This is a genomic window from Streptomyces sp. NPDC043738, from assembly GCF_056436545.1.
This window is the reverse complement of the sequence record NZ_JBWKCJ010000047.1, coordinates 1-41649: the sequence shown is the minus strand read 5'-3', so window position 1 is coordinate 41649 and position 41649 is coordinate 1. Positions and strand designations below refer to the sequence as shown.

General features: G+C 70.7%; 43 protein-coding genes and 1 pseudogene. 19 read left to right on the top strand and 25 right to left on the bottom strand.

All coding sequences use genetic code 11. The features are described 5' to 3' along the window. Positions 1 to 111 precede the first annotated feature (111 nt). Together AC0680_RS36310 and AC0680_RS36305 are read right to left on the bottom strand one after the other, a co-directional pair. Positions 112 to 687, bottom strand: a complete 576-nt coding sequence (locus tag AC0680_RS36310) for a YceI family protein (protein ID WP_478637302.1) — start codon at positions 685 to 687, stop codon at positions 112 to 114. A gap of 83 nt (positions 688 to 770) precedes the next feature. Next, complete coding sequence (locus AC0680_RS36305) at positions 771 to 1100, bottom strand: rhodanese-like domain-containing protein (RefSeq protein WP_478637301.1); 330 nt, start codon at positions 1098 to 1100, stop codon at positions 771 to 773. A gap of 110 nt (positions 1101 to 1210) precedes the next feature. Between AC0680_RS36305 and AC0680_RS36300 the strand changes: the two genes are divergently transcribed. After that, positions 1211 to 1681 carry a MarR family winged helix-turn-helix transcriptional regulator gene (locus tag AC0680_RS36300; protein ID WP_384436838.1) on the top strand — a complete coding sequence of 157 codons (471 nt, stop codon included), beginning with the start codon at positions 1211 to 1213 and terminating at the stop codon, positions 1679 to 1681. A gap of 48 nt (positions 1682 to 1729) precedes the next feature. Here AC0680_RS36300 and AC0680_RS36295 read toward each other — a convergent pair whose 3' ends face one another. The 4 genes and pseudogenes from AC0680_RS36295 to AC0680_RS36280 form a co-directional block, all read right to left on the bottom strand. After that, positions 1730 to 3733: a PE-PGRS family protein gene (locus tag AC0680_RS36295; RefSeq protein WP_478637300.1), complete on the bottom strand. Its 2004-nt coding sequence runs from the start codon at positions 3731 to 3733 to the stop codon at positions 1730 to 1732. A gap of 462 nt (positions 3734 to 4195) precedes the next feature. Next, positions 4196 to 4638: pseudogene (locus tag AC0680_RS36290) on the bottom strand (hypothetical protein); the annotation flags it as partial. Positions 4639 to 5172: 534 nt separating this feature from the next. Further along, a complete protein-coding gene (locus AC0680_RS36285; RefSeq protein ID WP_478637299.1) occupies positions 5173 to 5427 on the bottom strand; it encodes a hypothetical protein in 255 nt (84 codons plus the stop codon). A 167-nt stretch (positions 5428 to 5594) separates the two neighbouring features. Then, the gene (locus tag AC0680_RS36280; protein WP_478637298.1) at positions 5595 to 6134 is read right to left on the bottom strand and encodes an RNA polymerase sigma factor; all 540 of its coding nucleotides are present in this window, start codon (positions 6132 to 6134) and stop codon (positions 5595 to 5597) included. Between the two features lie 153 nt (positions 6135 to 6287). On the opposite strand from AC0680_RS36280, the gene AC0680_RS36275 reads away from it, so the two are divergent. From AC0680_RS36275 to AC0680_RS36265, 3 genes are all read left to right on the top strand, one after another. Continuing rightward, positions 6288 to 6425: a hypothetical protein gene (locus tag AC0680_RS36275; RefSeq protein WP_478637297.1), complete on the top strand. Its 138-nt coding sequence runs from the start codon at positions 6288 to 6290 to the stop codon at positions 6423 to 6425. Between the two features lie 310 nt (positions 6426 to 6735). Further along, positions 6736 to 7398: a HEAT repeat domain-containing protein gene (locus tag AC0680_RS36270; RefSeq protein ID WP_478637305.1), complete on the top strand. Its 663-nt coding sequence runs from the start codon at positions 6736 to 6738 to the stop codon at positions 7396 to 7398. Between the two features lie 6 nt (positions 7399 to 7404). Further along, a complete protein-coding gene (locus tag AC0680_RS36265) occupies positions 7405 to 8409 on the top strand; it encodes a MerR family transcriptional regulator (protein ID WP_478637296.1) in 1005 nt (334 codons plus the stop codon). An 87-nt stretch (positions 8410 to 8496) separates the two neighbouring features. On the opposite strand, the gene AC0680_RS36260 is transcribed toward AC0680_RS36265, so the two are convergent. Continuing rightward, the gene (locus AC0680_RS36260) at positions 8497 to 10041 is read right to left on the bottom strand and encodes an amidase (RefSeq protein WP_478637295.1); all 1545 of its coding nucleotides are present in this window, start codon (positions 10039 to 10041) and stop codon (positions 8497 to 8499) included. A gap of 106 nt (positions 10042 to 10147) precedes the next feature. Continuing rightward, positions 10148 to 11917, bottom strand: a complete 1770-nt coding sequence (locus tag AC0680_RS36255) for an ABC transporter ATP-binding protein (protein WP_478637294.1) — start codon at positions 11915 to 11917, stop codon at positions 10148 to 10150. 303 nt (positions 11918 to 12220) lie between these two features. Between AC0680_RS36255 and AC0680_RS36250 the strand changes: the two genes are divergently transcribed. Beyond that, positions 12221 to 12919: a 2-phosphosulfolactate phosphatase gene (locus AC0680_RS36250; RefSeq protein WP_478637293.1), complete on the top strand. Its 699-nt coding sequence runs from the start codon at positions 12221 to 12223 to the stop codon at positions 12917 to 12919. Between the two features lie 95 nt (positions 12920 to 13014). On the opposite strand, the gene AC0680_RS36245 is transcribed toward AC0680_RS36250, so the two are convergent. From AC0680_RS36245 to AC0680_RS36230, 4 genes are all read right to left on the bottom strand, one after another. After that, positions 13015 to 13248, bottom strand: a complete 234-nt coding sequence (locus AC0680_RS36245; RefSeq protein WP_478637292.1) for a hypothetical protein — start codon at positions 13246 to 13248, stop codon at positions 13015 to 13017. Positions 13249 to 13472: 224 nt separating this feature from the next. Continuing rightward, positions 13473 to 13889 carry a CBS domain-containing protein gene (locus AC0680_RS36240; protein WP_478637291.1) on the bottom strand — a complete coding sequence of 139 codons (417 nt, stop codon included), beginning with the start codon at positions 13887 to 13889 and terminating at the stop codon, positions 13473 to 13475. Between the two features lie 30 nt (positions 13890 to 13919). Next, positions 13920 to 14501 carry a hemerythrin domain-containing protein gene (locus AC0680_RS36235; protein WP_478637290.1) on the bottom strand — a complete coding sequence of 194 codons (582 nt, stop codon included), beginning with the start codon at positions 14499 to 14501 and terminating at the stop codon, positions 13920 to 13922. A gap of 393 nt (positions 14502 to 14894) precedes the next feature. Next, the gene (locus AC0680_RS36230) at positions 14895 to 15413 is read right to left on the bottom strand and encodes a hypothetical protein (RefSeq protein WP_478637289.1); all 519 of its coding nucleotides are present in this window, start codon (positions 15411 to 15413) and stop codon (positions 14895 to 14897) included. A gap of 417 nt (positions 15414 to 15830) precedes the next feature. Between AC0680_RS36230 and AC0680_RS36225 the strand changes: the two genes are divergently transcribed. Beyond that, on the top strand, positions 15831 to 16910 hold the full coding sequence (locus AC0680_RS36225) for a YihY/virulence factor BrkB family protein (RefSeq protein WP_478637288.1): 1080 nt from the start codon (positions 15831 to 15833) through the stop codon (positions 16908 to 16910). Positions 16911 to 16964: 54 nt separating this feature from the next. Here the strand turns inward: AC0680_RS36225 and AC0680_RS36220 are convergent, their stop codons facing one another. Then, positions 16965 to 17858 carry a SigB/SigF/SigG family RNA polymerase sigma factor gene (locus AC0680_RS36220; protein WP_478637287.1) on the bottom strand — a complete coding sequence of 298 codons (894 nt, stop codon included), beginning with the start codon at positions 17856 to 17858 and terminating at the stop codon, positions 16965 to 16967. Positions 17859 to 17961: 103 nt separating this feature from the next. Beyond that, positions 17962 to 19167 (bottom strand): alpha/beta fold hydrolase, encoded by a 1206-nt coding sequence (locus tag AC0680_RS36215; protein WP_478637286.1) that lies wholly within the window; start codon positions 19165 to 19167, stop codon positions 17962 to 17964. Between the two features lie 188 nt (positions 19168 to 19355). On the opposite strand from AC0680_RS36215, the gene AC0680_RS36210 reads away from it, so the two are divergent. Continuing rightward, positions 19356 to 20081, top strand: coding sequence for a TetR/AcrR family transcriptional regulator (locus tag AC0680_RS36210; RefSeq protein ID WP_478637285.1), 726 nt, complete (start codon positions 19356 to 19358; stop codon positions 20079 to 20081). Between the two features lie 240 nt (positions 20082 to 20321). After that, positions 20322 to 20807: a hypothetical protein gene (locus tag AC0680_RS36205; protein ID WP_478637284.1), complete on the top strand. Its 486-nt coding sequence runs from the start codon at positions 20322 to 20324 to the stop codon at positions 20805 to 20807. A 15-nt stretch (positions 20808 to 20822) separates the two neighbouring features. On the opposite strand, the gene tgmB is transcribed toward AC0680_RS36205, so the two are convergent. The 4 genes from tgmB to AC0680_RS36185 all read right to left on the bottom strand — a co-directional run bounded on the left by tgmB (position 20823) and on the right by AC0680_RS36185 (position 23466). Then, positions 20823 to 21791, bottom strand: coding sequence for an ATP-grasp ribosomal peptide maturase (gene tgmB / locus AC0680_RS36200; protein WP_478637283.1), 969 nt, complete (start codon positions 21789 to 21791; stop codon positions 20823 to 20825). Further along, the gene (tgmA, locus tag AC0680_RS36195) at positions 21791 to 22039 is read right to left on the bottom strand and encodes a putative ATP-grasp-modified RiPP (protein WP_478637282.1); all 249 of its coding nucleotides are present in this window, start codon (positions 22037 to 22039) and stop codon (positions 21791 to 21793) included. The genes tgmB and tgmA overlap by 1 nt, the downstream gene beginning before the upstream one ends. A gap of 239 nt (positions 22040 to 22278) precedes the next feature. Continuing rightward, on the bottom strand, positions 22279 to 22992 hold the full coding sequence (locus tag AC0680_RS36190) for a GvpL/GvpF family gas vesicle protein (RefSeq protein ID WP_478637281.1): 714 nt from the start codon (positions 22990 to 22992) through the stop codon (positions 22279 to 22281). A gap of 3 nt (positions 22993 to 22995) precedes the next feature. Further along, positions 22996 to 23466, bottom strand: coding sequence for a gas vesicle structural protein GvpA (locus AC0680_RS36185; protein ID WP_478637280.1), 471 nt, complete (start codon positions 23464 to 23466; stop codon positions 22996 to 22998). Between the two features lie 418 nt (positions 23467 to 23884). Between AC0680_RS36185 and AC0680_RS36180 the strand changes: the two genes are divergently transcribed. The 7 genes from AC0680_RS36180 to AC0680_RS36150 all read left to right on the top strand — a co-directional run bounded on the left by AC0680_RS36180 (position 23885) and on the right by AC0680_RS36150 (position 29582). After that, the gene (locus tag AC0680_RS36180; RefSeq protein WP_478637279.1) at positions 23885 to 24709 is read left to right on the top strand and encodes a HipA family kinase; all 825 of its coding nucleotides are present in this window, start codon (positions 23885 to 23887) and stop codon (positions 24707 to 24709) included. Then, complete coding sequence (locus tag AC0680_RS36175) at positions 24706 to 25101, top strand: DUF3037 domain-containing protein (RefSeq protein ID WP_478637278.1); 396 nt, start codon at positions 24706 to 24708, stop codon at positions 25099 to 25101. Before AC0680_RS36180 ends, AC0680_RS36175 begins: the two co-directional genes overlap by 4 nt. 343 nt (positions 25102 to 25444) lie before the next feature. After that, positions 25445 to 26206 carry a 3-oxoacyl-ACP reductase FabG gene (gene fabG / locus AC0680_RS36170; RefSeq protein WP_478637277.1) on the top strand — a complete coding sequence of 254 codons (762 nt, stop codon included), beginning with the start codon at positions 25445 to 25447 and terminating at the stop codon, positions 26204 to 26206. A gap of 32 nt (positions 26207 to 26238) precedes the next feature. Further along, entirely contained in the window at positions 26239 to 27009 is a 771-nt protein-coding gene (locus tag AC0680_RS36165) for an SDR family oxidoreductase (RefSeq protein ID WP_478637276.1), read from the top strand. Positions 27010 to 27130: 121 nt separating this feature from the next. Continuing rightward, positions 27131 to 28096: an aldo/keto reductase gene (locus AC0680_RS36160; RefSeq protein WP_478637275.1), complete on the top strand. Its 966-nt coding sequence runs from the start codon at positions 27131 to 27133 to the stop codon at positions 28094 to 28096. A 124-nt stretch (positions 28097 to 28220) separates the two neighbouring features. Then, positions 28221 to 28889 carry a uracil-DNA glycosylase gene (locus AC0680_RS36155; RefSeq protein ID WP_478637304.1) on the top strand — a complete coding sequence of 223 codons (669 nt, stop codon included), beginning with the start codon at positions 28221 to 28223 and terminating at the stop codon, positions 28887 to 28889. A 153-nt stretch (positions 28890 to 29042) separates the two neighbouring features. Further along, positions 29043 to 29582 (top strand): hypothetical protein, encoded by a 540-nt coding sequence (locus tag AC0680_RS36150; protein ID WP_478637303.1) that lies wholly within the window; start codon positions 29043 to 29045, stop codon positions 29580 to 29582. A 71-nt stretch (positions 29583 to 29653) separates the two neighbouring features. Here the strand turns inward: AC0680_RS36150 and AC0680_RS36145 are convergent, their stop codons facing one another. After that, positions 29654 to 30280 (bottom strand): TetR/AcrR family transcriptional regulator, encoded by a 627-nt coding sequence (locus AC0680_RS36145; protein ID WP_478637274.1) that lies wholly within the window; start codon positions 30278 to 30280, stop codon positions 29654 to 29656. A 94-nt stretch (positions 30281 to 30374) separates the two neighbouring features. On the opposite strand from AC0680_RS36145, the gene AC0680_RS36140 reads away from it, so the two are divergent. Together AC0680_RS36140 and AC0680_RS36135 are read left to right on the top strand one after the other, a co-directional pair. Further along, positions 30375 to 31703 carry an FAD-dependent oxidoreductase gene (locus AC0680_RS36140; protein WP_478637273.1) on the top strand — a complete coding sequence of 443 codons (1329 nt, stop codon included), beginning with the start codon at positions 30375 to 30377 and terminating at the stop codon, positions 31701 to 31703. After that, complete coding sequence (locus AC0680_RS36135) at positions 31700 to 32608, top strand: Gfo/Idh/MocA family protein (RefSeq protein WP_478637272.1); 909 nt, start codon at positions 31700 to 31702, stop codon at positions 32606 to 32608. The genes AC0680_RS36140 and AC0680_RS36135 overlap by 4 nt, the downstream gene beginning before the upstream one ends. Here the strand turns inward: AC0680_RS36135 and lnt are convergent. From lnt to AC0680_RS36110, 5 genes are all read right to left on the bottom strand, one after another. Further along, the gene (gene lnt / locus AC0680_RS36130; protein ID WP_478637271.1) at positions 32577 to 34109 is read right to left on the bottom strand and encodes an apolipoprotein N-acyltransferase; all 1533 of its coding nucleotides are present in this window, start codon (positions 34107 to 34109) and stop codon (positions 32577 to 32579) included. The genes AC0680_RS36135 and lnt overlap by 32 nt on opposite strands. 122 nt (positions 34110 to 34231) lie before the next feature. After that, complete coding sequence (locus AC0680_RS36125; RefSeq protein WP_478637270.1) at positions 34232 to 34714, bottom strand: nuclear transport factor 2 family protein; 483 nt, start codon at positions 34712 to 34714, stop codon at positions 34232 to 34234. Positions 34715 to 34776: 62 nt separating this feature from the next. Beyond that, positions 34777 to 36735: an ABC transporter ATP-binding protein gene (locus AC0680_RS36120; protein ID WP_478637269.1), complete on the bottom strand. Its 1959-nt coding sequence runs from the start codon at positions 36733 to 36735 to the stop codon at positions 34777 to 34779. A 161-nt stretch (positions 36736 to 36896) separates the two neighbouring features. Next, positions 36897 to 38477, bottom strand: coding sequence for a GAF domain-containing protein (locus tag AC0680_RS36115; RefSeq protein WP_478637268.1), 1581 nt, complete (start codon positions 38475 to 38477; stop codon positions 36897 to 36899). A 120-nt stretch (positions 38478 to 38597) separates the two neighbouring features. Further along, the gene (locus AC0680_RS36110; protein WP_478637267.1) at positions 38598 to 39113 is read right to left on the bottom strand and encodes a winged helix-turn-helix transcriptional regulator; all 516 of its coding nucleotides are present in this window, start codon (positions 39111 to 39113) and stop codon (positions 38598 to 38600) included. 95 nt (positions 39114 to 39208) lie between these two features. On the opposite strand from AC0680_RS36110, the gene AC0680_RS36105 reads away from it, so the two are divergent. Both AC0680_RS36105 and AC0680_RS36100 read left to right on the top strand, forming a co-directional pair. Next, positions 39209 to 39982, top strand: coding sequence for a class I SAM-dependent methyltransferase (locus tag AC0680_RS36105; protein ID WP_478637266.1), 774 nt, complete (start codon positions 39209 to 39211; stop codon positions 39980 to 39982). Positions 39983 to 40224: 242 nt separating this feature from the next. Continuing rightward, positions 40225 to 40656 (top strand): STAS domain-containing protein, encoded by a 432-nt coding sequence (locus tag AC0680_RS36100; RefSeq protein WP_478637265.1) that lies wholly within the window; start codon positions 40225 to 40227, stop codon positions 40654 to 40656. A 13-nt stretch (positions 40657 to 40669) separates the two neighbouring features. Here AC0680_RS36100 and AC0680_RS36095 read toward each other — a convergent pair whose 3' ends face one another. After that, positions 40670 to 41158 carry a glutathione peroxidase gene (locus tag AC0680_RS36095; protein ID WP_478637264.1) on the bottom strand — a complete coding sequence of 163 codons (489 nt, stop codon included), beginning with the start codon at positions 41156 to 41158 and terminating at the stop codon, positions 40670 to 40672. Positions 41159 to 41649: the final 491 nt, after the last annotated feature.

The following is a 41649-nucleotide window of genomic DNA, read 5'->3' as shown; positions in this document are numbered from 1 at the left end:
CCCCCCCCCCCCCCCCCCCCCCCCCCCCCCCCCCCCCCCCCCCCCCCCCCCCCCCCCCCCCCCCCCCCCCCCCCCCCCCCCCCCCCCCCGCCCCCCTCCCCTTCGAGCCGGTCAGCCCTCCCTGACCGCCTCCAGTTCCAGCGCCAGCTCGATCTCCTTGGAGACCAGGATGCCGCCGGTTTCCAGGGCCATGTTCCAGCTCAGGCCCCAGTGCTCACGGTTGATCTTGCCGCGGGCCGAGAAGACCGTACGGTCGTTGTCCCACGGGTCACGCGCATAGCCGAGGTAGTCGACGGCGAGGGTGACCGGGCGGGTCACGCCCTTGATGGTCAGCTCGCCGGTCAGCGTGCCGCTCGTGCCGTTCCAGCTCACCGAGGTCGAACTGAATTCGGCCTTCGGATGGTTCGCCACATCGAAGAAGTCCTCCGAGCGGAGGTGGTCGTCGCGGGTCTGGTCCCCGCTGTCGACGCTCGCCATGTCGATCACGGCGGTCACCTTGCTGTCCTCGGGTCGCTCACCGACCTCCACGGTCGCGTCGACCTTGGTGAAGCGGCCGCGCACCTTGGTGAGCATGAAGTGCCGTCCCACGAAGCCGACTTCGGCGTGGCCGGGGTCGACCCTCCAGATCCCGGCGGCCGGCAGCTCGACGCCGCCGACCGTGCGGGTCGGACCGATTCCACTGGTCATTTCTCTCCTCCCCCTCCCGTTACACGGATGCCCTCGAGCGAAGCCCGCTACAGGGCATCCGTATCCGGTTTCCGATATGTGGATCAGGCGCCGGTCTCGGTCGGCAGCCCGGCCTCGATCCAGTCGTCCTTGCCCTCTTCGTACTCGTGGACGTTGGCGTAACCCAGCTCGACCAGCCGCTCGGCGGCGATCCGCGAGTTCGGGCAGGGCGTGTTGGCGCAGTAGACGACGACCTCGGCCTGCTTGTCCGGCAGCAGCCCCGGGGCCAGCTTGTCGACCGCGTCGTGCGGCAGGTTCAGCGCACCGGGCAGGTGCGCCTTGTTGTAGTACTCCGCGGGCAGCGCCTCGACCACCGTGGCGGCCCCCGCGTCGATCTTCTTCTTGAGTTCGTCGCGCGTGATCTTCCGAACCATGTGAGTCACACCTCCATTGGATGACGGGCAGCTGCCGTCACCGATCTGTGCGTACGCACACACATTAACAGGTGCGTGCGCCCGCACACAATGCCGGATACACTGGCCTGGTGAGCGACACAAAGAACCCGGGAAGGCACCGACTCGACGCCTGGCGTGCCCTGCTGCTGGCGCACAACGCGGCCGTACGCGCCATCGAGAGCGATGTGCAGCGGGACGGGCGCATCCCGCTCACGTGGTACGACGTACTGCTGGAGCTGAAGGACGCCGGCGAGCGCGGCCTGCGGATGCAGGAGGTCGCCAACCGGGTCGTGCTCAGTCGCACCCGAGTGAGCCGGCTGGTGGACGAGATGGTCCGGGTCGGCCTGGTGACGAAACAGGCCGACCCCGCCGACAAGCGGGTCTCCTGGGCCGCCATCACCGAGGAGGGCGCGGCGGCACTCAAGGAGACCGCACCGGTCTACCTGCGCAGCATCCGGCGGCACTTCTCGGCCCATCTCACGGACGAGGAGGCAGCGGTGATCACCGAGGCGCTGCTCAAGGTCGCCCAGGGCGGCGGCACCGAGATCCACTGGGGCTGATTCCTGGGGGCGCCGGGCTTGCTGGGGGCGGGGAGTCCGTGGTGACGGTCAAGACCTCGGGGTGGCGCTGGCTGGGGACTGCAATCGCTGGATCATCTGCTCCATGACGGCGACGGGTATCGCCGGGTGCTTGGCCGCGGCCTGTGCGGTGTCGGTGTCACGCAGCAGCTCGACCAGAACTCGGGCCGGCAACTGTGGGTGCAGAGCCGCCGCACGACGGATGGACTCGTGTGGGTCGTCGAGCATCCGCACAGCCGAGGCGGCCGTCAGCCGGGGGTCGGTCGCTGCTCGCAGTCGTACCTCCGCCGCGATGTCCCGGCCGAATCGCTCCACCTGCTCGGGTGTCGACTCCGGGTCATCGAGGGCCAGTCGGCGCATGCGCGGGTTCGGGTCGTCGACGTAGCGCAGGAGGCCGCTGCGGGGGAAATTGGGATGGCTGCGGGGGCGGTCAGGGTGGCTGAGGCTTCCGGTCCACCATTGCCATACCTCGAGCAGCATGTCGGCGGGTGCGTCGTCGCAGGATTCGGCGAGGAAAAGCTGGACTACGCGGTCCTCGTCCTGGGCGAGGAGTTCGACGACGTCCGGTGGGAGCCGCTTGGCGCGGGCAACGCTTCTGCGCACGAGGGGGTGGGAGGAGACAGCCAGGCGGCGCATGGCGCCGGGGTCTTCGTGCAGTGCGGTGACCCAGCGGAGCGGGGAGGTGTGGCCGCGTCGGTCGAAGTCGATGGGGACGCCTGCCCGCTGCTCCTCGGTGAGGTCAGGGCGCGTGGCCACCACAGAGCGGACGTTCTCTTCGGTGTCCTGAGCGAGGAGCGCGACCAGGTCAGGGTCCAGGTTCGGGTTGCCCGCGAGGGAGCGGCGAAGGGCTGGATCGCCGTGGCGGGCCAGGCTTTCGGCGAGGCCACGCTCCAGGCGGCAGGTCTCGGCGGCGCGTATTTTGAGGTCTTCGGAGTCGAAGACCGATGGGGACATCGGGTGGTCCTCGTGGTGCCGGAGCAGCGCCTCTCTGCGTACCTTTCCGTGGTGGTCGCCCAGGAGCTTGCACCGGGCCGGGTGCCCCAGGTGAGGCCAGGCGCCCGGGATGGCCGCTGCTCGCACGGCCGGATCAGGGTCAGCGGCCAGGGCAGTCACTATCCGCGGGGGAAGTCCGGGAAGACGAGCGGCCGCTTCGCGGACCGGGGCGGCGGAGTCGGCGGCGAGCTGTTCATGCACGGTCTCGGTCAGCTCAGCGCTCCGGTCCGCCGCGAGCATCGTGAGGATCCAGCGGTGCCGGGTGTGCTGCTCGCCAAGGATCAGGCGGGACCATTGCTCAGGTGAGATGTTCGGCTGGACCTCGGCCAGCAACTCGCGAACCTTCCAGTCCGGGTGGATCATCGCCTCCTCTACGAAGGCAGTGGGCATCGGGCGCCACATGACGAAATGCGTCAGACCGAGCAGGCGGGTGCGTATGGCGTCGGGCGTGGAGGGGTTGAGCGCCAGCCCGTGTGCCCACAACTCGCGCACCCTGCCCACAGGAGCCGGCCCCCCAAGCAGCGACGCCCAGGCGGCTGCCCGCGTCTCCTGGGACTCCTGGGCGCGTGCCTGCGCGGCGGCCTCCTGCCGCTCCTTGATCCGGTCCACTGCGACGAGCCAGACCTCGTACTCCTCGGTAGTCGCCCCGAGCAGGGAGTTCCCGTCCATCGAGAGCGTGATGAACTCCGGCTGGCCGGGCCGCTCACCCAGCACGCCGAAGAGGTCCCACTGGGGGGTGAGCCGGACCCGCGTCCACTGCCTGGGCGCGCAGCGCGCCCAGTTGCCGGCGACGTCGATGAGGAACACACCGTCCTCGCCGATGATCCCGTCCCTGACCGCGAGCCGGTGCCACTGGGCGTTGAGCCCCGTGACCAGGTCCGGCCTGTCACTCTTGACCGCCACGGTGGGCTCGGCTTCGTAGGCAACTACCTGCCGCCACGCAGCCCGGGGCGGCAGCACCTCTTCGGTCCGTCGGTCCCCCACGATTTCCAGCCCGGCGCGCCGTAGCAGCTGTGCGAACTCGTCTCTCCCACCCGTCATGAAATCCCATCCTGCCGGATTCGGCCCGATGCCTCTCAGCGGGCCCATTGGCGTACGCAATGCGTGCTCGTGGGAGGGCTGAGTCGCCTGGCGCTGCGACCGCGAACGCCCCCAGGTTGGGGGGCATCATCTCCGGATCCGTTATCCAAAACAGCTCAGAGCGCCTACCCGCGACGGTATCCAGGGCGAACGCGAAGCTTGCTGGCAGCAATTCCCACGCTCGACTCTTCGCGAGGTGCAGAAGGACGACCTTTCCAACATGCTCCTGGCCGCCGACTACAGAGTCGTCCTGGTCGGAGGTGGGGAAAGCCTGCGCGCCCTGGCTCTGGCAGCCCGCGACTGAAGGCAGGTCGCCGTGCCCCCGAACTTGTGCTCTGTGCGCGAGGGCACGCAACCGAACTGGACCCCCGCCTGGGAGTAGCGGAAACAGCGGTGCGGAACCGTCACACTGCGGGATCCCGTTCAGCGCGGTGAGGGATGCCAAGAGGAGCCCGGCGCTGCCGGTGGCGAGGTCCATGGAGCGACGGAGTTGCCCGTCTCCGGGTGAAGGCCCGGTCTCCCTGGTGGCGGATGGTGTGCAGGGCGAGGCCGCGGAGCTGGGTGGCCAGGGCTGCGAGTGCGCGTTCGGCGAGCGCCGGATCGCCGGGCCGCGGCGAGCAGGTCGGCGCCTGGGAGCGAGCCGTCGGCCTCGGGCAGCAGGTAGGTGCGGGGAATCTCCAAGCCCAGCAGGAGTTCGCGCATGGTGGGGACGGTGCCGCGGACGAAGCGGACCGCGCTGCGGTGCGGGGCCTCACGGGCTGCCAGGCGCATGGTGGACCACCAGTGCGCACCGACCGGTCGCGAACCTCCTCCCAGCCGCCTGCCAGGAACTCGTGCTCGGAGTACGCGGCGATGCCGCCACCGCCATCTCGTGACCGTCGATGGCTCGCTTCAACTCAACCAGAGTGTGGCTCAACGCGCCGCGAACGGTGGCGATTTCCATCGCCGTGCGTTCCGGTAGTCCGGTTGTCAGGTGTCGAGAACGACGTGTTTCGCGCAGCGCCGCTCGACACAAAGGTGGCTCGAAGGGACACGGAGGGAGAATCCCCAGTCACTGCCCTTACCTGGCGTTGAGACGGTGAGCCCGGCGAGAAGGAATCTCGCCGGGCCTCGGTGTCGTTGGTGTGCTGGTGCCACCTCGATCAATCCACCCTCACGCCTGTAGGGGGCCGGCCGGCGCAGCAGCCTCCCCGTTGTGGCTGCTGCGCCGTTCGGTTCTACGTGTGCCTATGCCTTTGCGCGCCGCCTGAGGTTTTGTGGCCACCCCCGTACAAGGCCACAAATCATGCAGACGGCGGCCACAGACACCTGCCGTAGTGCGCAGAGAGCGACGAGCCATGCGATCAGGTTCAGCTGCCCGCTGGCCGAGATCTTCAGTCGTAACGGGCTGCGTCGTCCGGTCACTGGTGCACCGCCGGTCGGTCTCGCTCGGCGTCCTGCCCGGACTCGTACCAAGCGATCGGCGAGTCGTAGCGGGGGCCGTAGGTGCCGTGGGTTTCGAGATCGTCTGTATCAGCGCTTTCCACGATGCCGGAAAGCGCCCGGTACAGCGTTTCCCCATCGTGTTCGCTGCCCAAGGCTGGAGGAATGAGCTGGTCCCCCTCTCGGAGGTAGGCCAGCATCCTCTCGTGGGGAGAGGAGTGACGGTCGTTCATACAAGGTCTCCATCTGTCGGTTAGCGGTGATAGCCACCGCGCTGAAGACACGGCCTGCCTTGTTGTGGTCTATGTCCTCAGCTCGGGTTCCATCCGCCCGCCGCCCTGGTGCCGCGGCCGGGGCGCGGCGGCCGCCAAAGGACAGCCGCCGGGAGCCCGGTCTCGGTCTACACAGGTTCGACTTCCTCCTCGCCCTGCTGGAGCCTGGCCTTCGCCTCGGCGTCGGCCAGCTCCCTGCTCACGGTTGCCGAGGAGATCTCCAGCAGTTCGGCGATCTCGGTACCCTTCAAGCCCCATACGTGCTTGAGCTCCCAGACGGCGGCCTGGCGCTCATTGGCGATCGCGGCCTTTACCGACTCCAGCAGCTCCAGATACTCAAGCCCAGCGGTTGGATCCATGCCCAACAAGCGTGAGTCTTCCGGCAGATCGCCATAGGACCGCTCCAGGCAGGCATGCTTGCGCCGGTAATGGCTGTTGATCTTGTTGCGGGCCACCACCGTGGCGAAGACGATGACCGGCTTCTCGAACTTCGTGCCCTTACGGAACTCCTGGAAGACCGCGAGACATACCTCCTGGGTGATGTCCTGAGCCAAGTGATAGTCATGGGTGATCCGAGTGACTGAGGCGATCAACCGCGGCTCGATGGTCTGCAGAGCCTCCTTCAGTTCCTCTTCCCTGTCTTTCGACAGCCGAGGGGGCGGATCCACGGAGCAGTTCCCGTCCCCTGAGCGCTGTCCCATGTCGTCCCTTTCCTCATACCGGGCACCAACCCCGGGCTCGCTTACAGGACGCGGCCGCCGCCGTGGTTTTTTCATCGGCCGGGCATGAAAATCTCCGCGCTCCACACGGGTCCTGGAGGCATGGACCTTCGCATTGCCTTCGCCCTCGTGCTTGGTGGACTTGCCGTCTACATCGCCTACTACAACCCGGTGTTGGGTGCCGCGATCGGTATCGGCGTTGTGGTTGTCACCCTGCTCCTGATGCTCTTGAAGAAGTGAGCTTCTGATACTGAGCAGGTCGCGAGGCTCTGAGGACGGCCTGCCGTGCAGCAAGGGGACAGTCGGCCACGGTCGCCCGCCTTGCACTGATGCGGCGGTCGGCGGCGCCCCGGCTCGGATCCCTCGGGACGGATCGGCCACGCGTACGCCTCGCCGGCGCGGCCCGTGGGAGTAACGGTATCGGTGGTCGCACAGGGCGTTGTGTGATGTCGGCGTACACCCTGCCGGTCCCGCGGCATGGCTCCGCTTGACCTTGACACGGTGACAAGGTCTTCACTGCGGAGCAGCCAAGGGCGTGGTTCCGACGACCATGCCGGAACAGGACACGAACACGATGCAGGCTCTCCAGGGGCTGGAGAACGGCAGCTCGTCGGTGCGGCTGCGGGCGGCGCTGGCGGTCGGCACGAACCCGGACCCGCGGTTCGTCGACAAGCTCATCGAGCGATGCGCGATCGAGCCCGAATTCTACGTACGGGAGATGCTCACCTGGGCGCTCACCCGCCACTCGGCAGCCATGACGGTCCCAGGGCTCGTCGATGAACTCCGCTCGGAGCTCGCACAGGCACGAAGCCAGGCGTTGCACACGCTGTCCAAGATCGGGGATCGCCAGGCGTGGCCGGCGATCACACGGGCGCTGCTGACCGATGCCGACGACGAGGTGGCGCGAAGCGCCTGGCGGGCAGCGGTCGTACTCGTGCCCAAAGGCGAAGGAGCCGAGCTGGCCGCGGGGTTGGCGACACAGCTCGGGCGCGGCGAACGTGACACGCAGCTGAGCCTCAGCCGGGCACTGATCGCCCTCGGTGAGAGGATCATGCCGACCCTGCGCGCCGCGATGACGGATCTCGACCCTCGCGTGCGCGCCCACGCGATCGCCACGGAACGGCTGATGCGCGACCCGGATGCCGGATTCGAGTTCGCGATCGAGGAGGCGAAGCGCATCGTGGCCCTCGGCACGACAGGCCAGGAGAGGTGACAGCCAGTGTTGATCGGTGACGTGGCACGACGGTCCGGGGTGAGCGCCCGCATGCTCAGGCATTACGACAAGCTCGGCCTGGTGCGGCCGACGGGCCGTACCGGCGCCGGCTATCGGGAGTATTCCAGCGAGGACATCCGGCGGATCTTCCATATCGAGAGCCTGCGGTCACTGGGGCTGTCGTTGCGTGACGTCACGCGCGCACTCGATGATCCCGGCTTCACACCCTCGGAGCTCGTCGACGACCTCATCCGCCGGACGCGAGAACGCATCGCAGCCGAGAGGGAGCTGCTCACGCGACTTCGTCGGATCGGTGCCGCGGAACCCGCCGGCTGGGACGACGTCCTCCAGGTCGTTTCGCTCCTCCAGGCGTTGGGGTCGAAGAGCGCCGGGACGCGCCAGCGCGCGGCCCTGTCCTCGGTCGAGGGGGTTCCGGTGCCAGTGGAAGCACTGGTCGAGGCAGCGCTGGGCGAGACGGACCCCAACGTCGCCGGAGCCCTTCGATGGGCTTTGGCGCGATCCGGCGACGGCGGATTGGCGCTGCTGGCGGAGGGGCTCCGCTCACCAGTAGCCGAGGTGCGCAAACGTGCCGTCCAGACCGTTGCCGAGTACGCGAACGGTACGGCGACCGCACTGCTGCACGACGCCCTCGCGAACCCCGACATCGTGGTCCGCAGGTATGCCGCTCTGGCGCTCGGGGCACGTGGAGTGGCCGACGCGGTCCCGACGCTGATCGACATGATCGTCGAGGAGACGAACGACGTCGACGCAGCCGATGCGCTGAGCGCGCTGGCAAGCGATCCCGCGTGGGCGGATCAGATCGCCACCAGGCTCGTCGACCGCCTCGCCCACGGCTCCGTCGAATCGTCCGCACGCCGACGGCTGACACAGGCGCTGGCGGATATCCCGGGAATCACGACGTCACGTGCCCTCGCGGATCTGTCACATGACGAAGACCGTGCCGTTGCGCTCACCGCAGCATACGTTCTCGGGATACGCGACGCACGATGACGGGTGGGCAGCCGGCCGGCCATCCCATCGCATCCAGTCGATGCGGTCGAGACGCCCTGGCCGACCACCCTCGCGGCGACGGGTTACTCACCCGAGGATCTCGCAGTGATTCCGCCCCTGGTCCTCGACGGACACCCGGCACAAAGCCCCCGGCAGTGCGCCCTGATGCAGTGGTACGCCCTGCTTCGGCGGCTGGAAGCCACCGATCCTCCGCTCGAGCAGTTCGGCCAGCCGCAGCGGCGTGCGGTCCTCGAACATCGGGCCGATGAGCTGCACTCCCACCGGCAGGCCCTCGGGGGACCGGCCCGCCGGTATGGCGGTGGCGGGCAGGCCGGGCATGGTGGCCAGACCGGCCCAGACGAGCTGGTCGAAGTACGGGTACTCGACGCCGTCGACGTCGATCCGGCGTTTCCTCGGATCGGGGTTGTGGTCGTGCGGGAACGCGGGAGTCGGCGTGATCGGACACACCACGGCATCGAACTCGGCGAAGAGCTGCCGCCAGCCGTGACGGTGGAGCTCGCGACGGCTGTTCGCCTCGATCCAGTCGCGGTGGCTCAACACCATCCCGCGCAGTAGCGCCGCATCCAGACTCTGGTCGTCCGCGCTCAGTCCGGCGGCCTGGATCCGCAGCTGCTCGTAGGAGTCGACGGGAAAACGGGCCACGGAGCCCGAAAACAGCAACTGCCGGTAAAGCATGGCGGCTTCGGTCAGATCGGGCAGCAGCGGAGTGTGCCGTTCGACGCGGGCGCCGCCGTCGGCGAGCGCGTCGGCCACCCGGTTCACGCCCGCCCGCACGGCGGACCCGGTCGCAATGAGCGGATGCTCCTCGAGCACCAGGACCCGGAAGTCGCCGAGCCGCTCGTGGCGCGCGGGCGGCAGCGTCACGTCGTACGCCACACCGTGCGTCAGCGGGTCCGGTCCGGCCATGACGTCGAGCAGGAGCGTGAGGTCGCGGGCGGTGCGCGCCATCGGACCGACGACGGCGAGGTCGAGGTCGACCGGCAAGGGCGGTGCCGGCGGCGCGACCATGCCGCGGGTCGCCGCCAGTCCGAGTGTCGGCTTGTGGGCGTAGATGCCGCAGAAATGCGCGGGGGTGCGCAACGAGCCGGCGAGGTCGGAGCCGATGGACAGCGCGCCGAACCCGGACGCCAGGGCCGCCGCTGATCCGCCCGAGGACCCACCCGACGTGCGACCGTGATCCCACGGGTTGTTGGTGGTGCCGTAGATCTCGTTGAAGCTCTGGATATCTTGCAGCCCCACTGACACATTGGTCTTACCGAGCACCACCGCGCCCGCGGCCTTCAGCCGCGACACCTGGACCGCGTCCTCGGCCGGCATGAAGTTCGCCTGCGGCAGCATGCCCCAGGTCGTGGGCAGCCCGGCGATGTTGTAGGACTCTTTGACCGTCACCGGTATACCCAGCAGCGGCCGGTCCTCGCCGCGGGCGCGCGCCTGGTCGGCATCGCGTGCGGCGGCCCGCGCACGGTCGAAGTCCGGCACACAGATCGCGTTGATCGCCTGGTCGTCCCGCTCGATACGGGCGATCGCCTCGTCGGTCAGTTCCACCGAGGTCACTTCACCGGCACGCAGTGCGGCCGCGAGGTCTTCGGCCGTCTGAAAGTTCCACTCCATGATTCGGACCGTAACGGCCTCTGGAACAGGCCACGAAATGCCGATTCGCGCAACGCGATGGACGCCTTCATACTCGCCGCGGGCCGGCAAGTGCTCGGGAATCAGGTCAGCGGTCGTGCTGGAGGCGGTGCAGCTCAGCGAACAGCCCGTTGGCTTCGCGGAGTTGGCCGTAGCTGCCCTGCTCGACGATCTGTCCGTGGTCGAGGACGATGATGCGGTCGGCGGATGCGACGTTGGTGAGCCGGTGCGTGATCAGGAGGATTCCGCGCGTCTGGGCGAGGTCGCGCAGGCCGGCGAACACACCGTGTTCGGCACGGGCGTCGAGTGCGGCGGTGGGTTCGTCCATGACCAGCAGGTCGGCCTGCCGGTAGAAGGCACGGGCGAGGGCGATGCGCTGCCACTGGCCGCCGGAGAGTTCCTGCCCGCCCCACCATTGGGAGGCCAGGAGGGTGTCGAGGCCGGAGCGGAGTTCATCGATGACCTGGTCGGCGCCGGAGGCCTTCGACGCGGCCTGGAGGCCGTGCGGGTCGTCCTCGCGGGGCTGGCCGAGGTTGATGTTCTCGCGGGCCGTGAGGGGCCACTGGGCGTACTCCTGCGGGACGTGGGCGACCTGCCGCCACAGCTGTTCGGGGTCGATGTCGCCCAGGTCGATCCCGTCCCAGGTGATGGAGCCCTTGTCGGGGAGGTAGAGGCCGGTGATGAGCTTGGCGAGGGTGGTCTTCCCGGATCCGTTCTCGCCGACCAGGGCGACGATCTCCCCTCGGCCGACGGACAGGGAGACGCCGTTGACGGCCGGAGCCCGGCCGCCGGGGTAGGTGAAGACGATGTCCTCGGCGGTGAACACCCGCGGCCTCGGTGGCGGGGTTTTGGGGCCGCGCTTCATCTGGTGGCCCCCGGCCTCCTCGAGGAACGACGACCAGTCGTCCATGTACATGCCGGTGCGGAAGAGGCGGGCCCAGGCGGAGATGAGGGCCGACATGGCGGTGGACACGGTCCTCATCGCGAGGACGACGGTTCCGGCTCTGGCGACGGAAATCTGGCCCGAGGCCAGCAGGAGAGCGAGCGCGCCCCAGATGATCCCGGAGGACAGACCGGAGATGACGGCGCCGAGGAGGCTGATGCGTGCGGACCGCCAGGCCGCGGCCTGCATGCGCTGCTGCACCTTGGCCGAGGTGGTGCGGTAGCGGCCGAAGAGGAACCGGAACATCGTGCCGGACCGGATCTGGTCGGCGAAGCGCTTGTCGATGATCCTCGAGCGCAGCATCGACAGCAGGCGCCGCTCGTTCGAGGTACGGCGGGACTCGATGTACTCCACCCGTGCCGCACGGATCGCCGAGACCGTACGCGGCAGCGCACCGAGGGAGAGCAGCGGCAGCAGCAGCGGGTGCATGACGGTGATGACGGTCGTCGCGCCGAGGAACGACATGATCGCGGAGATGACCTGACGGGCTTCGAAGACGATGTCGCGGGAGACATCGGCGCCTCGGTCGGCGGCGTCCCAACGCTCGTTGTAACCGGGGTGGTCGTAGGCGACCAGCTCGGCCTTCGTACCGGCGGTCAGCAGATCGATTTCGGCTTCGCGGGCCACCAGCGGGGCGATGCGGTCGGCGAGCCAGTTCGCCGTGAGCCGGCACAGCGTCCGTAGCCCCACCGCGACGATCAGGAGGAGCAGGGCGGGGGCGGACTCCCGGAGGCGGGCGGCGATGTCGCCCGAGGTGATCAGTGAGGTGATGACGCTGGTCGTCGCCAGCAGACCGAACGCGTCCATGGCACCGGCGGCGACATCGCACACGATCATGCCGGCCACTGACCTCTTGTGGGTGCGCCAGCCGAGAGCCATGGCCTGCCGCATGAGCCGCGGCAGGCGTTTGGCCATGGCTAACGTCGTGACGCTCCCGAAGTCCGTTGTGACACCGAGGCGTCGGACGCCGAGTTCTTCTGCCGGCGGCGCGGCCTGTGGAGGGATGGCGGCAGGTGTTTTCACGCCGGGTCGGGTGTCGCTGCTGGTGTCTTCGGACATGGGCGCGCTCCTGTAGCGGCAGGAAGACGGAAGAGAGCAGCCACAGATGGTAGTCAGACGATTGCGGAGTGTGCACGTGGTTTTCTTCGCGGACCGTCATCCCGACGGCAGCCGGACCTACCGTGTCCTGAGGATGATCCAGGGCCTGAGAATGGTGCGATGGACCATCGCTTCGTCGGCATACCGGAGTTGACCGGCGTTCCCCGCGTCGCAGTCGTCATCGACGTCATGCGCGCCTTCACCGTGGCTGCCTGGGCCTTCTCGCGTGGCGTGGAGAGGATCGTGCTGGCCTCAACGGAGAGTGAGGCACTTGCGCTGAAGGAGGGCCACTCGGGTTGGCTGGCTCTGAAGGACGGAGCTCCGGCAGCGGGCTTCGACGCGGTGAACTCACCCGGCCTGCTCAGGTCGTGCGATTTCGCCGGTCGCACGCTGGTGCAGAAGACGACGGCAGGAACGGTGGGCGCGCTGGCCGTCGCGAACGCCCCGCTGGTCCTGTGCGCGAGCTTCGTGGTGGCCGGCCCGACCGCGCGGTTCCTGCGGACCCGGGATTCCGGTCCGGTGACGTTCGTCGTCACCGGTGAGGGAGGCCGGGCCGACGAGGACCTGGCCTGCGCCGAATACATCGGTCGGTGCATGGTCGCGGACGATGTCGAGGCGGCCCCGTACCTCCGCCGCGCGAGGACTTCTCGCGCCGCGGCGGACCTCGCCGGTGGTCTGCGGAGCGGATACCACCCGGATGATGTCGACCTCTGCTTGGAGATCGACAGGTTCCCCTTTGCGATGATGGCTCGCCAGGAAGAGTCGCTGACGGTGCTCCGTCCCGTCGCGGTGCCCGACATCCCGTCCAGTCTCCGCTGACCTGCTGGAACTCTGGCCCTGCAGGCGGCCGGGCTCACCCGATCAGAGCGGGCTCTGCCGCCCGCGCCAGTCGCTGGGACCGCACGGGCGGGCGCTCACGCGCTGTCGGTGAGTGCGGTGTGTCCCTGGACGCGTGCGCAGTGGGCGCAACAGTAGAACTTGCCATCGGTCTGGTGGCCGTGGCCGAGGATGCGACAGCCGCAGTTGTCGCAGATGGGCGCGAGTTTGTGTGCCGCGCATTCGAGGCTGTCGAAGGTGTGGACGGCGCCGGCCGCGCGGACCTCGAAGGCCATCTCGTAGTCGTTTCCGCAGACCTCGCAGGCTGCCATGGTGCTCTCCTCCAAGACTGGCTTGGTCAGGCCCGCGGGTCGCCGGCCTTCCGTTGCCGGCCGAGAGACGGGGCCGGCTGAACCAGGACCTCACGGATTCGGGCGCTCAGCGCGCCACAGAGGCCAGATGGCGCAGTGTGCGTACGGAAGCGGCTGGAGTTCGCGCGGGGAGATCCTGGTGCCGGGGGACTCCCAGAGGCAGGCCGGAGGGCCGGGCGGGACGGTCAGTCCACGGACAGGGAGGTCAGGAGGTCTCCGACCTGGGGCGCGGGCAGCGCATGGGCGACATCGGCGAGGGCGATCATGCCGACGAGGCGGTTGCCGTCGACGACCGGCAGACGGCGGACCCTATGGCGGGCCATGGTCGCGACTATCTGGTCCGCACCGTCGTCCGCGCCGATGGTGACGGCTTCGCCCTGCGCGAGGTCACCGGCACAGGTCTGCTGCGGGTCCCGGCCCTCGCCCAGCACCTTGATCACGATGTCGCGGTCCGTGAGGACGCCTTTGAGGGTGTTGTCCCTGTCGCAGATCGGGAGGGCTCCGACCCCGAGCTCGGTCATTTTGCGGGCAGCGTCCAGGATGCTGTCCTCGGTCCCTACGAATTCGGCTCCACAGGTCATGATGTCGCGTGCTACGGGCATCTCTCCCGCCTTTCTTCAGAGGGCTTCGATTCAGCGGGGCTTCGATCGGCTGGTGACGGGGTGGCCGCGGCCCGCGGCGTGGTCGCGCACACGGTCGACCAGCCCCAGCCCGGGGGCCGGGAGCCTGCTCAGGGGCGGGATGCCGGGTGCCTGGGGTTGAAGGCGGGCGAGGGCGGCCTTCCGCGCCTCGCGGACCTTCCTGCCGAGGTCTACGAGGACGAGGGGCGGGACGCCGGTGCGCACCTGGCGGAAGAGATGGCGTTCCTCCTCCACGTGCGAAGCGACCTCGGTGTGCAGTTCTCGTACGAGCCGGTCGAGGTCACGGTCGTCGGCCTCGCGCCCTTCGAGGTCTTGGAGCCGTTCCTCGATGCTGCTGTGTTCGGCGATCTCGTTGTCCGCCCAGCGCCCGCCGTGCTCCAGGTGTTCGCGCACGGCGGGATGGAGGTAGCTCTCTTCGGCGACCGCGTGGCGGACCAGCTCGATGGTCAGTGCGTCCAGGAGCAGCTTGCGCTGGATGGAACCGGGGGCCCGCTCGTAGTACTGCTCGAAGAGCTCGTCCGCCTCGCGGTGGTCGGCGGTCAGCTCCTCGATGATGTCGGGGTCGTGCTCCATGGCCAGCTTGCCTTTCCGAGGCGCTGCGACAGCCGGTCCGGGCGCGCCGACGAGCGACGCGCGACGGCTTCGGGCTCGGCGGCCGGCCACACGCCGGGCAGCCGGAACCACACCGGATGCGGTCCGCGGCCGCTCGGCTCCGGCCCGTTCGTCCGGGCTCTGCAACAGCGCCGGGCGAGGGCAGGAGCTCCGGTCCGGGGGCAGCTACGGCTCCACCACCACTTGGGCGGAGCCTCCTCTCCTCTCCAGCGTCGCACGCCTGCCTCACCGCAGCGCCCTCTGCCGCCTCCCGCCTCCCGGGCTCGGCCGGTGCCGGGCCGGAAGAGGCCGCAACCTCCGCGGCGCGTGGCGAGCGGCGTCAGCGCCGTGCCGAGGCCGGCCGATACGGCCTGCTTAGGTGTTCCGTTCGCCGGACCGGTCGGACAGGAGCGTTGTGGTGGCCCGGGTGTGCAGCACATCCAGCGCCTCTGTCTGCTGCCGCGCTCCGTCCAGGAGTTCGTTCAGACGTCGGGTGTCCAGGCGCGGTTCCCGGGGCGCCCAGTTGAGGAGGGTGCGCCAAAGGAGTGCCTTGCCCTCGACGCCGAGACGCAGCGCCTCCAGCTCGACGACCGTGCTGAGACCGGAACGACGGAGGGCGCGGCCATTGGACTTCATTCGCCTGATCTTCTCGCCCGCCCAGGCTCCGTAGACCTTGTACCGGCGGACGGGAACGCCGAGGGAGTTCATGAGACGGAGCAGTGCCTGCCGGTCGAGTGAGATCTCCGTGGCGAGGTTCTTCAGGTCACCGCCGAGCCCCGAACGCCGGTGAGCCCGGGCCATGCTCCGGCAGAGTTCGACACCGGCTGTGGCGCCCGCCACGTGATCATTGAGGTAGACCGCGACCATCCGGGATTCCGCGAGCGGACCGCCCATGACCGACCTCCCTAGCTGGGACCAGATGATCCCCTCCTGCGGCTGAGTGGCCAGTTTCAGCCTATCCAACGGTGGCCGCCCGCGAAGCCCGGCTCAGGTGCGGGGCCCGCTTCCTGCCCGGCCGCATGGACCGACCCTGCCGGTTCCACCAGATCGCCTTACTGTGGTCTTGAGGGCAACCCGTGCCGTTGACGTGTTGGCCTGCGCGCAAACGCGCGACTGAGGCGGGAGCGGCGCGGCGATGGGTGCGTAGGGGGCGGCCGGGCCGGGCGGTTACCTGACGGCGCTCACGCCGGTGCTGGTGGCGCGTACCCATCGGTGAGCGGCGGTGCAGGGCCCGGCCACCGAGGCGCCGGGTGGAGCATCCGCGGTCCGGCCGGGTGTGCAGACGGCAGGGTTCGCGGTTATCCGTAGGGCATGGCACCGATGTGGCAGCGCAAGCGGGATGATCAGCACCAGGACCGTGCGAACCGGCGGGCCGGCTGCGGGGCGGGCCGTGGGGATGAAGATGGCCGGCCTGGGCCGGATGAGCAGGTGGAGCGCAGAGCTCCGGATCAGCCCACCGACTTGGCCAAGAAGTCGTGGGTGGCGGTACTGAAGCGGACGGCCGCGGAGTTCAAGGACGACGAACTCGCCGACCGGGCCGCGGCTCTGACGTACTACGGGATTCTGGCCCTCTTTCCCGCTCTGCTGGTGCTGGTGTCCATGCTGGGCATCGCGGGGGAGTCGGCGACGAGGAGCATCCTGGACCACCTCACCAAGCTCACCCCGGGCGCGGCACGCGACATCATCACCAAAGCGGTGACGCAGTTGCAGGCCGGCAGCGGCACCGGATCGGTCCTGGCGATCGTCGGCCTGCTCATGGCGCTGTGGTCGGCGTCGGGATATGTGGCGGCGTTCATCCGCACCTCCAACGCGGTGTACGACGTACCTGAGGGGCGCTCGGTGTGGAAGGTCGCGCCCCTGCGGCTGGTTCTGACGCTGGTGCTGATGATCCTGGCCTGCGTCAGCGCGCTGATCGTGGTGTTCACCGGTGCCCTGGCCAGGCAGCTCGGCGCCGCCCTGGGGGTGGGGGAGACCGCGCTGACGGTGTGGTCGATCGCCAAGTGGCCCGTCCTGGTCCTGCTGGTCACCGTCATGATTGCGATCCTGTACTGGGCGGCACCGAACGCGAGAGTGCGCGGATTCAGGTGGATCACTCCCGGCAGCTTCCTGGCCTTGGTGATCTGGATGATCACCTCGGCGGGCTTCGCGCTGTACGTGGCGAACTTCGGCTCCTACAACAAGACCTACGGCACCCTGGCCGGAGTGATCATTTTCCTGGTGTGGCTGTGGATCACGAACCTCGCGATCCTGCTGGGGCTGGAGTTCGATGCCGAACTGGCCCGGGAACGCGCGATCGCCGGCGGCCATCCCGCTGAGGAGGAGCCCTACGTCGAACCCCGGGACACCCGCACATGGAGCGAGAAGGACCGCAGGGAGATGGGAGACGGGTGACCGGCCGCAGCGGACTGCGCGACCCGTGCTCGTGCCGGCGGCGGTGCTCGCAGCTCACTCCTCGATGAGGAGGCTCTCGCGCAGTTTGTTGCACGTTCGGTTCAACAGCCGCGATATCTGCATCTGGGTGACACCGAGCTCCTCCCCGATCTGGGCCTGTGTCATCTCCGCTCCGAAACGCAGTCGCAGGAGCTTGCGTTCCCGGGCATCGAGCTGTGCCAAGTGCGGTTTGAGGGCCTGGACGTGCTCCGCGAGGTCCAGGGCGGGGTCGTCGTCGCCGACGAGATCGGCAACGAGCCCCCGCTGCTTGCTGCCACCTGTCTGAAGGGGCCGGTCGATGGAATCGGCGTCGTAGCCGTTGGAGGCGACGAGCCCTTCGAGGATCTCGTCCTCCGCCAGCCCCAGTTGCGCGGCGAGTTCGGCGGCGGAGGGCTCATGATTGCCCTCCGCGGCCAGCCGTTCGCGGGTGCGAGCGAGATCGGTACGGAGTTCCTGGAGCCGTCGCGGCACATGGACGGCCCAGGTCTGATCACGGAAGTGGCGCTTGATCTCACCCTGTATGTAAGGGACGGCCAGGGTGGTGAACTCGACCTGCCGGTACACGTCATAGCGATCGATCGCCTTGATCAGACCGACGGCTCCGACCTGCAGCACGTCCTCGACGCTTTCGCCTCGGTTCTTGAACCGCCGGGCGACGTAACGGACCAGGGAGAGGTTCATCTCGATGAGGGTGTTGCGCGCGTACTGGTACTCCGGAGCTCCCTCCTCAGTGGTGGCGAGTCGTTCGAGGAACAGCGGCGACAGGTCCCGTGCGTCGGCCGGGGCGACGCACCGCGGTTCCTCGATCAACGGCAAAGGCTCCGCGGGCCCTGTGCGCAGGCGCTCCGTGGGCCTGCTCCCTGTGGATGTCCGTGCCGTCGCTGCCGTCGTGGCGCCGTCATTCGTCATGCCGTGGCTCCTAGCGATTGCTGTCGGCCCCGTCGTCGGCACCTACCCGTTCCCCCACCTCCCATGTCAGGTCTCAGTCATCATACAAGCCCTCTGTTATGTCTCAATTCGACTGACAGACAAGGGAGTTGGAGTCAATGGCGGATGACTCTCGTGGTGACCGGTCCTGGTGCGCGGCGGACGTGGCGCGGGCCGGCAGGTCCTCGCCGCCGAGCATGTCCCTGGATGCCGCGTACGGGCCGGTGTCGGCGAGGGCGGGGCGGACACGGGTCTGCAGGAAGTCGAGAAAGCGGTCCGGGTGCTTGTAGGCGGCGAAGTGGCCTGCGTCCTCGATCAGGGCGAACTCCTTGACCGGCGCCTCGACGGCGTCGAAGAGGGAACGGGCCCGGGCAGGCGTGTTGACCAGGTCGTCGGCGCCCTGGACGACGAAGAACGGGACGTCGAAGCGGGTGCCGTCCGCCCAGTCGTCGAACGATGCCGTGCCGGGCAGCACCTCGGCGGAGGCCTTGAAGCCCTGGAAGAACGTGATCAGTTCACGCAGTGAGTGCAGCGGCGAATACCAGAGCGACTTCATCACCACGGACTTCATGGCGCCGAAGGTCTGCGGGTCGGTCGCGGAGGCGAAGCGGCTGAAGTGGCTGTGCTGCTCGGCCGTCCAGGCGCGCGCATCCGGCCCCATCCTCCGTACGTCCGCCAACTCCTGCTCCTTGCCCGCCCGTTGGAGCCGGTCCAGCAGGGCTGCGTAGTCGGAGGTGTCCCGGCCGCCGTCGAAGACCTTCTGGTCGGTGCCGACGAAGGCGGCGACCAGCTGCGGGTGGCTGCGGGCGAGGCGCAGTCCGAGAGCGCTGCCGAAGGAGTGCCCCAGCACGATGACCCGCTCCACGCCGAGCCGGGCCCGGACGTGCTCGACCACTTCGACGGCGTCCGCCAGCAGTCGCGCGAAGGTCAGCTCACCCTGGCCGTCGGCTCCGGAGTGCCGCAGGGTCTTGCCGGCGCCCCGCATGTCCCAGCGCACCAGGGTGAAGTGCCGCTCCCAGTCGCGGGTGCGGTTCATGAGGATCGAGTTCACGGAGCCGGGGCCGCCGTGCAGTTCCACGATGACGGGATTGGTGCGGTCCTCCCCGCGGACGGAGAGCCACTGGTCGATCCCGCCGATGCGGGTGAAGTACCGCTCGTCGATGCCCTGGGCGCCGGTGATGCCGAGGAGGCGGGCGTTGCGGGAGCGGACGATTCCGCGGCGGGCGAGGAGGCCGGCCGCCGGGGCGGCGACGACGGCCGTGGTGGCAGCGGTGAGAACGGTGCCGAGCATGAGAACCCCCAGAAGCGAAACTGTGTATGTGCTACGCAGTTGGTAGCTGTGTATGTTGTACACAGTTTTTGGGTGGGTGGCAACAACCCGTGAACATCCCCTGACGGTCCCGCTCGGCCCGGATCGCCGACGTCCGGCAAGGGCACCCGCAGGGGCAGGCGTGAGAGACGGGAAGGGAGTCCGGTGCCGTGCCGGCGAACAGAGAGAGCAAGCGGGATCCGCGTACCAGCCTCGCGCTGCTGTGGGGCGAAGCCGACCGCCCGCGCCGAGGCCCCAAGCCGAAGCTGACACCACCCGAGGTCGCCCGCTGCGGCATCGAGATCGCCGACGCGGAGGGTCTGGAGGCCCTCTCGATGCAGCGAGTCGCCGAGACGCTGCGGGTCACCACCATGGCCCTCTACCGCTACGTCCCCGGCAAACCCGACCTCATCGACCTCATGGTCGACACCGTGCTCGGCGATCCGCCCGACCTCACCCGCGTCCTCGGCGGCTGGCGTCCCCGCCTCGATGCCTGGGCCCGCGCCTGCTGGGACGTCTACCGCGCCCACCCCTGGATCCTGACCGCGACCGGAATGCGCCGACAGGCCATGGGCCCCCACCAGGTGGCCTGGCTCGACGCCGCCCTGGCCGCCCTCGAGCCCTCCCGCCTCACCGCCCGTCAGCGGCACGACGCGGTGATCCTCGTCCTGGCTCACGTCCGCGGCCTCACGCAACAGATGCTCGACCACGACGAGGAATCCAGCGCGGACTGGGACCGCCTGACCACCGACCAACTCGCCCGCCACGGCGAGCGGTTCCCGGCCCTCACCCGCGCCGTCGCCGAAGGCGCCTTCGCACCCAGCGACGAGGACCCGCTCGACTTCGGCCTCACCTGCGTGCTCGACGGCATCGCAGCGCTCGCGGAGACCGGCTGACAGGACACGCCTCCAAGGGCCATCGGCGGCATCGACACCGATCGGATTCGTGACCTCCGCCGGCTCGGCCGGCGTCCCACCCAGCTCCCGTGGGTGATCACGTTGCGGGCCGGTCAGGTGATCACCCTCGGCGAACAACGGGACAGTCGGCGGCGGAAGGCGGTGGGATGGGCGTCGCCGCAGGTCGAAACTCGGCGAGTGACGCAGTGAACGCCATCACCCCCGGGCCGAGGAGCGCAGATGAAGTGGACCATGAGTCAGGACTATGTCGCCATCGTGACGACGGTGATCATCGCTGAAGTCGCTGTCAGCAGCCTCCTGATGCATCAGTTCCTGAAGCCCTTCATGAAAGTGCGCCCCGCAGGGGACCCGGACTCCCCGGGACGGGCGAGGAGGCGCGGCGCCGGCTTCTATGTCGCGACGTCGTTCGTTCTTGTGTGGATCGGCCTCGTCGGCAAGCTCACCCATGTGGAAGTCGACCTGTTGGCATGGTCCGGTACGGAGCACCCCGAAGGGACCGGCGCAGCTCCTGAGCTGGCCGAGGAGGCGTTCCGTTGGGCCACTGCCTCCATGTGGGTGCTGGTGGGTCAGGGCCTTGTCCAAGCAGTCATGGAAGGCGTACGGGCGGCAATGTCTCATACGGGAAACGAGGACCCCTCTGGGAGCGCCGACGGGGGCTCAACCTCACAGGCGCGCGGGGTGGACGGCCGTACTCCGAGCCGCTGAGCGACGCGGAGCGGCTCACGCTTCGGGGCCCTTCTGGAGTTCGTCAGCGATGGCATGGGCGATCGACTCGGTGATCGAGTCGGGTTGCCATGCCCACTGTCCGTTGGGGTTGCATTCGAGGAAGTACCAGTCGCCGGTGGGCGTGACCGCGAAGTCGAACGCGCCGAAGGCGAGTCGGGACCTGGTGAGGTAGGCGGACACCGAGAGCGCGACCCGGTCGGGGACGGCGATCGGCGCGCACTCCATCAGGGACTGCCGCTGCCGCCAGTCGAGATCCGGGCTGTCGATCCGGACCGCGAACAGCCGGTTGCCGACAGCCGTGAGACGTACGTCGAACGCCTTCTCCACCTTGGCTTGGAACAGGTGCGGGCAGACGGCCACGGCGGCGGTGATCTCGTGCGGGCGCACCTCCCGCACCCACACCTGTCGTGCCTGGCCGTCAACCGTGTAGCGGGTGTTCCACAACGGCTTGTAGACCACCCCTCCGGTCTGGTGGGCAGCGAACTCCCGTGCCTGGTCCGGGTCGTTGGTGATCAGCGTGCTGGGGACCGAGAGGCCGCAGCGCTGTGCGGCGGCGAGCTGGGCGGGTTTGTACTCCGCCGCCCGGTTGTTCCACGGGTGGTTGACGTAATGGGCCCCGGAGAGGGACGCCAGGATGCCGCCGACACCCCACAGGGATTGCGAGGCCGCGAACCGGCGTTCCTGTCCGTCCAGTTCTGGCGGGCCGTCGAAGGGCGAGGGACGGCGCGTCCAGACGGAGCGCACTTCGGTGAGGTCGAGCTTGCGGCTCGGCGTGCGCAAGGTGCCGCGCTGGTCGCCCGTGCGGTACGTGGCGGTAAGCACGGCACCTGTGTGCAAGTCGGTGCCGGGGTCGAGACGGACCACCGGGACCTGGCGTTCCGCGAGGATCCGCAGCACCACGTCGGTGGTCACGTCGTGCGGGTTGGTCAATACCAGCACCGACCCGCTCGGTCCTGTCGACATCAGTCGTGGTCGGAGTCCGTGGAGTCGTCGGAGTCGTAGCTGTCGACGCTGCTGGTACTCGTGGAGTTCGAGGTGCTGCTGCTGGTCTGGTGGTTGTGGAGTTCGACCGTGCGGCCGTGTTCGTCGATGACGACGGCGATCTGGGTTGCGGGGTCGATCACCGGGGTGCGCAGGGAAACCGTGCCGGTCTCGGCATACGGTGCCATGCGGGTGGTGCCCCAGGGTGCGCCGGGGTCTCGCGTTTCCATCGTTCGACTCCCTTGCTTCCGACTGTTTGTTTGAATGACCCTCCCCTTGGCGGGCGAGGTTTTCAAGTCCCCCTCAGGTCGGCTTGCCGCTCCCAACTCCTCTGCCTGGCAGAGGAGTTCGCGGAAGGAGACGAGCATCGCCGCCGCCATCCATCTGCCACCGCCCGACTCGCCAAATGAGATGACCGTGCCTTCTCACTGCCCACCGGGCACTTGAGACGGGCTCATGGTCTTCGTCCCTAGACGAAGCTGTACGGGGGCAGCGGGCCGCGCAGCCGCAGGTCGAGGTCGGCACCCAGTTCGTCGGCGAGCTCCTTCTCGGTGGTGCGGAAGCGGTCTTCGTGCTCCCGGTCCACCAGGAAGGACACGCTCAGGAAGTCGTCGCCCGTTGGCTGTGTCATGCGTTCGTCCCGGGTCAGGCTCCGCAGCGCCTCGACGATCGACGCGGAGAGACGGTCCTGGCGGGCCTGCACCTCCTGGGCGACCTTCTCACCGAGGGTGAGCGGCAGGTCCGGACCGCCCTGACCGCTTTTGATCTGCTCGTTGAGGCTGCGCGCCTCGTCGGATGCGGCGAGGATCCGGCGGAGCAGCGCGTCCTCGTCCTGGGCGGCCTTGAGGCGGTACTCGATGCAGCCTTCCAGCGACCGTAGCCGCTCGGTGAAGCCGTCCGCATCCTCCTCCAGCACCGTGCGGACAGCGTCGTCATCCGTGGCCGTGAAGCCGAACTGCAGTGGTAGGACGGTGCCGTCGGCCATCAGCCGCTCTTGGACGGCCTGGTGCGTGTCGAGGTCGCGGCGTTCGGCCCGCAGGTCCTCGGGTGCCTCACTGACCACGGCGGAAAGCTTCCCCGCGGACAGCGTGCGCAGCTTGCCGGGCGGGTCACCGACGCCGTCGAGGCCGTCCAAGCGCTGAGGGTGGGTGGTTGCGACGATGGAGTAGACGTAGACGGCCATCGCTCATGCCTTTCGGCGCCGGACCGGCCGGCGGGCCGGTCGTTCCCGCTTTCGCACGGGCTCCTCGCGGCTTTCCTCGTCCTCGGGCTCCTCGGACCCCTCGTCGTCGTTGTCGCTGCCCCCTTTGAGGGCGTCGCTCACCGCTTCGACGGCGCCGCTGAGGGCTCCCTTGGCTTGGCCCTGCGAGCCGCCCTGGGTGATCTCACCGACCATGTCCGGCAGGCCTTGGGGCTTCTTGTCCCCGGCCTCCAGATCGAGCCGGTTGCAGGCCTCCGCGAACCGGAGGTAGGTGTCGACGCTGGCCACGACGATGCGGGCATCGATCTTGAGGATCTCGATGCCGACCAGCGACACCCGGGCGAAGATGTCGATGACCAAACCTCGGTCCAAGATCAGGTCGAGGATGTCGTAGAGACTTCCCGAGCCCCCGCCGCCTCGGGAAACGGGGCCTCCGCCTTGTGGCACCACAGTCACGGTGCCTCCCTTCGTCGGCAATCCGCGTAAGCGGTATCGCCCGCTCTTCACTCGTAGTTCCTGTCTACGGCCGTTCCCGCCGTCGCGCTATCGGGCGCGGCGCCTTCCGGTGCGGTGCCGGTTGACGATGCCGCCGACCTGCGGCTTTCCTCGCTCCGTCCAGCCGATTGCCTCAGATGGGAGCGTCGGGTTTCGTACCTGCCCGGGCAGCTCGACCACGCACGAGTGTGAAAGGGGGGTCTGTTCTGGACCGTCATCGGGGCTGTCGGAAGGCGCGGGATGCGGGGAAGGCGCGGGAAGCGTCTGCCGGTCGAAACTGCCCGCATTTTCCCCACGGTTGAGGGGGGTTGGCTCCCTGCGGGGACGGGTCTTGGGGCGGCGTGGATTGTAAGGTCGGGCATTCCTATAGCCTGGGAAAATGCTGACCGAAGTCATGGCGACTCGCTATGTCACGCCCTTGCGTGAGGGCGGATCGCTTCCGGGAATCGTCGAGGGAGACGATCTCGGTACATACATCATGAAGTTCACCGGTGCCGGACAGGGCCGCAAGACCCTCGTCGCGGAGATCATCTGCGGCCAGCTGGGCCGTCGGCTCGGGCTGCGGGTGCCGGACCTGGTGCAGATGCAGCTCGATCCCGTCATCGGGCTCGGCGAGCCCGACCAGGAGGTCCAGGAGCTGCTCAAGGCCAGCGGGGGGCTGAACCTGGGGATGGACTACCTCCCCGGGTCGCTGGGCTTCGATCCGCTCGCCTTCGAGGTCGGTTCCCGTGAGGCGGGGCGTGTGGTGTGGTTCGACGCGCTGATCAACAACGTCGACCGGTCCTGGCGCAACCCCAATCTGCTGGTCTGGCACGGCGAACTGTGGCTGATCGACCACGGCGCCGCCATGATCTGGCACCACAACTGGCCGAGCGCGGAGAAGGCCGCGGCCCGGCCCTACGACGCCTCCGACCATGTGCTGGCCACCTTCGGCCCGGACATCGAGGCGGCGGCCGCCGAGTTCGCGCCGCAGATCACCGAGGAGCTGCTGACCGAGATCGCGGCGGACGTCCCGGACGAATGGCTGACGGACGAGCCCGGCTTCGACTCGCCGGACCTGCTGCGCCAGGCGTACGTCAAGACGCTGCTGGCCCGCGCCCAGACGATCAGCGACCACATCACCATCGGGGAGCCCACCAAGGACAAGCCCTCGCAGGCCCCGGAATGGCTGGCCGGAAAGTTGCCGCGGAGGGCAGTGAAGTGACCGGTCTGCACAACGGACGCGATGTCTTCGAGTACGCCCTGCTGAAGGTCGTGCCCCGGGTGGAGCGCGGCGAGATGATCAATGCCGGGGTGGTCGTGTACTGCCGTGCCCGGCGCTTCGTCGAGGCCAGGACCCATCTGGACGAGGCCCGGCTGCTGGCCCTGGACCCCACGGCCGACGTGGCCGGCGTACGGGCCGCGCTCTGCGCCGTCGAGGGCATCTGCGAGGGCGGCGAACGGGCCGGGCAGGCGGCCGGCGACGACGCGGGGCGGCGTTTTCGCTGGCTGATTGCGCCGCGCAGCACCATCGTCCAGCCCGGACCGGTGCACACCGGCCTGACCGCCGACCCCGCGGCGGAGGCGGAGCGGCTGCTGGAGCTGCTGGTGCGCTGACGTGGCGGACGCCTCGGCACGGGCGCCCGGTCTGCCCTAGGGCGGGCCGGGCGCCCGCTATGTATGGCGATGGCCTGTATATACGACGAGGCCCGCTATGTGTGGCGAGAGCCCGTATGTATGGCAAGAACCCGTATGCGTAGCGAGAGCCCGTATATATGGCGAGAACGCGCCGGTCGCGGTGCGCGTCGAGGTGAGGTCGGCAACGGCGCGGTGGTGGGGCGTTGACAGCGCGTGGCGGGGCTTCTAGCGTCAGCCCTGCTCAGGGTACTAAGCGGTTGCTCACCTACGGGATCGGTGCGGCGGACCGCTTGTCGAGGTTTCAAGGGTGAGGAGAACCCGCATGTCCACCACCGAGCAGCGCGTCGCCATCGTGACGGGCGCGGCCCGCGGTATCGGCGCGGCCACCGCCGTACGCCTGGCCGCCGAGGGCCGTGTCGTCGCCGTACTCGACCTCGACGAGGCGGCCTGCAAGGACACCGTCGAGAAGATCACCGCGGCCGGCGGCAAGGCCATCGCGGTCGGCTGTGACGTCTCGGACGCGGAGCAGGTGGAGGCGGCGGTCACCCGGGTCGCCTCCGAGCTCGGCGCGCCGACCGTCCTCGTCAACAACGCCGGTGTGCTCCGCGACAACCTGCTGTTCAAGATGAGCGAGACCGACTGGGACACGGTCATGAACGTGCATCTGCGGGGCGCGTTCCTGATGTCCCGCGCCTGCCAGAAGCACATGGTGGACGCCGGGTTCGGCCGGATCGTCAACCTCTCCTCCAGCTCGGCGCTCGGCAACCGCGGCCAGGTCAACTACTCGACGGCCAAGGCCGGTCTGCAGGGCTTCACCAAGACGCTCGCCATCGAACTCGGCAAGTTCGGCGTCACCGCCAACGCCGTCGCCCCCGGCTTCATCGTCACCGACATGACCGCGGCCACCGCCGAGCGCGTCGGCATGGGCTTCGAGGACTTCCAGGCCGCGGCCGCCACCCAGATCCCGGTGCAGCGGGTCGGCCGGCCCGAGGACATCGCCAACGCGATCGCCTTCTTCACCGGTGACGCGGCCGGCTTCGTGTCCGGCCAGGTCATGTACGTCGCCGGCGGCCCGCTCAACTGACCGCCGCACCACCCACCTCAGGAGCACAGGACATGACCGAGCAGGACAGCGGGCTCCCCGAGCCCTCCGGCAAGGTGGCACTGGTCACCGGCGCCAGCCGCGGCATCGGCTACGGCATCGCCGAGGCCCTGGTGGCCCGCGGTGACCGGGTCGTCATCACCGGCCGCAACGAGGACGCCCTCAAGGAAGCCGCCGAGAAGCTCGGCGCGGACCGGGTGATCGGCGTCGCCGGCAAGGCGCACGACGAGGCGCACCAGGCCGTCGCCGTGGAGCGCGCGATGGAGGCCTTCGGCCGGGTCGACTACCTCGTCAACAACGCGGGCACGAACCCGGTGTTCGGCCCGATCGCCGACCTCGACCTCAATGTCGCGCGCAAGGTCTTCGAGACCAATGTCATCTCCGCGCTCGGCTTCGCCCAGCGCACCTGGCACGCCTGGCAGAAGGACAACGGCGGGGCGATCGTCAACATCGCCTCGATCGCCGGGCTGAACGCCTCGCCGTTCATCGGCGCGTACGGCATCAGCAAGGCCGCGATGGTGAACCTCACGGTGCAGCTCGCCCACGAGTTCGCGCCCGTGGTGCGGGTCAACTCCATCGCGCCGGCAGTGATCAAGACCAAGTTCGCGGCGGCGCTCTACGAGGACCGCGAGGAGGAGGCGGCGGCCGGCTACCCGATGGCGCGGCTGGGCGTCCCGGAGGACATCGGCGGGGCCGCGGCCTTCCTGCTGTCCGGCGCCTCGGGCTGGATCACCGGTCAGACGCTGGTCGTCGACGGCGGTCTGTTCCTCAACGCCGGGGTCTGACCGCCGGGCGGGCCGCGAGGCGGCCTTGCCTTGGTGTGCGCTCCAAGAGGCAGAGTCCGTGGTGCCGGTCCCTCAGGGGCCGGCACCACCCGCGTCGGCGGACCTGCCAGGGAGGCATGCCATGCACTACCGCACGCTCGGCGGCGATCAAGGGCCCCGGATCAGCGCCGTCTGCCTGGGGACGCTGCCGTTCGGCACCACCGTCGACGAACCGACCTCGTTCGCGATCCTGGACCGCTTCGCGGCGGCCGGCGGCACCTTCGTCGACACCGCGAACCACTACGCCTGCTGGGTGCCGGGCGCCACCGGCGACGAGAGCGAGCTGCTGCTCGGCCGCTGGCTGCGCAGCCGTGGCGCGGCCGGCCGCACGGTGCTGGCCACCAAGGTCGGCGCCCGGCCCGATCCGGCCCGCGGCGCCCGGTGGCCCGCCAACGCGGAGGGCCTGTCCGCGGCGGCCGTACGCGCCGGCATCGAGGGCAGCCTGCGCCGGCTGGGCACCGACCGGGTGGACCTGTACTACGCGCACCTCGAGGACCGCTCGGTGCCTCTGGAGGAGACCGTCGAGGCGCTGGCCGGCCTCGTCCAGGACGGCAGGGTGGGCACACTCGGCGCCGGCGCCCACCGGACCTGGCGGCTGGCCGAGGCCCGGCACACCGCCGCCGGGCGCGAGCTGCCCGGCTTCAGGGCCGTCCAGCGGCGGCACACCTATCTGCGGCCGCGCCGGGGCCTGCCCTGCGGCCACCATGTGGAGACCGACGAGGAGCTGCTCGACTACGCGGCGGCGCACCCCGATCTGACGCCGGTCGGGTATGGGACGCTGATGGGAGGGGCGTATGCGCGTGCCGACCGTCCGCTGCCGGAGGCCTACGACCACCCCGGTTCGGTGGCCCGGCTGCGGGTACTGGCGGAGGTCGCGGCGGAGTGCGGGGCCACCGTGAACCAGGTGGTGCTGGCCTGGCTGATGGGCGGCGAGCTGCCCGTCGTGCCCGTACTGGGCGTGAGCTCGGTGGCGCAGCTGGACGAGGGACTGGCGGCGCTCGACCTGCGCCTGGACCCCGTCCAGCGGGCCCGCCTCGACACCGCCTGACGCGGGCCGGCCGCCGGTGGCGGTCCCGGCGCATCGGCCCGCGGACGGCGTTGTCAGTGGTCGCCGGTAGGTTCTGTGACGGAGAACGCAACGCACACCGGAGGTTGTTGACGTGGTGACCGACATGCTGCCCGAGTCCTGGCGCGGGGTACTCGGCGAGGAGTTGGAGAAGCCCTATTTCAAGGAGCTCACCGACTTCGTCGAGCAGGAGCGGGCCAACGGCCCGGTCTACCCGCCCCGCGAGCAGGTCTTCGCGGCGCTGGAGGCGACGCCCTACGACCAGGTGAAGGTGCTCATCCTCGGGCAGGACCCCTACCACGGCGCCGGACAGGGGCACGGCCTGTGCTTCTCCGTGCAGCCCGGTGTGAGGACGCCGCCGTCGCTGCGGAACATCTACAAGGAGATGAAGGAGGAGCTGGGCCACCCCGTCCCCGACAACGGCTATCTGATGCCCTGGGCCCAGCAGGGCGTGCTGCTGCTGAACGCCGTCCTGACGGTCCGCGAGGCCGAGGCCAATTCCCACAAGGGCAAGGGATGGGAGAAGGTCACCGACGCGGTGATCCGCGCGGTGGCCTCCCGGCCCGACCCGGCGGTCTTCGTGCTCTGGGGGAACTACGCCAAGAAGAAGCTGCCGCTGATCGACGAGGAGCGGCATGCCGTGGTGCAGGGCGCGCACCCCTCCCCGCTGTCGGCGAAGAAGTTCTTCGGCTCCCGCCCCTTCACCCAGATCAACGACGCGATCGCCGCACAGGGGCACACCCCGATCGACTGGCGGATCCCTGACCTGGGCTGAGTCCTGGCGGCCCGCGCAGTGCCCGTCCGCGCGATCCGCCGGGCGGGCCCGGCCACCCGGTGCGTCGCGCACACCGCGCGAAGGTTTCCAGCGGCGGTTAGCGTCGAGGCAACAGCAGTGACGGTGGTGAGCGAACCCCGGGAGTGCGCGGTGATGGACAAGCGGCGGGAGGCGACGTCCGAGGACGGCGTGCTGACCCGGATCGGCCAGGCGATCATGCTGCATCGCGCGGGTGACCGGGAAGAGGCCCGCAACCGCCTCTCGGCGCTGTGGCACGAGATCGGCCCGCACGGAGACGCCTTCCACCGCTGCACCCTCGCCCACTACATGGCCGACACCCAGGACGACCCCAGGGACGAGCTCGACTGGGACCTGAGAGCCCTGGAGGCGGCCGAGGGCTTCGTCACCGAGCGGCCCGACCGCGGCGGATCCGCTCCCGGGGAGTCGAGCGTCGCCGACGGGCCGGGCCCGCGTCACCCCCTCGTCGCGCTGCGCGCGTTCTTCCCCTCGCTGCATCTCAACATCGCGGCCGACTACGCCGCACTGGACCGGACGGCCGACGCCCGCGCCCAGTTGCTGCGCGCCCGGGCGTCGGTCAACGCCCTCGCCGACGGCGAGTACCGCCAGGGGCTCAGGGACGCGATCGAGCGTCTGGAGCTGCGGATCGACCGCGCGGCCGGGCGAACGGCGTAGGGGCCGTCCCGGCGGTCTCCGCGGGACCGCGTCCGATCCCCGCGGGCCCGGCCCCGACCATCGGACAGCCCTCAGCCCCGCAGCATCCCGTCGAGGAGCTCCGCGCACGAGGCGCGCAGCGCGGCGCGGGTGGGGAGGGCGGCGTGGTACTGCCCCGCCGTGCAGGAGAAGAGCACACCGTCGCACCAGGCGACCATGCTGAGCGTGTGCCGTTCCGGTTCGCCCGAGCCGGCCGCCGCCAGCATCGCCACCATCGGCTCACGGAAGGCCCGGCCCGCCCGGTCGTAGATCTCCCGCAGTTCGGGCCTGCGGGTGGCCTCCAGGGCCAGTTCGTAACGGGCGATGAGCAGCTGCCGGTGCCGGGAGAGGTAGCGGTGCAGCGCCAGGGACAGCGCGTCGGCGACCGCACCCGCCGCTGTGCCGTCGCCGGCCCCCTCCGGGGCCTTCGGTACCTCGTCGGGTGCCAGCACCGCCGCCTCCCGCTCGGCCAGCCGGCGTACCGCCGCCTCCAGCAGGGCCGCCCGGGTGCGCGCGAGATTCGACGTCGAGCCCTGCGGCAGCCCGGCCGCCTCGTCCACGGCCCGGTGGGTCAGCCCGCGCATTCCGCGTTCGGCGAGCAGAGCGAGCGCCGCATCGGCGATCAGCTCAAGGCGGGAGGCGGAGAGGGGGGCCGGGGCGGGGGAGCTGCGGGCGTTCATGGCAGACCAGCCTAGCGGTCCGACTACGGGTGTAGTCTACTGTTCGAGGCGGCCACTACACCTGTAGTCGCGCACTTTGGGCCGAGGAGGCGGCATGCGGCAACCCACCGCGATCGTGATCGGCGGCGGCATCGGCGGGCTCACCGCCGCGTTGGCACTGGATCGCCGCGGCTGGTCGGTCACCGTCCTGGAGCGCGCCGCCGCGCCGGGCCCGGGGTCCGGTCACCAGGCGGCGGGCGCGGGCGCGGGCGGCGCGCGGCGCGACGGCGCGGGCATCGGCCTCGCGCCGAACGCCCAGCGCGCCCTGGACACCCTCGCCGTGGGCGACGCGGTCCGTGCGACGGCCGCCCGCCAGGCCTCCGGTGAGTTCCGCCTCCCCAGCGGCCGGCGACTGGCCCGTACGGACGACGCTGCCGCCGTCCGGCGGTTCGGCGGGCCGGTGCTGATCGCGCACCGCGCCGACCTGATCGCTCTGCTCGCCGCCAGGCTGCCCGACGGCGCGGTGCGCACCGCTTCCCCCGCCGCGCTGGTGGACCCGGGCGACCCGGCATCTCCCGCCCGCCCGGCACGCGTACGCATCGCAGGAGGTGAGGGACAGGAGCTGACCGCGGAGCTCGTCGTCGCCGCCGACGGCATCCACTCCGCCGTCCGCCGCACGCTCTTTCCCGGCCATCCCGCACCCCGCTACGCCGGCTTCACCGCCTGGCGGATGGTCGTCCCCGCCCTCGACCGCCCCTGGACCGCGCACGAAACCTGGGGTCCCGGTGGCCTGTGGGGCACCATGCCGCTGCCCGACGGGCGCATCTACGCGTACGCCACCGCGGCCGTCCCACCGGGTGGCCGGGCCGCCGACGACGAGCGGGCCGAACTGCTGCGCCGCTTCGGCGACTGGCACCACCCCGTCCCCGCCGTGCTCGCCGCCGCCGACCCCTCCGCCGTGCTCCGCAACGACGTCCACACCACGGCGGCGCCGCCGCCCGCCTTCCACCGGGGCCGGGTCGCCCTGCTCGGCGACGCCGTCCACCCCATGCCCCCTAACCTCGGCCAGGGCGGCTGCCAGGCCATCGAGGACGCCGTCGTGCTGGCGGACCGGGCCGAACCGGACGGCGATCTCGCCGCCGCTCTCGCCGCCTACACCCGGCAGCGGCTGCCGCGCACCATGGAGGTGGTGCGCCGGGCCGAGCGCATCGGGCGCCTCACCACCTGGCGCTCCCGGCCCGCCTGTGCGCTGCGCGCCGCGCTGCTGGCCGCCACCGCCCTCCCCCAAGGGCTCCGACGACTGCGTCCAGGGGGGACCCGCACCGCGCCGGATCTCACGCTGCGGGCCCTGGACGGCATCGCCGACTGGTCGCCGCCGGCCGCCACGTATGCTGCCGAGGCGCGGGGCACCAGGACCGCGGAGCTACCCAAGGAGCACGAGTGAAGATCGGCTGCATCGGACTCGGCGACATCGCCCAGAAGGCGTACCTGCCTGTACTGGGCGTACAACCGGGCCTTGAGATACATCTGTGCACCCGTAACCCGGACACTCTCGAACGGGTCGGCGCCGCCCACCGCCTGAGCGGTGAACAGCTCCACACCGACCTGGACTCGCTGCTCGCCACGGGCCTGGACGCGGCCTTCGTGCACGCGGCGACCACCGCGCACCCGCAGATCGTGACCCGGCTGATCGAAGCGGGCGTCCCGACCTACGTCGACAAGCCGATCTCCTACGAACTGGCCGAGTCCCAGCGGATCGTCGCGCTCGCCGAGGACCGCGCGGTGGGCCTCACCGTCGGCTTCAACCGCCGCTTCGCGCCCGCCTACGCCCAGTGCCGCGAGCACGCCCGCGACCTCATCCTGATGCAGAAGAACCGCGTCGGGCTGCCGGAGGACCCGCGCACGCTGGTCCTGGACGACTTCATCCACGTCGTCGACACCCTGCGGTTCCTCGTGCCCGGCGAGATCGACCACATCGACGTGCGGGCCAGGATCCGGGACGGGCTGATGCACCACGTGGTGCTGCAGCTCTCGGGCGACGGCTTCACCGCCATCGGCACCATGAACCGCCTCAGCGGCTCCGCGGAGGAGGTCCTCGACGTGTCCGGCCACGACACCAAGCGCCAGGTCGTCAATCTCGCCGAGGTCATCGACCACAAGGGCCAGCCGAGCGTCCGGCGGCGCGGCGACTGGGTGCCGGTCGCCCGCCAGCGCGGCATCGAGCAGATCGTCCAGGCGTTCCTGGACGACGTACGAGCCGGCCGGACGCCGTCCGCGCAGGACGCGCTGCGCACCCACGAGCTGTGCGAACGGGTGGTCACCGACGCGCTGGCGCAGGCCGTCCGCTGAGCGCGCGGACACCCGCGTACGCGCCGGCCAGCACCAGCGCGCCCACCGCCGTGTACACGGCCCAGTCGCCGTACCGGACATACGGGCTGGTGCCCTCGGCCAGCGGCAGGTCGTAGACCGCCGCCGCACTGCGGTCGGTGCCGAGCTGTTCGCCGATCCGCTCGCCCCGGGGGCCGTACACCGCGCTGACGCCGGTGAGGGTGGCATGCACCATCGGCCGCCAGGTCTCGGCCGCGCGCAGCGCACCGAGCGAGGCGTGCTGCAGGGGCGCCCAGCTGTCCTGGAACGTCGACGTCGAGGACTGGGCGACCAGTACCTGCGCACCGTCGCGCGCCAGATGACGGCTCATGTCCGGGAAGGCGGTCTCGAAGCAGACCAGCGGCCCGATCCGCAGCCCGTGCGCGGCGGCGACCGGCATCACCACCTGGTGGGCGCCGCGTATCCGGTCGGTCGTGGCCGCCTTGCCGACCTTCGTCGCCCAGCCCAGCACCGACCGCAGCGGTATGTACTCACCGAAGGGCACCAGCCGCATCTTGGCGTAGCGGTCACCGGTCGGCCCGTCCGGGCCGATGAGCACCGCGCTCTTGTAGATCCCCGGCCCGCCGTTGCGCGGGGCGTCGGCGTTGATCAGCAACTCGGCGCCCGTCCGCCGGGACAGCGCGGCGAGCCGGGCCGCGAGATCGGGGCGGTCCACCGGGTCCCGGTACAGGCTGCTCTCGCCCCAGACGACGAGCCGGACCCCGCGGCCCGCCAGCGAGCGGGTGAGCGCTTCGCTGCGCGCCAGCCGTTCGGTGGGGGTGCCGGTCAGGCCCGGCTGGACGACCGCGATCCGCACCGTGCCCGCGGGGCGGGGGAGCGGCGCCCAGTACCAGGCAGCCGTGGCGCCCAGGGCGCACACCAGCAGGCCGGCGACGGCGGGCAGCCGTACCGCCGGGTGGGCGAGCAGCTCGGCCAGCGCGGTGTTCACCGCCACGATCAGCAGGCTGACCAGCCACACCCCGCCGACCGACGCCAGCCGCAGCGCGGGCGGCAGCTGCCACTGGCTAGCACCCAGCAGACCCCAGGGGCCGCCCAAGTACTCCCAGGAGCGGACCAGTTCGACCATCAGCCAGCCCGAGGGCACCAGCACCAGCGCGGCGGCGCCCCGGCCGGCGCCCGGCGCGCCGCCCAGCAGCGCCCGCACCAGGAGTCCCCAGGGCGCCCACAGCGCACCCAGCAGCAGGGCGAGCACGAGTATGAAGACGTGCAGGCTCGGCAGCAGCCAGTGGTGCACGGCCAGTATGAAGCCGGCGCCGCCCAGCCAGCCGTCCAGCGCGGCCCGGCCGTACGTCGGCGCGGAACGCACCAGCAGCAGCCAGGGCACCAGCGCGGCGTACGCCAGCCACCACCAGGACGGCGCGGGAAAGGCGAGGGCCGGCAGCGCCCCGGCGAGCGCCGCGGCCGCCGCGCGCCCCCAAGGGGAGCGCAGCCACCACGCCCGACGGCCGGGCGATCTGTCCATACGGCCTCCCTCGTGCGGGTTTCCGCCGGTCGGACGGCCAGTGTGCGCGGGCGGGCCGATCAAGGAAAGGGGGCGTGGCCAGGACGGCCGATTCGGACCGCTAAGGGTCCGGCAGCCGGGCGTCAGCCGTCCTGGATGTGTACCTCCCGCCACTTCTCCTGCACCACGACCCCGCTCAGCCGCCAGCCTTCCGCGGTGCGGCGCACGGTGAAGTCGTAGCGGCCGGCGCAGGTGTAATTGGGGGCGGTGGCGCCGCCCCCGGTGTCCGTCGCGGGTCCGGCGAGCCGCATCGGATTGAGGTAGTCGGCCCGGACGGTCGCGGTGTCGCCCGGCGCGCCGTCCGTTCTCGCCAGGGTGATACGGCGGTTGACGATCAGGTGCTGCCGTATGGCGAAGTGCTGAAGCGTCTCGGCGAGCCAGGCCGCGACCTGCTCGATGCCGCCCTCGATGCCGCCCGCGGAGCGGTAGTCGGCCCGGCCGTCCGGCGTGAAGAGGGCCAGATAGCCCGGCCAGTCACCGTCGTCCACGGCGATCGCATAGCCCGTGACCAGCTCGTCGATGGCGAGGCGGTCCATGACCGTGGAGTGTTCCGCGCGCTGCGTCATCTCCTCAGTTTTCGGCATGCCGAAGGCCCCCGCCAAGAGGTGGGGGCCTTCCGGTAGGGGGGTCAGTTCACCAGCGCCGCTTCGGTGAAGGGATCCCGCCCGGGATCCGTGTCCGCGGCCGCGTCCCGCGCGGTCCGCGCCCCGGCCTCCCGCTCGGCGCCGGAGTCGGCGAACTGCGTCCGGTACAGCTCCGCGTACCGCCCGTCCGCCGCCAGCAGCGTCTCGTGCGTACCACGTTCGACGATCCGCCCGCCCTCGACGACCAGGATCAGGTCGGCGGCCCGTACGGTCGACAGCCGGTGCGCGATGACCAGTGCCGTACGGCCTTCCAGTGCCTCGGTGAGGGCCTCTTGCACCGCCGCCTCGGAGGTGTTGTCCAGGTGGGCGGTGGCCTCGTCCAGGATCACCACCCGGGGGTGGGCGAGCAGCAGCCGGGCGATGGTCAGCCGCTGCCGCTCGCCGCCGGAGAGACGGTAGCCGCGCTCGCCGACGACGGTGTCCAGACCGTCGGGGAGCCCGGCGATCAGCTCCTTCAGACGGGCCCGGCGCAGCGCGTCCCACAGCTCGTCCTCGGTCGCCTCGGGCCTGGCCAGCAGCAGGTTCTCGCGGATGGAGTCATGGAAGAGGTGCCCGTCCTGGGTGACCATGCCGAGGGTGTCGCGCAGCGAGGCGGCGGTCAGCTCGCGGACGTCCACTCCGGACAGCCGCACCGCGCCGGCGTCGGTGTCGTACAGCCGCGGCAGCAGCTGGGCCACGGTGGACTTCCCGGCGCCCGAGGAGCCGACCAGGGCGACCATCTGGCCGGGTTCGGCGCGGAAGGAGACGTCGTGCAGGACCTCTTCGCCGCCGCGGGTGTCGAGGGTGGCGACCTCCTCCAGGGAGGCCAGCGAGACCTTGTCGGCGGACGGGTAGCCGAAGCGCACGGAGTCGAACTCCACCGAGACCGGGCCCTCCGGCACCGGGCGGGCGTCCGGCTTCTCGGTGATCAGCGGCTTGAGGTCGAGCACCTCGAAGACCCGCTCGAAGCTGACCAGCGCGCTCATCACCTCGATGTGGGCCCCGGAGAGGGCGGTCAGCGGGGCGTAGAGCCGCGTGAGCAGCAGGGCGAGGGAGACGATCGCGCCCGCCTCCAGCTGACCGCGCAGCGCGAGGAACCCTCCCAGGCCGTAGACGACGGCCAGCGCCAGGGCGGAGACCAGGGTGAGCGCGGTGACGAAGTACGTCTGGACCATGGCCGACCGGACGCCGATGTCCCGCACCCGGCGGGCCCGGGTGGCGAACTCCGCGGACTCCCGGGACGGGCGGCCCATCAGCTTGACGAGCGTGGCGCCCGGTGCGGAGAACCGCTCGGTCATCTGCGTCCCCATCGCCGCGTTGTGGTCGGCGCCCTCGCGGCGCAGATCCGCCAGCCGCCGGCCGACCCGCCGGGCGGGCAGGACGAACACCGGCAGCAGCACCAGCGCGATCAGGGTGATCTGCCAGGACAGGGTGAGCATCACGGCGAGGGTGAGCAGCAGCGTCACGATGTTGCTGACGACCCCCGACAGGGTGTCGCTGAAGGCCCGCTGGGCCCCGATCACATCGTTGTTCAGCCGGCTGACCAGCGCACCTGTCCGGGTGCGGGTGAAGAAGGCGATGGGCATCCGCTGGACGTGGTCGTACACCGTCGTCCGCAGATCCAGGATCAGCCCCTCGCCGATGCTCGCCGACAGCCAGCGGGTCAGCAGCCCCAGGCCCGCCTCCGCGACGGCGATGACGGCGATCAGCCCGGACACTCCGACGACCAGGGCGGAGGAGTCGCCGCCCACGATCGCGTCCACCACCCGGCCCGCGAGCAGCGGGGTGGCCACCGCGAGCATCGCGGTCACCGTGCTCAGTACGAGGAACCACAGCAGATGCCGTCGGTGCGGCCGCGCGAACGCCGTGATCCGGCGCAGCGTCCCGCGCGAGAACCGGCGCCGGCCCTGCTGCGCGGTCATCGTGCTGTGCAGCGAATGCCAGGCGGTGACTTCCATGTCCATGGGTGGCCTCCAGTGTGCCGGGGTCGTCACGGGATCGCCGTGCGTGACCGGCGACATAAAGAAACCTAGAACCTCAACCAAAATTGAGGTCAAGTGATTCCCCGCGGATCACCCTTCGGGGCCTCGGCGGAGCCCGGAAATCCCCGGACCGGCGGTGTGGCTCACAGGGCGCGTTCCCAGACCGTGGGCGCAGCGGCGCTGTCGGGGGCGGTCACCGTCAGGCGTACGGCGGGGCGCCCGTCGGGCAGCGCGGCGGTGGCGTCCACGACGATCTCCAGACGCGTCGGCCGGGCCGCCGTCAGCGTGGCGCGCAGCGCCGTCAGCAGTTCGCGGCCGGATGCGTCGTCGACCCGGGCATCGACCGGGCCGGTGAACTGCACGGACGGGCGGCTGCCGAGCGCTTCGGCCGCCGCGCCGGCCTCCCGCAGGATGCGCGTGCGCAGTCCGGGCGGTGCCTGGGAAGGGCCCTGCTGCAGGGCGATGATCGCCGTCCGGATCTCCTGGATCGTCGCGTCCAGCTCGTCGACCGCCTGGCCGACCCCCTCGCGCACCTCCGGCACCACGGCCTTGCGCTGGGCGCTCTCCAGCAGCATCCCGGTGGCGAACAGCCGCTGGATGACCAGGTCGTGGAGGTCGCGGGCGATGCGGTCGCGGTCCTCGTAGACGGCGAGGCGTTCGCGGTCGCGGTGCCGGTCGGCGAGGACCAGCGCCAGCGCGGCCTGGGCGGCGAACTGGGTGCCCAGAGTGCGCTCGGTCTGGCTGAAGGGCCGGTCGCCGGGCACCCGGCACAGCGCCAGGGCGCCCAGTACCCGCCCGTTGCTGCGCAGCGGCAGCAGCATCGTCGGGCCGTAGTGGCGCGACAGCGGGGAGATCGAACGGGGGTCGGTGGCGAAGTCGTCGGCGAAGACCGCGAGCCCGGCGTCTATCCGGTGCACGACCGGGCTCTCCGGCGGGATCCGGCCGCGGTAGGCCTCGGTCCGTACGGTGTCGGGCAGCTCGGTGGAGATCGCCACGACCTCCATACCGCCCTCGGCGTGCGGCAGCAGCACCGCTCCGGTGGCCGCCTCGGCGAGCTCGCGGCCCTTCTCCGCGACGACGGTGAGGGCGTTCCCGGTCGTCGAGCGGGTCTCGGGGCCGGCCAGCAGGGCCGTGGTGACCGAGGCGGCGCCGTCGATCCAGCGGGTGCGCTGCCGGGCGGCGGCGTGCATCCGGGCGTTGCCCATCGCGATACCGGCCTCGGTGGCCAGCACCCGCACCAGGTGGAGGTCCTCGTCCCGGAAACCCGGGCCGCCGGGCGCGGCGGACTCCTCGGCGCCCTCCCCGCCGGGCCCGTCGCCGTCGCGCCGGTCCGCGACGTACAGGGCGCCGAACGTCTCGCCGTGGAAGGTGATGGGCACCTCCAGGGCGTCGTGTCCGGGCGGCCGGCCCGGGCCCCGCGGGCAGGGAGCGACACCGTGGGTGATGAGGTCCTCGGCCGGCCCGTCGCCGTCCGTGTTGCGGATGCCGACGGCGGCATAGCGCGCACCGGTGAGGGCGGCGGCGGTCTCGGCGATACGGGCAAGCGAGCGGTGCAGATCACGGTCGGAGCCGATCGCCGCCATCGCCTCCAGGAGCTGCGGAAGCCGGGAGACCGGCCCGCCGGCCAGCTCGCGCAGGCTCTGCGCGGTGCGGTCGGCGAGATCGGCTGCGGCATCGGCGGAGCGGTCGGCCGCCGGGTCGGGCGACTTCAGGACACACCTCACTCTTCCGGGCGGTTTGGACAGTCTATTTGCCCTGAAGATGACGATGCGAGCCGATGGGTTCCCGGTGCCGCCTCGCTCGCTGCGGCCACCGCGCCCGCAGGGCTGCCGCGCCCACTGTGGCTACCGCGCCTGCTCCGGCGCGCGGGAGGCGATCAGGGGGCCGATCACCCGGGTGCCCGGACCGACCCGTCCCCCGGGGCCGGGCAGCTGGGTGGTGTTGTCCGGCGTGAGCGCGCCACCGCAGTGCCGGCACGCGGCGACCGGCGTGGTGTCCCGGTCGCAGTCCCGGTGGTGGATGCGGGCCGGCGGGCCGGCCTCGCCCGCGTACCAGCGGTCGCCCCAGTCCATCAGCGCCAGCAGTACGGGGTAGAGCTCCTCGCCCTTCTCCGTGGCGACGTAAGCCTCGCGCGGCGGCCGCTGCTGATAGCGCTCGCGGGCAAGGACGCCCTCCTCGACCAGCCGCGACAGCCGGGCGGCCAGGACCTTGCGGGAGATTCCGAGGTCATGGGCGAGGTCGTCGAAGCGGCCGATCCCGGTCAGCACGTCGCGCATGATCAGCGCCGTCCAGGCGTCGCCGAACAGATCGGTGGCGCGGGCGATCGAACAGGCCACATCGGAGAGGGGAGTGCGGGTCACCCCTCAACCCTATCCACGTTCCCTGAGGGAACCGGGCATGTTAGGTTCCCTCAGGGAACCTGGATGGAGCCCCCACCCCGACGAGGGAGCACGCGATGGGCACGACCCCGCTGATCGCACTGGACTCGGCCGACCCCGCAGCGGTCGACGGACGGCAGATCCGTGCGGCCGCATTCCAGGGCGTACGTCTGGCGTACACGTCCGACGTCCTGGAGCGGCTCGACCGGGCGCCCTCGGGGCGCGCGCTGGTCGTCGGCAGCGGGCGCGGGCTGCTGGCACGCGGGATCGCCGCACTCGGCTTCCAGGTCACCGCCGTCGATCCCTCCGAGTCCGCGACCGCGCTGGCCCGCGCCGCCGCCGCGCGCGAGGGCCCGGCCGTCGAGTACCGCACCGCGCCCGCGGAGCGGCTCGGCGTCCCCGCCGCCGCGTTCGACCTGGTCTACCTCGCGGACACCCTGGAGATCACCGAGGACCCCGACCGGGTGGTGGAACAGGCCGCCGGCGCCCTCGCGCCCGACGGCGTCCTGGTCTACGACACGGTCAACCGGACGCCGGTCTCCCGGCTGGTCTACCTCGGGGCCTTCCAGCGGCTGCCGATGACCCGGGTGGTGCCGGCCGGCCGGTACGCCGCGCGCCGGCTGCGTACGCCGGCCGAGATCGCCGCGCTGCTGGCCCGCCACGGACTGGCCGACGGCGGCGTCTGCGACTTCGCGCCCCGCAGCGTCCGCAGCCTGCTGAGCGGAATCCTGGCGCGCCGCAGCGGGCGGATCGGCGACGACGAGATCGAGGCGGTGGCCGGCTTCGCGCTCGCGCCGGAGCGCCGGCCGTTGGTCACCTATCTCGGCCATGCGCGCAAGGGGCGACTTTGAGACAACCTGCGGATGTGGCGTACGCCGGGACTTGAGGGCGGCGGTCGGCGGGTAAGCCGTAGACAACCATGGGCGCAGTTGCAGAAACGCAGCGGCACCAGCGCTGCGCAACCGCACCATCGACGACCCGGGAACGGGCCGACCCGCCCGGTCGTGCCGGGCGCCCCCCACACCTTCCGTACGTCTTTGCCGGGAGCGCGTGGTCACCCCGCGGCCCCCCGGCACGAAAGTGGGTCGGGCCGATGAACGACGCTCCGCACTATCCGAGACTTGTGGGCCCGCGCCGCGCGGCGGGCGGCACGACCGTGCTGGAACTCCGCGGTGACCTGGACATCCTCGCCGTTTCGGTGCTGTCCGACCGATTGGACGGCATCACCCGCGGCCAGGGTGTCGACCTCGTGGTGGATCTGCGCGCGGTGACCTTCATCGACTGCGCGGGACTGTCGCTGCTCAGCCGCGCCCGCCACCGAACCCGGCAGCGGGGCGGCCGGCTGCGGCTGACCGGCGTCACCGAGGGCGGCTGCGTCGCCCGGCTGCTGCGGATGACCGGGCTGACCGGCGACTTCGAGAGCGTGTCCGGCGAGGACCTCGCGCAGCAGGACGCGGCTGCCGAGGCCCCCGCCCACGACCCGGTCGCCCCGTCCTCCGGGGCCACCGACATCGCCGTGGTCTGAGGGCCCGCCCGGATCAGGCCGGCAGGGCCGCCTCGATGGCGGCGAGGAGTTCCTCGGCCTCCGGCTCCGTGCGCGGCCGGAAGCGGCCCGCCACCTCGCCCTCGGCGTCGATCAGGAACTTCTCGAAGTTCCACTGGACGTCGCCCGCCGCCCCCTCGGCGTCCTCGGTGCCGGTCAGCGCCGCGTACAGCGGATGCCGGTCCGCGCCGTTGACGTCGGTCTTCTCGAACAGCGGGAAGCTGACGCCGTACGTCGCCGAGCAGAACGTGGCGATTTCCTCGGCGGTGCCCGGCTCCTGGCCGGCGAACTGGTTGCTGGGGAAGCCCAGCACGCTGAAGCCACGGTCCCCGTAGCGCTGCTGCAGCCGCTCCAGGCCCGAATACTGCGGGGTCAGCCCGCACTTGGACGCCACATTCACCACCAGCAGGGCCTTGCCCCGATAGTCGGCGAGCGAAGCGGGCTCACCGGTCAGGGTGCGCAGCGGGATGTCGTACAGGCTCACGGTCATGCTCCTCGTCGCGGTTCCGCGGATAGGGACGGCCATCATCCCTCCCAACAGCCGCGCCCGCCCTGATCTTCCCGGGATCGTCGGTCGGCCAGGACACGACCGGACGCAGCGCCCCCGAGCGCCACTCCTTGAGGAGCTGGTCGAAGATCGGCGTCCCCTCCTCGGTGGGGCGCCGCGCCTGGGGAGCGGGCGGTGGCAGCGGCGGCAGCTGGTGGGGGAGGGAGATGCGCTGAAAGGGGTGCGAGGGGGGCTTGTTGGCGTCCATGCCCGGACTCAACCGGAAATCGGCCACCGAGTTGCGGGACGCGGCCGGGGCCGTCCGCAGAAGCCCCTTCGGTGGTGACGAGCAGAAGATACGTTCCCGGCGCCGGGGGGGGGGGGGGGGGGGGGGGGGGGGGGCGAAGGGCCCCCCCCCCCCCCCCCCCCCCCCCCCCCCCCCCCCCCTCCTCCCCCTCGCTCCCGCCCCCCCACCGCGGCCCGCACCG

Coding starts and splice junctions, on each gene's coding strand:
- AC0680_RS36310 (WP_478637302.1), bottom strand. CDS start 687: ATGACCAGTGGAATCGGTCCGACCCGCACGGTCGGCGGCGTCGAGCTG.
- AC0680_RS36305 (WP_478637301.1), bottom strand. CDS start 1,100: ATGGTTCGGAAGATCACGCGCGACGAACTCAAGAAGAAGATCGACGCG.
- AC0680_RS36295 (WP_478637300.1), bottom strand. CDS start 3,733: ATGACGGGTGGGAGAGACGAGTTCGCACAGCTGCTACGGCGCGCCGGG.
- AC0680_RS36285 (WP_478637299.1), bottom strand. CDS start 5,427: ATGAACGACCGTCACTCCTCTCCCCACGAGAGGATGCTGGCCTACCTC.
- AC0680_RS36275 (WP_478637297.1), top strand. CDS start 6,288: ATGGACCTTCGCATTGCCTTCGCCCTCGTGCTTGGTGGACTTGCCGTC.
- AC0680_RS36270 (WP_478637305.1), top strand. CDS start 6,736: ATGCCGGAACAGGACACGAACACGATGCAGGCTCTCCAGGGGCTGGAG.
- AC0680_RS36260 (WP_478637295.1), bottom strand. CDS start 10,041: ATGGAGTGGAACTTTCAGACGGCCGAAGACCTCGCGGCCGCACTGCGT.
- AC0680_RS36255 (WP_478637294.1), bottom strand. CDS start 11,917: ATGGCCAAACGCCTGCCGCGGCTCATGCGGCAGGCCATGGCTCTCGGC.
- AC0680_RS36250 (WP_478637293.1), top strand. CDS start 12,221: ATGGACCATCGCTTCGTCGGCATACCGGAGTTGACCGGCGTTCCCCGC.
- AC0680_RS36245 (WP_478637292.1), bottom strand. CDS start 13,248: ATGGCAGCCTGCGAGGTCTGCGGAAACGACTACGAGATGGCCTTCGAG.
- AC0680_RS36240 (WP_478637291.1), bottom strand. CDS start 13,889: ATGCCCGTAGCACGCGACATCATGACCTGTGGAGCCGAATTCGTAGGG.
- AC0680_RS36235 (WP_478637290.1), bottom strand. CDS start 14,501: ATGGAGCACGACCCCGACATCATCGAGGAGCTGACCGCCGACCACCGC.
- AC0680_RS36230 (WP_478637289.1), bottom strand. CDS start 15,413: ATGGGCGGTCCGCTCGCGGAATCCCGGATGGTCGCGGTCTACCTCAAT.
- AC0680_RS36225 (WP_478637288.1), top strand. CDS start 15,831: ATGGCACCGATGTGGCAGCGCAAGCGGGATGATCAGCACCAGGACCGT.
- AC0680_RS36220 (WP_478637287.1), bottom strand. CDS start 17,858: ATGACGAATGACGGCGCCACGACGGCAGCGACGGCACGGACATCCACA.
- AC0680_RS36215 (WP_478637286.1), bottom strand. CDS start 19,167: ATGCTCGGCACCGTTCTCACCGCTGCCACCACGGCCGTCGTCGCCGCC.
- AC0680_RS36205 (WP_478637284.1), top strand. CDS start 20,322: ATGAAGTGGACCATGAGTCAGGACTATGTCGCCATCGTGACGACGGTG.
- tgmB (WP_478637283.1), bottom strand. CDS start 21,791: ATGTCGACAGGACCGAGCGGGTCGGTGCTGGTATTGACCAACCCGCAC.
- tgmA (WP_478637282.1), bottom strand. CDS start 22,039: ATGGAAACGCGAGACCCCGGCGCACCCTGGGGCACCACCCGCATGGCA.
- AC0680_RS36190 (WP_478637281.1), bottom strand. CDS start 22,992: ATGGCCGTCTACGTCTACTCCATCGTCGCAACCACCCACCCTCAGCGC.
- AC0680_RS36180 (WP_478637279.1), top strand. CDS start 23,885: ATGCTGACCGAAGTCATGGCGACTCGCTATGTCACGCCCTTGCGTGAG.
- fabG (WP_478637277.1), top strand. CDS start 25,445: ATGTCCACCACCGAGCAGCGCGTCGCCATCGTGACGGGCGCGGCCCGC.
- AC0680_RS36165 (WP_478637276.1), top strand. CDS start 26,239: ATGACCGAGCAGGACAGCGGGCTCCCCGAGCCCTCCGGCAAGGTGGCA.
- AC0680_RS36160 (WP_478637275.1), top strand. CDS start 27,131: ATGCACTACCGCACGCTCGGCGGCGATCAAGGGCCCCGGATCAGCGCC.
- AC0680_RS36155 (WP_478637304.1), top strand. CDS start 28,221: ATGCTGCCCGAGTCCTGGCGCGGGGTACTCGGCGAGGAGTTGGAGAAG.
- AC0680_RS36150 (WP_478637303.1), top strand. CDS start 29,043: ATGGACAAGCGGCGGGAGGCGACGTCCGAGGACGGCGTGCTGACCCGG.
- AC0680_RS36145 (WP_478637274.1), bottom strand. CDS start 30,280: ATGAACGCCCGCAGCTCCCCCGCCCCGGCCCCCCTCTCCGCCTCCCGC.
- AC0680_RS36140 (WP_478637273.1), top strand. CDS start 30,375: ATGCGGCAACCCACCGCGATCGTGATCGGCGGCGGCATCGGCGGGCTC.
- lnt (WP_478637271.1), bottom strand. CDS start 34,109: ATGGACAGATCGCCCGGCCGTCGGGCGTGGTGGCTGCGCTCCCCTTGG.
- AC0680_RS36125 (WP_478637270.1), bottom strand. CDS start 34,714: ATGACGCAGCGCGCGGAACACTCCACGGTCATGGACCGCCTCGCCATC.
- AC0680_RS36120 (WP_478637269.1), bottom strand. CDS start 36,735: ATGGACATGGAAGTCACCGCCTGGCATTCGCTGCACAGCACGATGACC.
- AC0680_RS36105 (WP_478637266.1), top strand. CDS start 39,209: ATGGGCACGACCCCGCTGATCGCACTGGACTCGGCCGACCCCGCAGCG.
- AC0680_RS36100 (WP_478637265.1), top strand. CDS start 40,225: ATGAACGACGCTCCGCACTATCCGAGACTTGTGGGCCCGCGCCGCGCG.